This window comes from Flavobacterium sp. N1994, assembly GCF_025947145.1.
In the GTDB taxonomy this organism is placed as follows: Bacteria; Bacteroidota; Bacteroidia; order Flavobacteriales; family Flavobacteriaceae; genus Flavobacterium.
Genome location: NZ_CP109999.1, coordinates 691,010 through 748,680, shown reverse-complemented (window position 1 = coordinate 748,680; position 57,671 = coordinate 691,010). Strand labels below are relative to the sequence as shown.

Sequence of the window (57,671 nt, the reverse complement as noted above, 5' to 3'; positions counted from 1 at the left end):
AAGCCGCTGACGCTAACCAAAATGATTTTACTAGACCAAGATATTTATTGAAAGCTGGAAAAACTGCTTTGGCATTAGGAAATAAAGCAGATGCTTTAAAATATTTCACCGATATCAAAGACAATTTTGATGCTACTCCGGAAGCACAACAAATAGATGCTTTGATTGGATTAGCTCAATAGTATGGCTACGGCAAACAAAAACTTATCCAATTACGATAAAAATACAATCCCAAACGCGAAGGACTTTCGGTTTGGGATTGTTGTTTCAGAATGGAATGATCACATCACAAATGGTCTTTATAATGGGGCAGAAGCTGCTTTATTAGATTGTGGTGCTTTACCAGAAAATATTACTCGTTGGAATGTACCAGGAAGTTTTGAACTTGTCTATGGTGCACAACGAATGATTGTTACTCAAGAAGTTGATGTAGTCATTACGATTGGTTGTGTCATAAAAGGAGAAACGATGCATTTCGAATTTGTTTGTGAAGGGGTAACTCAAGGTATCAAAGATTTGAATGTACAAACAGATGTTCCTGTCATTTTTTGTTTATTAACAGATAATAACGAACAACAATCCATTGATAGAAGCGGAGGTATTCATGGAAACAAAGGAACCGAAGCCGCTATTGCCGCTATAAAAATGGCGGAGTTGAGAAAAAACTCAGGTGAGCCTTTGTCTTAATTTATTTTCAATAGCATTATAAAATATAAACCTGTTCTTTTATGAATAGGTTTTTTATTTTTAGACAATTATTAACAACAAATCCCAATTCTTTTTCCTTAAATTTGCTTACTTCGGTTAATCAAAAATCGAATGTTAATTTCTGAACTCTCAACCCTAAAGAATGTCGAGCATAATTCAATTACTTCCTGATCATGTTGCCAACCAGATTGCTGCTGGTGAAGTAGTTCAAAGACCAGCTTCTGTAGTCAAAGAATTATTAGAAAATGCTGTTGATGCTAAAGCAACGGATATCAAATTAATCATTAAAGATGCTGGTAAGTCCTTGATTCAAGTAATTGACAATGGTGTTGGAATGAGTATTACCGATTCTCGTTTGTGTTTTGAAAGACACGCCACTTCTAAAATTCGTCATGCCGAAGATTTATTTTCATTATATACTAAAGGGTTTCGTGGTGAAGCATTAGCATCTATTGCTGCAATTGCTCATGTAGAAATGAAAACCAAACAAGAGTACGATGAACTGGGAACGCATATCATTATTGAAGGCAGTAAATTTGTTTCACAAGAACCAATTGTTTTACCAAAAGGGACTTCGTTTTCGGTGAAGAATTTGTTTTTTAATATTCCAGCGAGACGAAATTTCTTAAAATCGGAAACGGTGGAACAACGTCATATCGTTGATGAATTTCAGCGAGTGGCTATGGCGCATCCGAACATTCATTTTACGATGTACCATAACGGTAGTGAAATGTTTAATTTGCCAATATCCAATTTCAGACAACGTATTGTCAATATTTTTGCGGCTAAGACCAATGAAAAATTAGTACCCGTAAAAGAAGAAACGGAAATTGTAAATCTTCACGGATTTATCGGTAAACCTGAATTCGCTAAGAAAAATAGGGGAGAGCAATTCTTCTTTGTTAACGATAGGTATATTAAAAGCGGCTATTTACATCATGCCGTAATGGCTGCCTATGAGGGATTATTAAAAGACGGAGCTCAACCAAGTTATTTTCTCTATCTAGACGTTCCTCCTCATACTATTGATATCAATATTCATCCCACAAAAACGGAGATTAAATTTGACGATGAACATGCCTTATATGCTATTTTGCGTTCTGCTATTAAACATAGTTTAGGGCAATTTAATGTATCTCCAGTTTTAGATTTTGATAGAGATCCTAATTTGGATACACCTTATCAATATCAAAATAAAGAAGCTGAGTATCCTACAGTTCAAGTGGATAGTAACTTCAATCCTTTTTCGAATGAAAAGCCAAGTAAGTCTTTTGCTTCCTCTTCCAATTATAGAAAAGCAGAACCACAACCCAATTGGGAAAGTTTGTATGTGGGTTTAAAGAATGCTGGACAAGAAATTTCCGAAATGACTTTTGAAAATGATGCTGTTTCCTCTTCTTTATTTGAAGAAAATGAAATAGAGCAGGAGGTAAAGCGAACTTATCAAATTCACAAAAAATATATCGTTAGCCCAATAAAATCAGGAATGGTAATTATTAATCAAAAACGAGCGCACGAACGTATTTTATATGAAGCTTTTTTGACTAGTATGACCGTTGAGAAATCTTCAAGTCAGCAAATGTTATTCCCATTGCAATTGTATTTTTCATCTGCCGAAATAGAATTAGTAAAAGAATTACAATTCTCACTAGAAAACACTGGGTTTATTTTTGAAGCTATTGAAGATGACCATATTTTGATATCAGGTTTGCCTGTCAATGTGACCGAAAGTGAGATTTCTATCGTTTTGGAAGAGTTATTGAGTGATTTGCAAGATGGCATTCCAGAGAGTAGTTTTTGTCAGAATGACACCATTGCCAAGTCGATGGCGAAAAGTTTAGCTATAAAAACTGGAACTTATTTGACCGAAAAAGAACAAGAAAATTTGGTGCACAATCTCTTTGCTTGTAAAGAACCGAATGTGTCTCCTTTTCAAAAACCAACTTTCATCACGATGAGTGTGGAAGATTTAGATAAAAAATTCAGCGTATGATGCGAATGACCGAAACTGTTAAGCAGTTATTGATTATCAATATTATATTTTTTATAGGCTCTCAGTTCGTAGCAACGGCATATCCGTTGTTTTCTTTATATTATCCATTGAGTCCTCATTTTAGAATTTGGCAACCTTTGACCAGTATGTTTATGCATGCGCCAATGCCTAATTTGATGCATATTGTTTTCAATATGTTTGCCTTGGTTTCTTTTGGGAGTGCCTTAGAGCATTTTTGGGGAGCTAAAAAATTTATTTTCTTTTATATTTCCTGTGGCTTAGGGGCAGCTTTATTGCATACGGCAGTTAACTATTTCCAAATTCAATATGCTTTAGACCAACTGTCAAGTTTGAATTTTTCTAAAAGCGACATTCAAATTCTTTTAAGTGCAGATTATGGAAGTGTCTTTGATGCTAATGGTCAAATGATAGCCAGTAAAGTAAAAACTATATTAGAAAATGCAAAATGTAATCAAGATCAATTTAATATATTGGCTTCAGCAGTTCAGAATTTTCAATCTACTTCTTTGGGAGCTTCAGGTGCCATATACGGATTGCTAACTGCCTTTGCTTTTATGTTTCCTATGGCAGAACTAGGGATTATGTTTATTCCGATTCCGATTAAAGCTAAATATTTTGTACCCGGAATAATAGCGGTTGATTTATTTTTAGGATTTAAAGGAAGTTCTCTTTTTGGAGCTGGTGGAACAGGAATTGCTCACTTTGCTCACATAGGAGGTGCATTAACAGGCTTTTTGATGATGTGGTATTGGAAGAAAAATCAGTTTAATAAAAACCGTTGGAATTAAGCTATGAACAGTATCATTGACGATTTAAAGTTTCAGTATAAAATTGGAGGTATTGCCAATAAGATGATTTATTGGAATGTTGGATTGTTTTTATTGTCTATTATTTTTTTCTACCAATTTAAGCTAGGTCTTTTTGATTTTCCTAATTGGCTTGCTATTTCATCAGAACCGAATATTGTTTTACTAAAACCATGGACATTAGTAACGTATGCTTTTTTGCATTATGGATTCCTGCATTTGTTTTTTAACATGATGGTTTTGAATTTTTCGAGCCGATTATTTCTCACTTTTTTTACGCAAAAGCAATATCTCGGATTGTATATCTTGAGTGCTATTTTCGCTGGATTATGCTTTGTATTTAGTTTTTATTTATTGCATCAAACTTCAAGTATGGTTGGAGCTTCTGCAGCAATAATGGCATTATTAGTGGCAACTACAACTTATCAGCCATTGATGGAAATAAGATTGTTGTTAATTGGAAATGTTAAACTTTGGCATATCACCGCAGTTATTCTTTTATTGGATTTATTGCAAATTCAAATGAATAACACAGGCGGTCACATTGCTCATTTGAGCGGAGCATTTTTTGGTTATATTTACATTAAGTTGTTGCAAAATGGTACTGATTTGAGTAAGATAGTAGATGCTGTTTTGAACATTTTTAATAAAAAGCAAACTACACCATTCAAAAAAGTACACGTAAATGCCAAAAAACCTACTGTTAAAAGGGAAAGTAAAATTGTTGTTAAAGATAAAACACAACAACAATTGGATGAAATTTTAGATAAGATTAGCCAATCGGGTTACGACAGTTTGACCAAAGAAGAAAAAGAATTCTTGTTCAGAGCAGGGAAATAAAGTGTAAATGAAAAAATTATCGTGGTTTAACAAAGTGATATTTGGGTTCAATATAGTGGTTACTGTATTGACTTTCGTGGCTTATGTTTTACCCTTTTTGGCACCCAAAATGTTTCCTCTTCTTTCGGTACTTACATTAATTCTACCATTATTTCTCATTCTAAACACACTATTTTTTATTTATTGGCTTTTGCAATTAAAACGTCAAGTGATTCTATCGGGTTTGGTTCTTTTGCTCGGGATTACCTTCATTAATAAATTTTACAAGTTTTCTTCCAATGACATTGAGAGTGAGGAAAAAGACTTTACCGTAATGAGTTACAACGTCAGGTTATTTAATTTGTTTGATTGGATTCCAGATAGAAAGGTTGGAGATACTATATTGGGCTTTATTAATGAGCAAAATCCGGATATATTGTGCATTCAGGAATATTCAGAAAATGCTAAAGTAGATTTGAGAATTTACAAATACAAAGCCATCTTTATGGAAGGCGAGAAAATCAAAACAGGCCAAGCTATTTTTTCTAAATTTCCTATATTCAATCAAGGGGACTTCAAAATTCCAACAGCTGGAAATAATATAATTTATGCTGATATCAAAAAGGGAAAAGATACGCTAAGAGTTTATAATATTCATTTGCAATCCATCAAAATATCACCTGATGTTAATGAAATTTCTGAACATGTTGATTCCATCAATCAAAGCAAATCGGAACAACTTTTTACTAGAATTCGCGATGCCTTCAGGAAACAAGAACATCAAGCTGAGATATTGACTAAGCATAAAAACGAATGTCGTTATCCTGTTATTATTTGTGGAGACATGAATAATAGTCCGTTTTCTTATGTGTATCGCAATATTAAATCGGATTTGAATGATTGTTTTGAAGAAGCAGGAAATGGCTTTGGGCAAACCTATAAATTCAAATATTACCCAGCAAGAATCGATTATATTTTTGCTTCTAAAAAGATGACGGTTAAAAGTTTTACTACTTATACAAAATTCGAAAACTCAGATCACTTTCCGATAATGACAAGACTTTCTTTTATTGAATAAGTAAAGGCTGTTTCTTTAGATAATCCAAAGCATATCGTCCTTCATTGAATACTAAATCTAAAATGGAAAGGTTATTTAAATAACCATGTTTGTCACCAAAAACCTGGGTGTAAACCTCAAATTCTGAAGTGTCTTTTTTTCCGTTGATTAAATTCCGATAATCCATTTTGTCTTCCACTTGATGGAAATATTCAACCGTTTCATCATAGTCAAATTCCAACTTCAAGCATTTAGAAACAATAGACATAGTTTCTAAATTTAAGTCCATTAAAAAAGTATGCTTCTTTTGGAAAATAGGTAAAATATCATCTTCAAAATATTCAAAGAAAGGGGAAGTTCTATAAGCAGCTTCTAGTGATTTGAAATGTTGCTTTTGCCAATCAAAATCATTTTCAATTTTGACTTCCTTAATCCTTTGATGCTTGTCTTTGCTATGTTTTATGGGGACATTGAGTAACTGAATGCCATTCGGACTATAAATGTACATTCGGTTACGATTGGTTTGTTTTTGGAAATTATCTTCCATTTCAAAAGTTACTAAATCCGCTTTAGCAATAGCCACAAAATGACTGATAGAAGGAAAGTAAGAAGGATGAATAAGAATATTGCTCATTTAGGCTTTGTTGGCTTTTCTTTTTTTCCAAAAATAATCTCCCACAAAATACAATCCTAATAATATCAAGAAATATTTAAAATAGGACTGTGGCTGACCTTCACCATTAACCGTCGTAAACATTCTATCCCAACGAATTTTGTTGATTCCTTTGCCATTGGTGTCCCAGCTAAACCAAATAAAAACAGGTTTTCCAACAATATGGCTTTCCGGAACATAACCCCAATAACGTGCATCTAAAGAATTATTTCGATTGTCTCCCATCATCCAGTAATAATTTTGCTTGAAGGTATAAGAAGTAGCTTTTTTTCCGTTGATTAAGATATCATTTCCATCGACTTTTACTGTATTGCCTTCATATTCGGTTATGATAACTTTATAGAAAGGAAGTGATTTTAAATCAAGCTTAACCGTTGCGCCTTCTTTCGGAAGGTATATAGGTCCTAAGTTATCGCTATTCCAATTGTTTGTCAAAGATGGTTTTCCATCTGGAGTATCAGGAAAAATGCCATCTTCGGCTCCTGTTTTGTTGTTTCTTATAATGGACTCAATATTTGGATTACTTTTCAACAATGAAGCTTTTTCTTCGGTTAGATTGGCTTGAAAATAATTGTCAGGAATGCTTAAGCTCAATTTATTGTAAATTTCTTGAGTAATTCTGCCGTTTATATAAGCATCAGTCGAATCTTTTGAAACTTCAAAAAGCATCATTTTTTGAGTACGCAGATAGTCCCTCAAAACGTTATTCTCCCAAAGTTTACGTGTAATTTTAAATAAAGGATAATGTTCAGTTATTTCATACTGGGAGGTTATTGACTCTTCACTTGCACCCTTAAGTTTGATGTTGTAACAATATTGAGGTTTAGCTCTATCTGGGAATGGTAATATTTTTCCATTGATGTAAACATCTCCATTCTTAATTTGTAGACTATCTCCTGCTATACCAACACATCGTTTTACTAAGTTTGTTTTTTTGTCGATTGGTTTGTTGTATCTTCTGTCTGTTGGAACGTCCATCATAAAAACGGTATCCCTTGGTGAATTAAATACGACTATTTCAGTATTTTTTATTTTCTCAAATCCAGGAAATCTGAAAAAAGGAAACTGTAATTTATTTTTCCAGGATTCAGGATTTTTATCATCATACAAATAGGATTTGGTATTGATTAGCGGTAAAGTATCATGAACCATCGGTGCCGCTATTGCTGTCATTGGTGTCCTTGCACCGTAATGGAATTTGCTCACAAAAAGAAAGTCGCCAACTAATAATGATTTTTCTAATGAAGAAGAGGGAATGGTATAAGGTTGCATTACATAAGTATGTACTATTGTGGCCACTACAATAGCAAAAAGAAGAGAGCTTATAGTGTCACCAGTTTTTGTTTTGGCTACTAAACTTCTTTCAGCAATGTGCTTAACATCTTGTGTGTAATTAATGTAATAGATGTAAAATCCAAATGTAAATATTCCCAACCAAGTATCAACGGTGGAGTTTTTGCCAAAGCTTCTCAAAGTCTCTACCCAAATTACAGGGAATAATATAAGATTGACAATTGGAATAAATAAAAGGAATGTCCACCAAGTTGGTCGATTGATGATTTTCATCAATACTATGGAATTGTATACCGGAATAAAGGCTTCCCAAGATTTTCTTCCTGCTTTTTCGTATAATTTCCAGGTTCCTAAACCATGAATAAGTTGAATAATCAGGAAAAATAAAAACCACTGATATGATGACATGATGGCGAGTTTAAAAGTTAATCAGTGTATTAGTTTTGGTATTGCCTAATTTGTTACAATCAAAACTTAAATAGCGAAAAAACAATTAGCTGTTTTTTTCTTTTCTCTTCTTCCAAAAATAATCGCCAACAAAATATAAGGCTAATAAAAAAAGGAAATATTTGAAAAAAGATTGTGGTTGCCCATCACCGCTAACTGAAGTGAATAGTCTATCCCAACGAATTTTATGAATCCCTTTTCCATTGGTATCCCAACTCATCCAAATGAATACAGGTTTACCTACAATATGGTTTTCTGGAACATATCCCCAATAACGACTATCTTCAGAATTGTGACGATTATCCCCCATCATCCAATAGTAATTTTGTTTGAAGGTATAAGAAGTTACTTTTTTATCATTTACATAAATATCATTACCCACTACTTTTAAATCATTGTTTTCATAAACCGAAATAATTCTTTTGTAAAAAGGAAGTGTTTCAAGATTAAGAGCAACTGTTTTACCCGCTTCTGGAATATAGATTGGACCAAAATTGTCCCCATTCCAGTTAGGGTTGTGCGTAAAGATGTTTGCTTCTCCTTTTCCTAAAGGAGATGTAATATTTACAACAGAGTCTATAGAAGCTGTATTTTTAAGTTGTTCAGCAATTTGTTTTGTTAATGTTGCGGTTAATTGGTAATCGTATACCTCTCTGATATTTATATATAAATCTTGAATTATTTTTTGAGGTATTCCATTAGCACCAGTTTTAATTTTATAATTTCCATCAGAAATTTTCTCAGCGCCCCTGGTATAAGGATTTACTGCATTGATTTGATCTTCATTATTAAATTGTACTTCAAATGTTCTTTCAAATTCTGTACAACCTAAATTTCTAATTAAATCGGCATTAACACCCTCTTTAGAATAGATTTTATAAGTTGACTGTGGTTTAGCTCTTTCCGGTAAAATCAATTCTTTTCCGTTGATGTAAACCGTACCGTTTTTTATTTGCAATGAATCACCGGGAGTACCTTGGCAACGTTTTACATAATTTGATTTTTTGTCTACAGGTTTTAAGATGCTTCTACCCGATGTGTCAAAGAATTTATATACAGTATCGGCAGGCCAGTTAAAAACAACAATGTCATTCTTCTTTACTTTTTCAAAACCAGGGAATCTGAAGTAAGGCAATTGTGGCCAACTTAAATACGATTTCGTTTTTACTAAAGGCAAAGTATCATGAACCATCGGTGCTGCTACAGTTGTCATTGGAGTTCTAGCTCCGTAATGAAATTTACTAACAAATAAGAAGTCACCAATCAATAATGATTTTTCTAATGAAGAGGTTGGAATGGTGTAGGGTTGCATTACATAAGTATGTACTAATGTTGCCACTACAATAGCAAATAGCAATGAACTAACGGTGTCACCAGTTTTTGTTGTGGCTACTAAACTTCTATCAGCAATGTATTTTACGTCTTGGGTGTAGTTGATGTAATAAATGTAAAGTCCACAAGTAATAACACCTAAAAGAGTATCAGTCGATGAATTTTTCCCAAAACTTCTCAATGTTTCTACCCAAACTACTGGAAACATAATCAAGTTGATAATCGGAATGAATAACAACAATGTCCACCAAGTTGGTCGATTGATAATTTTCATTAAAACGATGGAATTGTAAATTGGAATAAAGGCTTCCCAAGATTTTCTCCCTGCTTTTTCGTATAGTTTCCAAGTCCCTAAACCATGTATGATTTGGACAGCTAGGAAAAATATAAACCATTGGTATATTGACATGATACTAAGTTTAAAAGTTTATGTGTAAATAAGTTTAAATTTTGATTATTTATGTAAATCTAAAACGTCTTTCATTGAGAAAACGCCTTTTTTTCCAATAATCCATTCGGAAGCAATGACAGCACCAAGGGCAAATCCTTCCCGATTATGAGCTACGTGTTTGATTTCGATATAGTCAACTTCTGAGTTGTAAAAAACGCTATGGGTTCCAGGAACATCATCTATTCTTTTGACATCAATAAATAAGTCGTCTTCTTTTGGGTTTTCGATAGACCAATTGTTTTTATCGGAATGATTGATGATAGCATTTGCCAATGAAATAGCTGTTCCACTAGGTTTGTCTAGTTTTTGAGTGTGATGAATTTCTTCCATCGATACCTTGTAATCCTTGAATTTTGCCATCATCTTGGCTAAATAATCGTTGAGTTCAAAGAATAAATTTACACCCAAACTAAAATTAGAACCATAGAGAAAGGCAGCATTCTTATCATTACACAACTTTACCATTTGATGATAATTTTCAAGCCAACCCGTTGTGCCCGAAACAATAGGAATACCAGCATTGATAGCCGTAGAAATATTTTCAACAGCTACACTTGGTGCACTAAAGTCAATTGCAACATCAGCAGTTGATAGTCCTTCAAAAGTATTGCTGTTGTCTTTTTTTAATACAATTTCATGTCCTCTTTCCAAAGCGATTCTTTCAATCACTTTCCCCATCTTACCATATCCTAATAAAGCTATTTTCATTTAGAATTTGTAATTAAATGTTAGACCTAAATTGGGTTTATAATCGAATTGATTTAGATACACATCAGGTTTTAAGGACAATTTATCACTTACGTTGAATTGTGTTAGATGCGCGTCAACATTGGCATCAACAATATTTAAAACATAAAAACCAATACAGACTAACAAGGATAAATCTCTATTCCGTTGGTAAAAACGTTGGGCAGCGATTAATCTTGAATCGTCAAGATATCGATATTCGTCATCCGTAAATCCAGCTAATCGTCGGTTGTAGGCATCGCGATAGCTATGGTATTTATTATTGTTGGTAATATAAAAGTAGAGACTAGATGCGATGGCACCGTAAACAAGAGGTATTTTCCAGTATTTTTTATTATAGGCCTGTCCTAAACCTGGTAATATAGCCGAATAGAATGCTGCTTTAGCTGGTCTAAGTGGGTCAATCTCATTTACTTTTACAGAGTCTTTTGCTTTGATGGCATCACCAATTTGTTGCGCCAAGACCTTTTGATTTCCAAAAAGAAAAAGGATAATAACTATGTATAAAAGTTTATTCACTATCCTTTTATTAATTTGATAATACGGTTAAAATCTTCTTCCGAATGAAAAGGAATAGTAATTTTTCCTTTACCATTACCTGCGACTTTCACGTCTATTTTGGTTCCGAAGAAATTTACGAATGCCTTTTTTTGTTCTTCAGGGATACTAAATGTAGTTGTTTTTTTCGCTTTAGCCGTTACAGGTTTGATACTATCTTGATAATTCTTAACCAAAGCTTCTGTTTCCCGAACGGAAAGATTTTGGCTTACAATTTTTTGATAAATATCGGTTTGTACGTCTTGATTTTCTATGTTAATGATGGCGCGACCGTGTCCCATACTGATGAATCCGTCACGAATTCCAGTTTGAATGATAGGGTCTAATTTTAACAAACGCAGATAATTGGCAATCGTTGAACGTTTTTTTCCCACTCGTTCACTCATTTGTTCTTGAGTCAATTGAATTTCGTCAATTAATCTTTGATAAGAAAGTGCAATTTCAATTGGATCTAAGTCGTGACGTTGAATATTTTCTACTAAAGCCATTATCAATGACTCATTGTCATTGGCAATACGGATGTAAGCAGGAATGGTTGTTAAACCGACTAATTTTGAGGCACGTAAACGTCTTTCTCCCGAAATTAATTGGTAGTTATTGAAATCTAATTTACGAACAGTAATCGGCTGAATAAGTCCTAATTCTTTGATGGAGGAAGCTAATTCCTGTAACGCATCTTCATTAAAATTACTTCTAGGCTGGAACGGATTTATAGTAATAGCATCAATATCTAATTCGATGATATTCCCAACAACTTTATCGGCGTTTTTATCATTAACCGATTTAATATCGTTATCTGGATCTTTCAGTAAAGCTGATAATCCTCTTCCTAATGCTTGTTTTTTTATAGCTTTTGCCATAGCTTAATTGCTGTTTTTCTTGATAATTTCTTGTGCTAAACTTAAATAGTTGGTTGCACCTCTACTCGTAGCATCAAAGTTAATAATACTTTCACCAAAACTTGGAGCTTCACTCAATTTTACATTTCGTTGGATGATAGTTTTGAAAACCATATCGTTGAAATGTTTCTGAACTTCTTCTACGACTTGATTCGATAAACGCAAACGAGAATCAAACATGGTTAAAAGAAGCCCTTCAATATCTAAATTGGCATTATGTATTTTTTGAACACTTTTGATAGTGTTTAATAATTTTCCTAAACCTTCCAAGGCAAAATATTCACATTGAATTGGAATCACAACACTATCCGCAGCAGTTAATGCGTTTAAGGTTAGTAATCCTAATGAAGGGGCACAGTCAATTAGAATATAATCATATTCATCTTTCACACTTTCCAAAGCTTGTTTCAGCATGTACTCGCGGTTTTCTTTGTCAACTAATTCTATTTCAATGGCCACCAAGTCGATATGTGCTGGAATTACCCAAACATTTGGAGCACTACATGGAATTATAGCTTCTTGAGGGGTATTACTATGTTCCAGAATTTGGTAGGTTCCAATAGCAATATTTTCTATATCGATGCCTAAACCCGAACTAGCATTGGCTTGTGGATCGGCATCAATTAAAAGCACTTTTTTTTCTAAAACTCCCAGTGATGCTGCAAGGTTTACAGAAGTTGTTGTTTTTCCAACACCACCTTTTTGATTGGCAATAGCAATGATTTTACCCATTTAATTTTTAAAAATTTTGAGCCGTAAAAATACAATTATTTATGGCTTTGCCAACGGAATTTTGTTAACATTCTTGTAAAGTTTTGAGCAAGAAGCAAGAAGCAAGAGAAAAGAAAAAAGACAGAAGATTTAGCTGTTTTTTTACTACTAAAATTAGTTACTAATTACTATTTATTCCCTTTATTTTTAATCATCATTTCCAACATGTCCCACATTTCCTGTGGAATTTTTTCTAAGATGTTGAATTGTCCAGCGCCTTGTAACCATTCACCACCATCAATCACAATGACTTCACCATTGATGTAGGCTGAGAAATCAGACACTAAATAAGCTGCTAAATTGGCTAATTCCTGATGGTCCCCCACACGTTTCAAAGGTACTTTCTTGGCCATATCAAACTTTTCGGCTAAATCACCAGGTAGTAATCGGTCCCATGCGCCTTTTGTTGGGAAGGGTCCTGGAGCAATAGCATTCATACGGATACCGTATTTGGCCCATTCTACTGCTAAACTTCGGGTCATTGCTAAAACTCCGGCTTTGGCAGTAGCACTTGGTACTACATAGCCTGAGCCTGTCCAAGCATAAGTGGTTACTATATTCAAGACATTGCAGTTGGTTTGTTTTTCAGCAATCCAATGTTTTCCAAAGGCTAGAGTGCAGTTTTTGGAACCTTTTAAAACAATATCAATTATGGTATCAAAAGCATTGGCAGATAATCGTTCGGTAGGAGAGATGAAGTTTCCTGCAGCATTATTGAGCAATACATCTACTTTGCCAAAGGTTTTCAATACTTCAGCCAACATGGCTTCGACTTGATCGTAATGGCGTACATCACATTGAATAGGAAGACATTTGCCGTTAGTTTCTTTTTCTAATTCGGCCGCTGTGGTTTTTAATTTTTCTAAATCTCTAGAAGTGATGGCGACTTTGGCCCCTAGTTCTAAGAAGTATTTGGTCATAGCTTTACCTAAACCGCTACCGCCACCAGTTACTACTATTACTTTATCAGATAAAGCATTATCGCGAAGCATTTTTGCTGAAAAATTCATAAGTTTTACTTTTTTAACTACGTTTAGTTCGACCGTTCGGTCTCGAGTGTAAATATATAAAACTATCTATTCCTAAAAAAACAAACTGGACTGGAGAATTAATCTCCAATCCAGTTCATAGCAATTAACTTTAAACGTTTTATTTCTTGATGAACTTTTTGATGACGCTACCTGTATTTGATTCTGCTTGTAAAAAATACATTCCGGAGCTTAATGAACTCACATCCATAGTATAGATATAAGCACTTGAATCGCTGACAGTGTTTTGTTTTATAATACTTCCTTGTGCATTGATGATTTTATATGAAATGGAATCACTTTGTAAATTCCCAGGGATAATATTGATTTCATTATCGACCAATGTTGGATAGAAAGAAAATTTATTCGGAAGATTATTTTGCTCTAATCCTAGTGCTGCAAAATTGGTTACCACATTATCAATAACTAAACGAGTCCCAAAGGTTGGTGTTGACCCTTCTTTTGCCATACTAAAGGCTATAATCATAAAAGCTGGAGTGGCTGTTGAAGTGTAATTAATAGTTTGATAAATATAGGTATATTCATTATGAGTTCCTGATATATCTATTGTGGCTTGTCCAATTTCGTTACTATTTTCATCAAAAACTTGCATTCTGGCTTGAGCAATATCATCCCCAGCAGGCATAAACTTATAGTAAAAACCAAACATGGATACATCTTCATTCACTGCAATAGGAACACCTGGATTCCAACCAGGTCCACTTTGTGATGAGTCACTGAAAATGTTTGCTACTCCTGGTATAACTTTATTTTGAGTAACATTAAGGGCATTTGAAATTTCCATAGCGTAGTTCCCGCTTTGAGGTTCTGTAGAAACATAAACCATCGATGGGATGCACCAAGTATATTGAATTTCATCTCCAGTAGTTTGCCCAGTTTGTGTGTCAATAGTAGTTTGTTGCAAAAAAGTCATTCCCCAATTAGAAGGGATAAAATTACAAGTGATAGTTTCAAAGTCACCATTTACTACTTGAGCATTGGAGCAAAAAGGAGTAAGGGCTAAACAAAGGCAAAGGATAAAATAGTTTTTGTTCATAGCAGTTGATTTTTTGATTAATAGAATGAATTTTTATTCTTAGCAATTACTCACGAGTGTTTATTTTTTTATTGTGTTCGTGAATCTTCGATTTCAAAACAAAGATATTTTTTATTTTATATGTTAGGTGAAATAGGGGGTTGACAAAAGGTAAACAACCTTGTAAATAGTTGATTATTATATAGAAAGAATGAAATCGGTTAGGTTTTCTTCAGTGGAGAGTTGCAGTTTTTTTCTCAAACGATGACGCGCTGTTTTTACACTATCGGGAGAAATATTTAAAATGGCAGCCATTTCTTTGATTGATAAATTCAATTTGATGAGTGCGCATATTTTTAAATCATTGGAACTGATATCCGGGTATTTTTGTTTTAGCCGAGTGTAGAAGTTTTTATTAACGCTTTCAAAATAGTTGTCAAAATCTTTCCAGTTGTTGTCTTGCATGGTGTATTTATTCACCAATTTTTTGATTTCAGCTTCTGAGGTGGCTTCTTTCTTATTCAGTATAGTTTTGATTTCATCTAAAAGCTCGTTCTTTTCGAGCATTTGTATCGTAATAGCGCTTAGCTGACTTTCCTTGTATTCAATATCGTTTTGGAATTGTTGTTCTTTGAATTGTTTTTGTTCTTCCATAACACGAACCAATTCTTCTTGGGTTTTGAGTAGTTGTTTGTCTCGTTTGTTGATGCGTTTTAAGGAGATAAAGAGAACCAGGAATACCACTATTAATAATCCTAATAAGGATAGCAAAAGATAGTTCGTTAGTTTGGAGACTTCTTGTTCTGCCGATATTAATTTTAGCTTTCTATTCTTTTCGGATACTTCAAATTGGACTTCCAAACTTTTCACTATTTGCTCTCTTTCAAAAGAGTAAAAACTGTCTTTGATAGCAATGACTTCGGCTTGTAGTTGGCTGACTTCTTTGAAATTTTCTTGTTGGTTTTTTAATTCAATTAAAGCCTCTATACATTTGATTTCAAAAAGCTTATCGGATAATGTTGTGGCAATAATTCTAGCTTTGTCATAATAGTTTTCGGCTAAAAGTAAATTATTTTCAAAGGCGATATGCCATTTCCCTAGAGCCAATAAAGCATTGACTTGTGCTTGTTTGTTTTGTGTGGATTGAGCAAGCTCAAAGGCCTTTTTGAAATAGAGTAAGCTATTTTCTTGGTCATTATGTTGTTGGGCAATTTCTCCTACTTTGCAATAGGAAGTGGGCAAGTAGGCAACATTATTCCCATTTTCAAACTCGGTTAAACCTAATTTATAGTAGGCTTCTGATTCTTCTTTTTGATTTTTTAATTCATATAATGAACCAAGGCTATTGTAAGCTAATCCTAAAGTTCCTGAAGTGTCATTTTTGCCTTTTAGTTCTTTTACTACTTCTTCACTTAACTGTAAAGCCTCATCGTACTTCTTTTGCCGACTATAGATGGTGCTGATAAGTTGTAAACATTTGTAGCGGCCAATGGTGGCTTTCTCTGGGTTGGTCTTTTCTAAGTTTTTGTATTCGCTAAGCGATTGGGTTACGTATTGCAAACCTTTTTCTAAACTAGAACCATAAGAGCAGATGCCTAAATAAAGTAAAGACTCGGCATTGTCAGCGGTGTTTTTTTCTTGCTTTGCTTTTTCGTGTGCTTGCCAGAAATATTGGAAAGCTTCATTCTCATTGTCTTTAACGAGAGCTGCCCACCCTTTTTGCATCAACGGATTGTCTGATGTCAATGCAAAACCACTTGTTGCTAGTAGTAAAATAAAAGAAAGGAAAAGTGTCCTGATGCAATTCATAATTCAAAATTAGAATTTTTTATTGGCAATCCTAAGATTAGAAGTGTACAAAAGGTAAACAGTTCGTATTTATAACTTCATCAACCGTTCTGCTGCTTGGGATAGGGTAGTATCATCCTTGGCAAAACAAAATCGTATGCATTTAGCATCTTTACCATTGGCATAAAAGGTAGATATAGGAATAGTAGCCACTCCAAACTCGGTTACTAATCGTTTGGTAAAGTCTAAATCCTTTTCCTGACTGATGTTGGCGTAGGAGGCGACTTGAAAGTAAGTCCCTTCGCAAGGCAGGAGTTCAAGTTTTGTATCTTTTAAAAGGGTTCTGAAGAAGTCTCTTTTTTGTTGGTAGAAATTCCCTAAGCTATTGACCTCTACACTATCTAAATATTCAGAAATGGCTACTTGTGAGATGCTATTTACGCTGAACACTAGGAACTGATGTACTTTCTTGATTTCTTTCATCAAGTGTTCTGGAGCGATGACGTAGCCTATTTTCCAACCTGTGATGTGAAAGGATTTCCCAAAGGAAGAAATGCTGATGCTTTTATTCCAAAGTTTGGGACGGTGGTGAATGGATACGTGAGGTTGTTCAAAGGTGATGTATTCGTATACTTCATCTGAAAGGATTACTAGGTTAGGGAAGGCAACCGTTAGTTTTTCTAACTGAATAAAATCATCTTCGGTCCAAGTTTTTCCTGTGGGGTTGTGGGGATTGTTGATGATGATAAGTTTGGTTTTTTCATTGGTTGCTTTTTTGATGCTTTCCCAATTAGGTGTAAAATCATCATTGAGTGAAACTCTAATAGGTTTAGCATTAATTAATAATATAGGCGCTTCATAACAATCATAGCTTGGGTCTAGGATAATTACTTCTTCATTGGCATTGACTAGCGCTTGAATGGTGGCAAATATTCCTTCAGTAGCACCAGCAGTGATAAGGATTTCCTCTTTTGGACTAACCGTTCTTTGATAGGATTGTTGGGTCAGGTTGACAATCTTATCTAATAGTGGAGGATAGCCGCTCATTGGAGTGTATTGGTGTACGTTTTGTGTCGCTAACTTAGCTACTATATCGGTTAGTCTTTTATCTACTGGGAAGTTGGGGAAACCTTGTGATAGATTGATAGCGTTATACTCATTTGCCATTTGAGACATGATGGTAAAAATACTGGTACCTATGTGGGGGAGTTTGGACATCTGTTTTTTTATTTCAAAAAATTAAAAGTACAAAAAAAGCACTTCCAATTGAAAGTACTTTTTAAAGAATACATTTTAATGGTATTACTTTTTATCTTCTTTTTTCTCTTCTGGTTTGGCGATTTCTATTTTTGGTCTGTCAGAGGCGGCCATATCTCTGATGCAAACGTATTTACCATCTCTTTTTTCAAAGAGAGCCATATAATTACCAGTGTATATTGCTGTTGAAGTAGAGTCAGATACTCTGTAGCTTCCTACTTCTATTACTTGATTTCCGTCGTTGGAGGGGAATATTTCATTGGCTACAAATGCTATTTGATTGCCTTTTTGAAAATTAGCTAAGTCTTCTTTGATAGATTGATCAATGGCTGACTTTCCTACTAATGGGGGTTTATTTTGTGAAAAGCTGGTGGCATCATCGGCATAGTATTCTTCGCCTACGAGTTCACGATTGTTATACATTTCGGCCATTTTGTTTTCTATGGCTTGTATATCGTTTTTGATTTGTACTTTGTCAATAGTTACTTCTTGTGTTTTTGGCTTACAGCCGATTACGAAAGCTAAAATTGAAATAAAAACGATGCTGTTTAAAATCTTGTTTTTCATATAATGGGTGGTTTTTAATGGTTTCACTTTATTGTAATTCAAGACTTAGGGTTTATAAATGTAATAATAATTTGTTGAATATCAGTTAATGTATGGTATAAATTTATTGTTGACTCTTTGTTTAAAGCATAAAAAAAGCACTTCATTTAGAAGTGCTTTTTCCTTGTGTTGTCTTGCCTGTTATTTCTTTTCTTCATTTGGCATATCGGAAGCGCCCATGTCACGGATGCAGGTATACTTACCGTCTTTTTTTACAAAAAGACTCATGTAGTTACCAGAACTTTTTTTAGCCCCAGTTGAATCCACCACAGTGTAACTTCCTAGTTCTACTACTTGATTGCCATCACTGGATGGAAATACTTCATTAGCAGTGTAAGATACTTTGTTGCCTTTAGGAGTCTTTTTAGAACGGTCTGCTAGCTGGGCATCAATGGCCGCTTTTCCTACTAGAGGTGCCATGTTTTGGTCATAACTGGTGGCGTCCTCTGCATAATAAACAATAGTTTCGGGTTTACCGGCGTTCATGGCATCAGCAAAACCAGTTTCTAGCGCTTGTAATTCGGTTTTGATTTGGTCTTTGTCTACTGCAGGCGCTGCAGTGGTTTCTTCTTTTTTGGGTTGACAGGCCATTACTAAAGTAATAAAAGCCACTAGAGCCATCCCGTTGATGATCTTGTTTTTCATAAATTATTGGTTTTGGTTATTAATAATTTAGGTTACTCCACAAGATTAAGGGTATATAAATGTACTTATAAAATATTGATAATGAGCTTTTTTCTGAATAAAAGTGAGGCCAAGATATATTTTCTGTTTCCTGATTTTAATTAGTCTACCTTGCCACGACTTGTCTATTCAAGTGTGGAGTGTATGGAAGCGGATTTTGAGGACTTGATTGCAGGGTATTTAGCAGATAAGATTGGGATATCGGATCATTTTTTGAGTGCGGGTTTGTGTGAGCACTTGGCTTCTAACTTATTATTGTTGCATGAGGACAATGAACTCAAAGCAGCAGGAGTAGGGAATGATAGTTTGCTACAGCATAGTCAGTTCATTCGGAAAGACAAGATTTATTGGTTGGATAAGCATCACAATGACCCTTATGAGAATGAATTCTTTACCAAGATGGATGCTTTTGTAGCTTATTTGAATAGCACTTGCTATACAAACATTAAAAGTTATGAGTTTCATTACTCTTTATATGAAGCGGGCGACTTTTATGTAAAGCACTTAGACCAGTTTAAAGACAACTCTAGCCGACAATTCTCGATGATTAGTTATTTGAATCCGAATTGGGAGACCCAAGATGGGGGAGAGTTGCTGGTTTATCAAACGAATGCCAACCAAACTATTACACCCACTCAGGGTAAAACGGTTTTTTTTAAAAGCAGTGTTTTGGAGCATGAAGTATTAGTGACTCAGGGGCGGAGGATGAGTGTTACGGGCTGGTTGAAAATTTAATTACGAATTAGAAATTACGAATTACGAATTGGGTGTTGCTTTTTGAGGGATTCAGTCGTCTTTTCGGGCAGTGCAGTTGTCTTTTCGGGCAGTGCAGTAGTCTTTTCGGGCTTTGCAGTCATCTTTTCGGAGGATGCAGTTGACTTTTCGGGCGTTGCAGTTGTCTTTTCGGAGGATGCAGCTGTCTTTTCGGACAGTGCAGTTGTCTTTTCGGGCGTTGCAGTCTTCTTTTCGGGAGTTGCAGTCTTCTTTTCTGGCATTGCAGTTGTCTTTTCGGGCATTGCAGTCTTTTTTTCGGGATTTGTAGTTATTCTGTTGACTATAGGACATAAAAAAACCGAAGAACTTTTCTTTTCTTCGGTTTTATCGGGTTGTTTTACTTTTAAGGAATTGTTTTAAAATGAAGTGCTATTGCTGCTTTATAATAAGGATCTCCGCCTTCTACTGATTTAATGTACTCTTTTATTGGAAGTACTATACCTAATAGATTTACTGGATTGAAGTAGAGTAAATCGTTTCGTTGCTTGCGGGCGGTGATTAGTGCGTAGCCTTTTTTTTCTGCTTCGTTATTGAAGTTTTTGAGTTGGGCATATAAATCTCCTAAATGGGTTAAAGTTAAATCGGGCTCATTTGGAGTATAATTTCTGTAGGCTGAGAGTAAGCTTACTAACGATTGAAAGTTTGTGGCTCTGCTCGTGTAGCTTAATTGCGCAGTTGAAATTGTTTTACTTTCTTCTTTATCGAGCTTTTCGGCTTTTGGAACCGGTGCGTCGCCTCTGATTTTTTTAACTATGCTTAAGACGTTGTCGTTTTCAGCTTTTGTTTGACGTAGCGAGTTGAAGCTATTTTTTATTCGAGTGCTCAATTTGTTTAGAGGTTTGAAGGCATTTTCACGATTCGCTACTGCGATTTTGAAAGGAGGTGTTTGATCGGCTAGGTTTTGGATGCTAGTCGTGAGTTGGTCTCTAAGGACTACCAGATTAGTAAGTTGAATGTCGGGATTTGAGGGGTTGTACAACGGTCCCATTTCTTCTAACAATTCAATTAGCGCTGTGAAGTTGGTTACATTTTTAGCATGTCCTACTTCGGATGTTGATCTTTTTTTCATGATTTCTATCATTTAAGAGTTACTAATGACAAAGAATTAACAGAAATCGTGCCAAAACGTAAGATTTTTAGTTAAGGAATTGTGAAAGTTTGCTTAAGATTTTCTTAAGATGAGGGTTTTGGGGGGTTGAGGGGGGTGTTTAGTTATACCACACGAAGGGATTCGTGCGGGAGCGGGGGATAAAGTTATTTTATTATTTCTTTTATGTATGTTGAATTTAACCAATAACATTTTTTCTTTTCATTTGTACCTGAAATAGTTTCCATTAAGTCTAAACTATTTCTACCTTTAGGTCTAATATGGCACATTTTATTATCTGAAATTTTAATGAAATGATTAAAATCATTATTGATTATTTTCTCTTTTGTATCCTCCCAGAATATTCTAGCCTTTTCTAAATCTTTATTAGGCATAGTCCAGAACATTACTTTTTTAAACACTAATTCGCCCTTTTCATTTTTCTCAAATATAACAAAGAAAAATCTTTTCGTTAATGAATTAAACCAATATGAATCTTCCCATTCTTCATTAATAATTTCTTTATACTGGATTTGAGAGAAAGACATACTTTCCTTCAATGAACCACTATTTTCTAATTTTATAGTCTTCATTTGAATGTCTGCTTTTTCAAACTCTTCGATTTTATTTTTTGTAACACCAAGTATGGCTTTTGAAAGCAGATTTATTTTGTTTTTGGCTTCTGTAACTTTAAAGTTTAGTTTTTGTACAATTTGATTTTCAGTTAATCCAATATATGGGTTAAATTTTTTAATAACTAGTTCTTCAAATGTTTCTCCGGGTTTATATTCATCCAAAGATTTAACAATAGGTTCTAAATCTTTTAAGTTTATTTTTCTGTATTCAGCCCTAGGTTCTTCGGATATATTATTTTCGTTAAGAATCTTATCGTATTCATCATAGTCGATTACGATTTCTTCTTTTTTTAAACTTTTTTCAATTATGAAATTTAAATATTTTGATTTCAAAGAAAAAGCTCTTTTCATTGCTTTCTCTTTTGAATAAGGTTGACTTACAACAGATTCTTTATTTGCACCCTTTGTACATGCTCCTAGGTAAACAGTATCTCCTTCTGATAATTCGTGAGCTTTTCCAGCTTTAATTTTATTTACAATTAATTCCCAATCATCTTTAATTATTTTTAAATCAGTTGAAGGAAATTGCCAAATTCTAATTATTTTAAAGATATAGTCAAAATCTAATTTACCATATTCATGTAGATAGAACATTAATAGTATTAATTGATTTTTTTTCCAAAAACTACTTGTTTTAAAAGCCTCATTACAAATATTATTATAATCTATGCTATTAAAGACTAATCTTTCTTTAGAAACAAATCCTCTTTTAACCTCTTTTAAAGGAGTAGTCTTTAATTCCATCCCAACTTTAACAAAATCAGGTTCTGATTTTGAGTTTGGTTCGTACTTAAAATATAGTTTTTCTATTTTTTGACCAAAACTTCCTTTGCCTTTGAATGATGTTTCTAAATCATTTTCAATTACATCAGATAATGATTTATTTAATAATAGCAATGCGTAATTCAGAATAGAATTTATGTTAGAATCATCATATGGTAGTGAGTCATTACTCATTTATGTTTTTATATAATTCATCGCCAATTTTTTCTATGACCCCAACAACTAAAGCATTTCCCATGAAAAAGGCTCTTTTTGTATCTGTAATTCCATTTAATTTGGTGTGATTATCTGGGAACATATTTAGTCTTTCTAGCTCTACTGGTGTTAGCCTTCTTAATCCTCTATCTGATTTGACAACATGCTTAAATCTTGAAGGTGAATTTCCTCCTTCTCCTGTAATAATAGTTCTTGAAGCATTGTCTAATGCATCAGGAAAAATCATTGCTCCTTCACTGTAATTGTATTCAAAATCATCAGCAGTTCTTCTCACTTCTTTTTTAGATCCTTTTAAATATTCCCATTTCATCAAATCATTTTCATTTATGAAAAAATCATCAGTCACCTCACCGTTTTGCAATACATCTTTTAAAACAGTTCTACTGCCATCATAATTTGGATAAGTTTTTATAGTATGAATTTGCCCATCTATCAATAAACCAGTATTCAAGAAAGGGGATAATTTACCATCTTTATTAAAATTATCTGACACTTCAACTAAATCGCCATTTAATTCAAAAGAATTTATATTACTATTTTCAATTGAAACAGGGAAGCCTTTTGCAATTGTCCCTTCGTTTGTAAGCCAATCTATTTTTATAGATTGTTTCATTTTTTGATAAAGTTTGGTTGATTTATGATAGCCTAAGAAGAAAACTCTTCTTCTTCTTTGAGGCATTCCATATTCTGCAGCATTTATTACTCTCCATTCAACAGCATAACCTAAATCGTCTAAACTTTTTAACATTACAGCAAAATCTCTTCCTCTTTGATTTGAAGGAGATTTTAAAAGTCGATCTACATTCTCAAGAAATAGATATTTTGGTTTGTTTTTTTTATCATTTAATATCTTTTGAATCGACCACCAAAGCACACCTTTTTTCCCAATCAAACCTTTTGAGTTGTGAAGAGTAGTAGCTACAGAATAGTCTTGACAAGGAAAGCCTCCAACAAGTATATCATGATCGGGAATTTCAGATATTGGTACTTGAGCAATATCTTGGTTTGAATGATTTTCAGAACCAAAACGTGCTTCATAAACCATAGAAGCATGTTGAATTTTTGTAGATGGTTCCCATTGGTTACTCCAAACTACTTCATAAAGATTATTTTTTTCTAAACCTAGTCGAAATCCTCCAACACCAGCAAATAGCTCCGCTACTTTCAATTTTTTAGATTTCATTTCTTAAAACTTTTATCACTGAAGAATGTTGCAAAATCAGTTTCTAATCCGGTTATTACTTTCTCGATTATTTCAATCGAAGCATTTCTTTTTCCTTTTTCTATATCAGAGATATAGTTCCTGTCTACATTGGAGATATTAGCTAATTGCTCAATAGAGAAGCCTTTTTCTTCTCGTAGTGCTTTCACTTTTTGTCCAAATTTTTCTTTAATATTCATGTGTTTAAATTTATATTGATGCCTACGATTGACCCGCCTACAATAGTAAGCATGGTTGGGTATTTGTCAACAAAGTTTTCAGAGGGTAAGAATAAAAAAAATAGAAGGATAGTGGGCGGTTTGAGATGCTTCCTTCGTCAGCATGACAATATTGGGGTTCACAAGTTCGCGGGAATGAGAAGATTGTGTTGAATGATGTGGTGTGTTGGTGGGTTATATCATCCCTAAAGGGATTTTGGTGGTTGACAGATTATTTTTTCTACCCAGATTTAATCCCTACGGGATTTTGTTTTGTTGATTATCCATCTAACCATATTAAACCCCTATCAGGGTTGGATAAAAAAAACACCCACTTCACAGCGGGTGTTTTTTACTAATTATAAACACTTTTATTTCGTAAACGGGCTCTCGTAGTGGAGGACAGTTTTGAAATGGTTGATGACAAAGTCATGTTCCTCGGGTGGGGACATTTTTTCGGCTGACTTGGTTTCTATTTTGAGGTGGTCGTATTTGTGTTCTTCGCGGATGAGGTTGAATAACTCGGTTTTCGCGGTGGTTGGCCCAAAGAGGAGGATTTCGTCATAGTCTTTTATAATGGCAATGATATCCTTATAAAAGGCTTTTAGGTGTTGGTTCTCTTTGTTGTGTAACAAACTCTCGCTGTGTTGCAACGCGTCCTGATCATCTAAACCTTGAAGGTCTGACTTTAGGGTTGTTGCTTTTAGCTCCTCAGTGTTGTATTCAATCACTCGCGCTACGGTATGGTCTAACCAAATTCCGACTCTTCTTGTTGCTTTCATTTTGTTTTGATTTTAAGTTATAAAATTAGTTCTCTACGCCAACAGATGGCCAATTTTGTACTTTAAAGTTACGAAATTTTAGTGGGGTATTTTTATTGTTTTGGGATTATTTTAGTTGTATTTTATAGCATCCCTAAAGGGATTTTTGGGTTATGATATTTGGTTTTTTTACCCAGATTGCACCCCTAACGGAGTTTTGTTTTGGCAAAGAGGATTATTAGTTTTTGGGATTGATACTAAGATAGTATTTTATAGCATCCCTATAGGGATTTATTGGATATGACATTTGGGTTTTTTACCCAAATTGCACCCCTAACGGTGTTTTGTTTTGGCAAAGACGATTATTAGTTTATGGGATTGATATTAAGATAGTATTTTATACCATCCCTAAAGGGATTTATTGGATATGACATTTGGGTTTTTTACCCAGATTGCACCCCTAGCGGGGTTTTGATTTGGCAAAGAGGATTATTAGTTTTTGGTATTTGTATTAGAATGTCTATCAATATTTTATTGTAAAATAATCCCGTTAGGGATTTAATTTCGGTAGAAAGAATGATTTTAATGATTAGAAAAATCCCGTTAGGGATGATATAATTTACATTGGCTCTTTAAAAACATATTTTGCGTCATATTCAATATCAAATAATTTTAAAAATTCTAAATATTCCTCTTGAAAGGTTTGAATTGTATGATGTTGTTCTTGATTTTTAATATAGTCAATGACCCTATTAACACTAGATTTAGAATATGAAAAGGCACCGTATCCTTCTTGCCATTCAAATTTTACTTTTAAAAATTGCTTTTCATTTATCCATTTTGAAGAACTTGCTTTTATGTCTTGCATTAATTCTGAAATAGATTGTGTTGGTCGCATTCCAACTAATAGGTGCAAATGATCAGGCATTCCGTTTATAACTAATAATTTATGATTATGGTATTTAATAATGCCTGCAATGTATTGGTATAATTCTTCTTTGAATGTGGAATGGATTAATCCGTCTCTGTGCTTTACAGCGAAAACAAATTGGATATGTATTTGCGTGTATGTATTTGCCATTTTATATCATCCCTAACGGGATTTATTGTTTGTGACATTTGTTGTTCTACCCAAATTAAACCCCTAACGGGGTTATCATGTTTGATTTAACGGTTTTCTACCGAAATTTAATCCCTAACGGGATTTATTGTTTGTGACCTTTGTTGTTCTACCAAAATTAAACCCCTAACGGGGTTATCATGTTTGATTTAACGGTTTTCTACAGAAATTAAATCCCTAATGGGATTATCAGCTGTCAGGTCTAAGCTATTAACGGATTTTTACTTAGAGATACACTTTTTGTGTACATTTTGCTTTCTTTAAGTTATTCTAGTATTAACTGTTGCCATTCGGTTAGTTTCTTTTCAAAGGAGGTTCCTGCGTTGGCTGGACTGGTGGAAGGTAAAGTCACTAGGGTGTAGTTGTTGGTGACGGTGACATATTTTTTGAAAAACTTTGCTGCTTGTTGCCCATTAAAAAAGATGTGAGTGATATTAGGATGGTGGTTTAGAAAGGTGTCAAAATCATTCGGGATTTCCTTTAGGATATTGCTATCCAGACTGCCTTGGCGTTCGCAAGTCTGTAAGACATCCCAAAGCGCTATATTGTTTTTAAGGATTAGGTTTTTCTTAGTTTGATAATCGGTACTATGGGTTTCGTTAAAGAGGGTAAATAGCAGCTTCCAAAAATGATTTCTGGGATTGCCATAATATTCGTTTAGGACTAATGACTGTGCACCAGGCATTGTTCCCAGTATGAGAATTTTTCCATTGCCATCAGAGATAGGAGAGAAGGACTGGATTTTCATTTGTTTTCAATACTAACTTTAGGAGTAACTCAATTTAAAGCGGTCAGGTTTTTACTTTAAATAATAGATTACTTTACTCACACGGAAATCATAAGTTGTGGTATACTTCTGTTTTATTTTCTTATGCACTGTGTAGAAATACATCAGCAGGAATACCAAAATAGTTTTTTAGTTTTTGCGCCATTTTTAAGGTGATTTCTCTTTTTCCTGATAGTATGGCAGAAACGTGACCTTTGCTTCCAATTATGGTCTCAAGATCTTTGGCTTTAATTCCCATTTCCTGCATTTTAATTTTTATCACTTCCAAGGCATCGAGTTCTGGAAGTTGATAGTGTTTTTCATCATAATCCTTAATTAATACTATAAGTAAATCTAACTCATCGCTTTCGGGAGTGTTAGGTTCAGCATGGAATAGTTCCATCATTCGTATGGAAGCTTTATTATAATCTTCTTCGGTTTTTAATACTTTCCAGTTCATGGTTATCTTTTTTTATCAGTTAAGATTGTGGTATCAAAAGCAATAGTTTCAACATTAATTTTGTCATATTCTTTGTGAGTTCCAAACCAAATCACATAACAAGCTGCTTGTAGAAAGTTAACGGCTACTACTAAACGGTAATCATTTCCTTTGATATTAAACACAACTCTATTGTTATTTACAATACTTGCGTTTCCGTATACTTTTTTAAGTTCATTAAAATTGTGAAACTCTAGTTTAGAAAATTCATTATACCAAATCATTACTTGTGTTTCGGCATTTGGATATTTCTTAATGTAGAATAAAATCGTTTTCCTTACGAGAATTTTCATTGGTCAAATGTAATAAAAGTTTTCAAATTGCAAACTTATTTTCTTTTGTTTAATTTTTGTTACACTAAAAGTGTACATTATAAATAAAAACACCCACTGTAAAGTGAGTGTTTTATTTTATGTTCCCGCCTTCGCGGGATTGACAAGAAAGGTTAGTCTTGTAGCAACACTCCTAACATACTTATAGCTTCCTCGTTATTCTTTGTTCCGACAACTACCTCTTGGTTTATCCCCTTCATGGAGTACTATTTCAGAATGTAAGAACTGTGCTGCGGCTTCAGATTCTTTCACTTTGATAGCAGAGCGGGCTATCATTTCTGATTCAAACCCAGTCAATATACTTTTTCGCACACCGGCTTTTCGCCATTGTGATAGAGGTCGACATTCTTTTGTTATGGCTCGGGCCAGCGCCAGTGCATCTAGTAGTGCCTGGTTTGCTCCTTGTCCTTTGAATGGACTCATAGGATGGGCAGCATCTCCGATCAGGGTGCAGGAACCACTATCCTCGAACATAGTGGCATCGAGTAAGTCCCTATCATACACCGGATATCCAGATAGTTGCGTTTCTGGAGTGGCAGCCACGATTTGAGGAATGGGATGGTGCCATTGAGTCCTGCGAATTGCTTCCTGCTTGAGTGCCTGAACACCCTGAGCACTTAGCGTTTTTGCCTCATTTTCGGGAATTGGATAGCTAAGCTGCCACATTACCGAGTCTGCTGTATAAGGCATCATATAGATACGCTCATGGCCATTGGCCGTTTGGAATACCGTAGCCGAGTCGAGCAAAGTGCAGTCATGGGGTTCAAGAGCCGCCAAAGGACAAATTCCTAATATTACGATACAGCCTAGGTAGCGCAAAGGGGTAACGTCTTCACCAATCATCATACTGCGCACTGAACTGCGAATGCCATCGGCACCCACCACGAGATCTGTCTTGGTCGTTTTTATCTGGCCTTTCACCAGAAAGCTAAGGTGAATACCTTCGCTATCACCTTCCTTACAATCGGTTAACTGATGGCCCCATTGTACCGCCTCATGTCCGCCGAGTTGTTTGAGCAATGCCTCGCGCAACGACTGCCGTGCTATATGTATATTGTTTCGTTTTAGGGGCTTGTCTGAATCTGCAGCCCTCCACTTTCTCATGCCCCATTCCCCAATTACTTTTCCTTCGGTGGTATGGACTAAATGCCTTGTTGAAACCACACCTTCTTCCAATGAAAAAATGCCCAATCCGGCAATGGCTTTACTGGCTTGCTGCAAAGTGAGACCATAGCCCTGGGCTCGGGCATCGAAGCTGTTGTCCCGTTCATAAAGAGTAAAAGGGATGCCTCGGTGCAAACAAGCTACGGCTAATGCCACTCCGCCTATACCAGCACCAATAATGGCCACGTGTGGGTAGTTTTCGGTATCGACAATAGTAGGGAAGGCTGACATTATCAGTCCCGATTTGGAACAGTTGGGACAGGCATATAGATGTGATTCAGGAGGGACAGGAGCTTTCCCTTCTCCCTTTGTTTTTTCAAATGTATCTAACGCTGCTTGGAATTCGAGCCGCACTTTTTTTCGAAGCCTGCGTTTTTTTTTGCCGAGTCCCTGGCATTCCTGACAGATAGTCCAGTAGGTTTTTTTATTTTCTTCTTTTTTCACTGTTACTCTTCCAACAGTACCTCTAAAATACTGATGGCAGCCTCACTAATTTTAGTCCCAGGACCAAAGACGGCAACAGCTCCTGCATCAAAGAGGAATTGATAATCTTGATGAGGAATTACTCCGCCCACGATGACCATAATGTCTTCTCTGCCGTATTTTTTTAGTTCTTGTATTACTTGAGGGACTAAGGTTTTATGTCCTGCTGCTAAGGAAGAAACGCCTAAGATGTGCACGTCGTTTTCTACGGCTTGTTTGGCTGCCTCTTGTGGGGTTTGGAATAAGGGCCCAATATCAACATCAAAACCTACATCAGCGTATCCTGTGGCTACTACTTTGGCACCACGGTCGTGACCGTCTTGTCCCATTTTTGCAATCATGATACGAGGACGACGGCCTTCTTTTTTAGCGAAAGCGTCGGCTAATTGTTTTGCTTTTTCAAAGCTTTGGTCGTTTTTGATTTCTTTACTGTACACGCCGCTGAAACTTCTGATTTGTGCTTTATAGCGTCCGAAAACTACTTCGAGGGCATCACTAATTTCACCTAGTGTGGCTCGGTTTCGGGCTGCTTCTACGGCTAAAGATAACAAATTATTGTCATCCTGATGCATATCAGGACCTTTTGAATTTTCTACTGACGCCCTAGCACAGTCGGTTAATTTTGCTAAGCATGCTTTTACCTTTTCGTTATCGCGAGTGGCTTTTATGTGTTGTAATTGCTCAATTTGTTGTTTGCGCACCATTTGGTTATCCACATCTAAAATATGGAGTGGATCTTCTTTCTCTAAACGGTATTTGTTTACGCCTACAATAATATCTTGTGTACTATCAATTCGGGCTTGCTTACGAGCTGCGGCTTCCTCGATACGGAGTTTTGGAATACCCGCTTCGATGGCTTTGGTCATGCCGCCGAGTTCTTCCACTTCTTCAATTAGTGCCCAAGCTTTATTTGCTATTTCTTTGGTTAGACTTTCTACATAATAACTGCCAGCCCATGGGTCGACGGTTTTGCAGATTTTGGTTTCTTCCTGAAGGAATATTTGGGTGTTACGAGCGATTCTTGCTGAGAAGTCAGTTGGTAATGCAATAGCTTCATCAAGAGCATTAGTGTGTAACGATTGGGTTCCTCCAAAGGCAGCTGCAGCAGCTTCGATAGCCGTACGAGCCACATTATTAAAAGGATCTTGTTCGGTTAGACTCCAGCCCGAAGTTTGGCAATGGGTTCTTAGCGCTAATGATTTTTCGTCTTTAGGACTGAATTGTTTTAGGAGTTTGGCCCAAAGCATTCTACCGGCACGCATCTTAGCGATTTCCATAAAATGATTCATTCCGATGGCCCAAAAGAACGAAAGGCGAGGAGCGAACTCATCGATTTTCATTCCGGTTGCTAAACCTGTGCGGATGTATTCTAGTCCGTCTGCCAAAGTGTACGCTAGTTCAATATCTGCAGTAGCTCCAGCTTCTTGCATGTGATAGCCTGAGATGGAGATGGAGTTGAACTTGGGCATTTTCTTGCTGGTATATTCAAATATATCGGCAATGATTTTCATGGAAGGCGTAGGCGGATAGATGTAGGTATTACGCACCATAAACTCTTTCAGAATGTCATTTTGTATGGTTCCTGATAGTAATTCGGGTGCCACTCCTTGTTCTTCTGCAGCAACAATATAAAAGGCCATGATAGGCAATACTGCTCCGTTCATGGTCATAGAGACGGACATTTCCCCTAGTGGAATCTGGTCAAACAACACTTTCATGTCTTCTACAGAATCAATAGCTACTCCAGCTTTCCCTACATCACCCACCACTCGTTCATGGTCGGAATCATACCCACGGTGTGTGGCTAAGTCGAAGGCTACGGATAATCCCTTTTGTCCAGCGGCTAGGTTTCTTCTGTAAAAAGCGTTGCTTTCTTCGGCCGTTGAGAATCCTGCATATTGGCGAATCGTCCAAGGGCGACGTACATACATGGTAGCATAAGGTCCGCGAAGGTTAGGAGCAAATCCTGCTCCGAAACCTAGGTGTTCTACTCCTTCTAAATCCTTTTCGGAATAGATGGGTTTTAGTTGGATGTTTTCGGCGGTATGAAAGTTGTCGGTTGTCAGTTGACTGTTGTCAGTTGACCCCGTTTCGAGTTTGATATGTTGGATGTTTTTACGAATCATAACTTTATTTTTTTTCTTCAGCTGGTGCTTTAATAGTAAATACCATCACAAGAAGAGTTCGAACATTTTTTCCTTCCAATTGCCCGGGTTTCCATTTCGGACAATTTCCCATTACCCTCACGGCTTCTTCCCTAAATTTTTCGTTTGGATGTGGACCCGACGCAATGTCTGTAAGGCTTCCGTCTTTTTCTACCACAAAAGAAACAACCACTCTGCTTGGTACTTTACCACCCTCTGGTATTTTAAAATTATCGTTAAAGAAGTCTCTAAGCTTTTGTTCACCTTCTGGGAATTCGGGTACTACATCAAGGAGGCTTTTGGTCATGATGGTATTATCCTCCTCTTTTTCCTCGTTATTAATTGAATCTGATTTACTTTCATCAGCAGGAGTTGGGGTACCTAACATTTTTACCGGGTATCTGCTGGCATAAGCACTACAACGCACGGGCTTTCCATTTACCAGTGCGGGTTGCCATTTTTTACTTATTTTTTTCAAAAAAGCATTGTTTTCTGGGCTCAACTGACCCTGTTCATTTGAAGCCGAAATATCTAATACCGTACCGTTCTTCTCTACAGTAAACCCTATCCAGTCTATCGATATTTTCTTTTTCCTATGGCTACTTAATGCCTTTTGCATTTCATCGAGGTATTTTATCGGGCCTCCCATAAACTTAGGGGATACATCAACCGACTGTATGTCGTAGGTTTTTTCGTTTTGGGCAAAGGCAGTAAATGAGAACAATGTCGCTACAAAAAACATTATCAAACAAAATCGATTCATTATTCCTCTGAATTTAAGCGTTCTTGTTCTAATTTTTCAGCTAAACGCTTTTCTATAATCGGTGTGATTAACGTTTTGCGTGGGTTTTGTTTGATGAAGGGATACAATTCTAAATCGTGCTTCATTTTGTCGTTTTTGTTGGGGTATTTGTTGGTTCCCAATAATACTTCTTTGCCGCTGTCAAACAGTTCTTGTTCTTTGGTGGCGCTTTCGCTGATTTTCTTTTGGATGGTGCCTTCTATTAATTGGCTGATTAAACCTCCATTGGCTTCGATATCTTTGAATAACAAGAGCGCTTTTTCGGCTAATTGTTGGGTAAGATTTTCAATATAATAAGTACCGTCTGCTGGATTATTGACTTTATCGAAATAGCTTTCGTGTTTTAAGACTAATAATTGATTACGGGCAATTCGGTCACCAAATTCATTGTCTTTGTAGTACAAGCTATCGTAAGGTAAATTCGCTACCGCATTAGCACCGCCGAGAATAGCACTCATACATTCGGTTGTGGTACGCAACATATTGACATTGTAATCGTAAAGCGTTTTGTTTCTTTTGGTAGGTGTAGCGATGATATGGCAATCGAAATTATGATTGTATTCTTTGGCTAGCGTATTGAATAAAAGTCGCAGGGCACGTAGTTTGGCTATTTCAAAAAAGTAATTCGTTCCAACGGATACTTCGATAGTAATGGGTTGGTTTAGGTTTTGAATTCTATTGAAATATTCGTTAACGTGGGCTAGGGTGTAGGCTAGTTGTTGCACTATGTTGGCTCCAGCGTTTTGGTAAGTTCCTGTGTTGATTGACAAGAAAGGAACCACTGCAGCTTTAGCTATGCTATTTAGTTTTTCAAAGTCTTTGTCAAGGTTATCGAACCAATTGCCATCTTTTATTAATTGACCTATTGGGTCGATTTGGATACTAATGTTGGCTTTTGTTTTATTGGTAAAGGCATTGATTTGGTTTACGAAATCGATTGAAAGGAAAGGCAAATAAAAAAAATAGGCTGTAGTTTCTAACGGAAGATTTTGCATTAAGTCTTCTACAGAAACAGTTTCGTTTTCGATAGTAAAGCGAATACTTTCGGCACCGCGATTTAGAGTATCTAACGCTCTTTTATTGGACATTGCCACATCATGTACAAAGATGTTTTGTAGGATGGAGAATGGTTTTTCAGGTGTATTGATTCCTAATTTTATGGTATCTTCATCATTGTGGTAGAAGGGTTTTACTTTAATCCCTTCTGGTGATTCCCATACTAAAGTTTCGTTATAGTCGGCCCCTTTGAGTTCGTATTGAATTTGTTGTTTCCATTGTTTGGAGGAAACGGGTTCGAACGCATCAAATAAATGTTCAGCCATGATTTCTTTTTATAAAGATTTTGATTCTGATTTTTCATCTTTAATAGAATCGCCTTCGAATTCTATGATGTAGATGTCTTCGCTATCGCGTTTCATATAGTATTTTTCGCGAGCGTATTTTTCTATTTGGTCAGGATTTTTGAGGAGTTTGATGTTCTCTTCGTCTTTTTTGATTTCGTCCTGATAGTATTTTTTGTTGTCTTCGAGTTCGTCGAGTTGTTTGTTTAAGATTCGGTGTTCTAAATAAGAAGTATTGTCAAGGAACAGCATCCAAACGGTAAAAAAAACCAACACAATAATGTATCTATTGCTCAAGATTTTGAGAATAGGGTATTTATCGGTTAGGTTTTTAAAGTAACTCATTTGTACTATGTAATTCTTTGGTTGATTACCGCTCTTACTACATCAATAGCCACGGTATTGTATTTGTCATTTGGAATGATGATATCGGCAAAGGCTTTGGTAGGTTCGATAAATTGTTGGTGCATTGGTTTCAAAGTCGTTTGGTAACGGTTTAAAACTTCTTCCATATCGCGACCACGTTCAGCGATGTCTCTTTTTAATCGGCGTATTAGTCTTTCGTCAGAATCGGCGTGAACAAATATTTTGACATCAAACATTTCTCTGAGTTCAGGATTGGCTAAAATTAGGATTCCTTCTACTATCATTACTTTTCTAGGATGGGTAATGATGCTATCATCTGTACGATTGTGCGTTACGAAAGAATAGACAGGCTGTTCAATGGTTTCCCCTTTTTTTAATTGGGTAAGATGATTCACTAATAATTCGAAGTCGATAGCCCTTGGATGGTCAAAATTGATGAGTGCTCTTTCTTCAAAACTTAAGTTATGGTTTTCTCTGTAGTAAGAGTCTTGAGAGATTACACCCACTTCTGTTTCGGGTAATTCATTTATAATTTGTTGGACAACAGTTGTTTTTCCACTTCCTGTACCACCAGCAATTCCGATAATTAGCATATTAAGTTGTGTTGTTTTTAGTTTTAACAAAAATAGAAATTATATCGGAAGTTTTTAGAGAAAAGAGACAAGAAGCGAGAAAAAAAAGTGAGCTAGTAAATCGATGTACTATAGGAATGCGAAAAACAATAAAAACCTTTTGTTTACTAATTAATAATTCTATATTTGCACTCGCTTTCGGGGTGTAGCGTAGCCCGGTTATCGCGCCTGCTTTGGGAGCAGGAGGCCGCAGGTTCGAATCCTGCCACCCCGACCAGTAAATCCTTTCTGTGAAAACAGAAAGGATTTTTTACTTATAAAAATATGCGCAACTCGTTGCAGCTTATTTTTATAAGTAAAAAAACACAGTGCTGAAAGCGCTGAAGAATTTACTAGAGATAGAGCCCAAACTCAGGATCACGAAGTAATCCTGCTAAAGTTATATCCAACTCGTTGTAGCTTATTTTTATAAGTAAATCACTTACCTGAAGCCCACAGTGCTTCCTCCTCTTAATATCAAATTAGAGATAGAACCGAAACTCAGGATCACGAAGTAATCCTGCTAAAGTTATATCCAACTTGTTGTAGCTTATTTTTATAAGTAAATCACTTACCTGAAGCCCACAGTGCTTCCTCCTCTTAATATCAAATTAGAGATAGAACCGAAACTCAGAATCACGAAGTAATCTTGTAAAACAAAAATCCCCTCTGAAAACAGAAGGGATTTATATTTATACTAATTCTTTTACGGAATTCTAGTGAAAGTATAGCCTTCAAAAAAGCTAACACCATCGGGAGTTGGTTCAGGATTAGATCCTTGCAGATATAAGTTATTAGCTGTTACACTATTAATGTATTTATAAACGACTTTAGCTGACCATTGTTTAAGAAACACTAGTCTTAAGTTTTTACCTGGGCTTTTGAGTACTGTATACGTACCGTTGCTATATCCTCCTTCTTCATCAGATGTAAAGGTACCATCAGCTTTTAGTTCCATTACAGGACCATTAGGATAATTGAGAATAAAAGGAGTGTCATTAACGTATTGAGTTAGTTTCCATTTTCCTTGAACCTGTGCTAATAAGGCATTATCAACGTTTGCTTCATCGGAAGTACATCCAATAAATAATAGTGCAATTAAAATCAGTTGTAAGGCTGGAGTAATTTTTTTCATGAATGGTAAATTATATCTTTTCAAAAATAAGAACTTTGCTGTTAATTAAAAAAGAAATCACCAATTATTATCCAAAGATTGTTAATTACTATTTTATCAAGTATCGAATAAATGTTATAAAAAGTTACCTTTGCAAGGCTTAAAAAATTACGATTATGTCTGATACAATAGAAAAAATTAAATGCCTTATTATAGGTTCGGGGCCAGCGGGTTATACTGCTGCAATTTATGCCGCTAGAGCTAATATGTTTCCTGTTTTATATCAAGGAACACAACCAGGAGGACAATTAACCACGACTAATGAAGTAGAAAATTTCCCAGGATATCCTGAAGGCGTTACGGGTCCAGAAATGATGGTACAATTGCAAGAGCAAGCCAAACGTTTTGGAACGGATGTACGTGATGGTTGGGCCACCAAGGTAGATTTTTCAGGAAGTGTACATAAAGTTTGGATAAATGAAACCAAAGAAATTCATGCCGATACGGTTATTATTTCTACGGGTGCTTCGGCTAAATATTTAGGATTGGCTTCAGAGCAACATTATTTACAAATGGGTGGTGGTGTTTCTGCTTGTGCCGTTTGTGATGGTTTCTTTTATAGAAATCAAGAAGTGGTGATTGTTGGAGCAGGGGATTCTGCTTGTGAAGAAGCACATTACTTATCTAAACTTTGTAAAAAAGTAACGATGTTGGTGCGAAGTGAGAAATTTAGAGCTTCTAGAATTATGGAAGAGCGTGTTCGTAAAACAGAGAACATAACTATATTAATGAATCATGATACCCTTGAAGTTGTTGGAGATGGACAAGTGGTTACTGAAATAAAAGCTTTCAACAAAACTACTGATGAAGAAATTATCATTCCAGCTACTGGATTCTTTGTAGCTATTGGCCACAAACCTAATACGGATATTTTTGCGGATTACATTAAATTAGATGAAACGGGTTATATTATAAATGAACCTGGTACCTCTAAAACCAATGTCGCAGGAGTTTTTGTTGCTGGAGATGCAGCAGATCATGTATACAGACAAGCTATTACTGCTGCTGGAACAGGGTGTATGGCCGCTTTGGATGCAGAACGTTATTTGGCTTCAAAGGAGTAAATTAATAATATCGATATAAAAAAATCCCGCCATTTGAGCGGGATTTTTTATTTAGTTTTTGAGAGGTCTTTTCTTTAACATGGCACTATCGGTGAAGCGTTTTACTTCAATTTTGGGTTCGCCAAATAATTCTATCTCACTATTTCCAGAGGCATCAATGGTGGCTATATTGGAAATGTTGATACTTGTTTTGGCATAGGCAGCAGTCTCTACTAATGCGTTTTTAGCGGTTAATTTTTTACCAGTGAAATCAGTGTTGTTGTCTAATCGTAGTTTTAAATCGAGGATATCTCCTTCAACATCTGCAGAAGATTTTTGGTACATATCAAATCTCATTTCACCGCTAGAAATTAAGGCCTTTACATAAGCGCTTTTACTTAGGTCGATTGCTGTTTTATCAGACTTTAAGTTTAGTTCTATTTTTGATTTGTCATTGGCCATTAGTGTAAAGCTTTTGGTTTTAGCATTCAAAAACAATTTGGCATAATCATAACTTTTAAAAGTAATATTATCTAAAGTTATATCAGAAAGAGCTGTTACATTGGTTTCATCTTTGGCACTTACTAAATTAAATTTATCGTTATAAGTTACACGTACGCTTAATTTTTTATAGCTAGAAATGTCTTTTGCAGTAGAAATTCTTAGGTTTTTACCCGTAATTTTATAGTCAACGAATTCAATTAAGTTGTCATCTGCTTCTATTTCTAATCCAGAATCATTCCCTTTTATTAAAAACACTTCTAAGTTGTCTTCAACTTCTAGACTTTCAAAGTCCCCGATTTCTTTTTGTTCAAGTTTGACAATCTTAGAACCTTTTACTTTTTCTTTCTTTTGAGCAAATGAAACAGCGGTAGTAATAAGGAAGCTTATTAAAATAATTTTTTTCATCAATGTTGGTACAGTTAGTTTTTACTTCGTACAGTTCGACCTAATGGTCTTGAGTGTCAAAAATAGAAAAAAAAACATCTCAATGTAAATTGAGATGTTTTATTAACTTATTCTTTGGAAACGCTTCCTCCGGAACTTTCTTCTTTGCTCACTGTTTTAGGAGATCCGAAGTAATCTATTGAACTTCCACTAGATGCTTTTGCCGATATACTTACTCCGGGATGTACGTCAGTTGAACTTCCGCTTGTGGCTTCTGCTATGACATCATTCACTAATAATCCTTTTGCGTCAATTGTACTGCCACTTGAAGAATGGGATTGTAATTTTAAGGCTTTCCCTTTAAGATTTAACGTACTTCCACTTGTTGATTCGCATTTGATATTATCGAATTCTAAATTTAGTTCTGCTTGACTACCACTACTGGTTTTTACTACAACATTGGTTCCGGTAAAGAAATTAATAGTTGAAGCCGAAGAACCACTTGTAGTTTCTATAGCGCTTAATTCAGGTAATTTTACGTGAATATTTTTGGCTTTAGCTTTATCGATGTTTTCATCTGATGTTATGATAAGCGTACCATTTTCAACTTTTGTTGTGATATGTTCTTGCAAATTATCATCGGCTTCAACTTCAACGTTATATTTATTAGATTGCTCAATAGTTACTGTTAAACCTCTACTTACCTCAATTTTTGAAAAATTATTTTCAACTGAACGATTTTGAGTGGTGACATTTCCGTTCCCATCAATTCCATCCCCAAAATGGATATCTTTTATTTGACAAGAGCTAAACAATAGTGCAACAATAGTAGCAACAACTACTTTAGTACATAATACAGCGAATTTTACCATGATTAGTTAGTTTTGATTATTATTCCGTTTTGGTCTACTGTTAGTTTTCCTTTTTTTCCTTGCTTAGTTTCGGTAACTACTTTTCCATTAATCTTAACAGTTACTGTTTTAACTGTATCGTTTTCATCACTTACGTTAATGTCTTCTGTATCTATTCCTCCTTCAACATCATTATATTCGTTTTCATCGCTTGGACAGTTTAGACATTTAACTTGACTGTTATCTACTTTATAAATATAATCATCGGAACTGAAATGGAAATTGAAATAATCATTATCAGATTCGTCAAATGATTCTACACTTTTGTCAACTTTAAACAGCGTTCCTTTTGGAAGATACAAATACAATTCAATGTGTTGATCTCTATATTTACTTGCAATTTCAGTTAACAAATAGTTATCTAAAAGTAATTGATTTCCAATAATTTTATAACCATATTTTATTTTTTCTGCTCTAGCATTAGCTTCATTATATGATTTTCCTTTGGCAATTTTTTCTATTTGTAAATAGGGAGCTGCTTTATCAGTTGCTTTTATTTCAAAACGAATATTATTAGAATAAATTACTTCATGCTTTGTAGAATCTTGAGTGAAAACAAAATCTTCATGTTCGTCGATATTTTTCGAAAAGAAGTCATTGTTTACAAATTTAATTTGCAATGTATCTTTTGGGTTCACGTTAATCGTTTCTTTTTTAACTGATTTTCCATCAAAAGCTAATTGAGTAGCTTCATTTATTCCCAATGAAATTAGAATTCCAACAGCAATAATCCAAATAGCTAGTAAACTATATTTTGCAATATTTCCAATGGATTTAAAATTGGTTACCAATAATTTTAATCCTAAAATTAATAAGAAGAAAAATGGAATTCCAAAAGCCAATAAAAACAAGATACCTTGTGTCCAAAGTGGCGTTTCTAAACCAATTGGTGTATTAATATGATTCAAAATGGTATTTGATGGTAACGAAGAGGAGAACATCATAATGATAGAGGCAATCGTAATGCCTAATAATCCAAAGGATGAAAAAATTAAGATAAATGCTCCTAATACTTTAGCAAAGGCTCCGAATACTTTCATGAAAACTTCTCCAATTCCACCAGCAACTCTTTCAGCCCCTGTTTTTACTTGGTTTCCCATTTTGTCATAATCGGCATTTTTGAATTTGTTGGTAACACTATCAAATTCTTCTCTAACTTTCTTTTCGATATTTGAAATAGTTACTGGTTCGCCTGTCATTTCTAGTTTTTCTGAAGTAGTAACGGCTTTTGGCATGGCAATCCAAAGGATAATGTAAGCGATGAATCCAGTACCAAATCCGAAGAACAATATCAAGAATAATATTTTTAACCAAACGGCATCAATTCCGAAGTAATGTCCTAGACCAGTACAAACACCTGCAATAGTGCCTCTGTCTTTATCTCTATACAATTTTTTTGTTCTTGTATAAGGATAAAATGGTTCTTCTGTTTTTTTGGCTTCGTCGTCATCAATTCTGTAATCTTCAGGTTGACCCATAACTACAATTACTTCATCAACATCTTTGTTATTGATCACGTGCTTATCGCTTTTTTGTCTTTCAGAAAGTAATTCAGCCACACGCATTTCAATGTCTTTCATGATTTCATCTTGTCCAGATGAATTAGAAAGGGAACGTTTTATTGCCTCAAAATATCGAGTTAATTTTTGGTATGCATCTTCATCGATGTGAAAAATCAAACCGCCTATATTAATATTTACTGTTTTGTTCATGATTTTATTTGTTAGTTGTGATGATATTTACAGCATCGGATAATTCGGTCCATGTGCCATTTAATTCAGTTAAAAATGTTTTTCCTAATTCGGTCAAACCATAATACTTTCTTGGTGGTCCCGAAGTTGATTCTTCCCAACGGTAGTTGAGTAAACCATCGTTTTTTAATCTTGTTAATAGCGGATAAACGGTTCCCTCTACCACAAGCAATTTCGCGTTTTTTAAAGTGTCTAAAATCTCAGAAGTGTATGCATCTTTTTCTTTTAGGACAGACAAGATACAAAATTCTAAAACACCTTTACGCATCTGGGCTTTTGTGTTTTCAATATTCATAATGCATGATTTAATTTTTTTGATTAACTAATTCGTTTTTTGATTGCTTGGCCAGTCTAGCTTAACTCTCGTGTGATGATTGAAACTGATGATTGATTATTGATTTTCTTTTAAACAGACAATTAGGTTCGTTAAATTTTGGCTGAATAACTTAACAGTATATTCTTCATCTTCTTCTGTAGTAAAGTTAATTTTGTTTTTACCTTCTTGATAATTTTCTCTTGCAAAAACGATTTTATTTTTACTGTTAGAAATGATGACATTGTAGGTTTGTTCTTTTTTCAAATTAAATTTTAAATTGATGTCTAAGGGTTCATGGGTTACAATTTTAAACTGATTTTTTTCTTTTGCTTCAGCTTCAATGCCTGATTTTGTGATTTCGATAACTCGGTTATCTTGTGCTACTAATTTTGCTGTCATAGCGAGTAACATTCCTGCGATTAAGATTAACTGTTTCATTTTGTGATTGATTTATGATTAATGATTTTTATTGTTTGATTATTTAAAAAATGGAATACTTAGCGGATACTTATAATATTCTCCATTTGATGTTTTTACTGCAGCATTGATGATTAAGCAAAACTCAGCAACTTTAAGAAAGCAAACTAACAAAGCCGCTACAATGCCAATGATTGATACACCTGTGAAGTTATGAAAGCTTAAATTGTTTATTACAAATTCATCATGATGGATGATAGTATGAAAATCAATGTTTTTAAAAACATTAATTACTAAAATTGGTATAGCGATTAGGCACAAGATGATAGTATATAAAAAAATACTTAATTGAAAATTCAAAACTTGCTTTCCGTTATAGTCTATAAATTCTGAGTCGTCTTTTTTGGAACTCCAAATAATAATAGGAAATATGTAATTTCCAAACGGAATAAAATATTGTGTTAAACAACTCAGGTGTGTTACAGTTGCAATACTTTTGTCATTAGTTGTTGTCATGATTTTATTTTTGATTATGATGATTAAAACTCTTTTTTAAACAATACTATAGATAGTCTATTAATTTCTAATACAAAGATACAATCAAAAAAAGGTATTATGCAATACAAAGTACTTAATATTAACATAAATTTAACATTTGATAGTACTTTCAATTGATTGCCATTTTTACTACTTTTACAATAAAATCAAGCTCTTATGGAATTTTCTCCTTCTAAATTAAATACTTTTCTATTTTTTAAATTGCCTTCTGCTTTTTGGAGTGGAGTTAGAGTAAAGTCTATTTCAAAGCTGCAATGTGTGGTAACTGTGAAGCATCGTTGGTTTAATCAAAACCCATTTAACTCCATCTATTTTGCGGTTCAAGCCATGGCTGCCGAATTGACAACAGGAGCTTTAGTTATGATGCAAATAAAAAATAGCGGGAAAAAGATTTCTATGTTGGTTGCCAATAACAATGGAAATTTTTCAAAAAAAGCAACGGGAAGGATAACATTTACTTGTAATGATGGGCATATGATAGAAGAAGCAATTCAGAAAACTATAGCAACTGGAGAAGGACAGACTCTTTGGATGAAATCTAAAGGACATAACGAAAAAGGGGAGCAAGTTTCTGAAATGAATTTTGAATGGAGTATTAAATTGAAGCCATAAACAAAAGTTAAACCTAATAAATTGGGTTTTATTTGTGAGAGGTTGGTTGTAACTTTGATAAAAATAATTCTAAATGAAAATTCTAATCACAGGGGCAACAGGATTGATAGGTAGTGAATTAGTTAAACTCCTTTTGTCAAAAAATCATTCCGTTAATTACTTGACTACTTCCAAGTCAAAAATTGAGAACAAACCTAACTATGAAGGCTTTTATTGGAGTCCTGAAGAAGGTAAAATTGACGAAAATGCTTTACAAGGTGTTGATGCTATAATCCATTTGGCCGGTGCCAATATCGCTCAACGTTGGACTGATAAATATAAACAAGAGATTATTGAAAGTAGAACTTTGTCAAGTGAATTACTCTATAATTTAGTTAAAAAACATCCTAATTCGGTTAAGCAAATTATATCCGCATCTGGAACTGCTATATATCCTGATAGTATTTCTAAGGTATATTATGAAACTGCCACAGAATCAGAAGATAGTTTTTTGTCTAATGTGGTTAAAAGATGGGAAGAAAGCGTCAATACCTTTCAGGTTTTAGGGATAAAAGTGTGTAAACTTCGAACAGGAATAGTACTTTCAAATCTTGGCGGTGCTTTGCCAGAAATGGTTAAACCTATAAACATGGGTTTAGGAGCAGGTATGGGATCTGGAAAACAAATGCAATCATGGATTCATATCAAAGACTTAGTCGCACTTTATTATTTTGCATTAGAAAATCAGTTGGGTGGAGTTTACAATGCCGTTTCCCCCAATCCTGTAAGCAATCAAGAATTAACAAAAGTTATTGCTAAGACATTGAAAAAACCGCTGTGGCTTCCTAATGTTCCAAAATTTGTAATGAAGATAGTGCTTGGTGAAATGTGTGAACTTTTATTTTCAAGTAAAAATCTAAGTGCAAAAAAAATATCAACTGCTGGTTTTCAGTTTCAATTTCCCAGAATTGATAGGGCTTTAGCAGACTTGTATGCATAAAAAAAGTGCTGTTCTTGAAACAGCACTTTTTTTTTACTATAAAGATTCTTGAATTAATAATTATTACAGCTTTAAGCTAACCTAAATGATTTTCATTTTATTATAAAGACAAATCTAACTAAAACGAAAACGTAATAGTCTTAAAATTTTATTAAAATTTTATTAAAATTAAAACTAATAAATTGAATTATATTCAATGTAGAGTATTTGACATATTTGATATTTTGCTAATAAAAATAATGACAATTTGACATTTTTAAAGAATTGGCAGTACTTTTGCAATCCAACATGCAACAAATGAAAATCAAAAATATTTTTAAAAATAAAACAGAAATGAATACTGAAAACACGGATAAAGACCCAATTGAAAACGATATTGAAAACGTGATTAATGAAGTCGAAACTGCTGAAGAGCTTAGTATTGAAGCACAACTACAAGAAGATTTAGCTAAGGAAAAAGATAAGTTTCTTAGGCTTTTTGCCGAATTTGAGAACTTCAAAAAGAGGACGGCTAAAGAAAGAATGGATTTGTTTAAAACGGCCAATCAAGAAGTCTTACAAGTCATGTTGCCAGTTTTAGATGATTTTGATAGAGCCATGGTTCAAATTTCAAAAACGGAAGATGAGGTCTTATTAAAAGGGGTTGAGCTTATTCATGAAAAATTAAAAACAACTTTAGCCTCCAAAGGCTTAGAACAAGTTGAAGTTAGAAAAGGAGATACTTTCAATGCTGATTATGCTGAAGCAATTACTCAAATTCCAGCACCGAGTGATGATTTGAAAGGTAAAATAGTTGATGTTGTTGAAAAAGGATATAAATTGGGAGACAAAATCATTCGTTTTCCAAGAGTAGTGATAGGACAATAAATACCTTAAAGACTAAGTTTACAGCGTCTAATTTTTATAAATATTATGAGCAAAAAAGATTTTTACGAAATATTAGGAATTTCAAAAAGTGCCTCACCTGAGGAAATTAAAAAAGCATATCGAAAAAAAGCTATTGAATTTCACCCTGATAAAAACCCGGGAGATAAAGAAGCTGAAGAAAATTTTAAAACTGCAGCTGAAGCTTATGAAGTACTAAGTGATCCGAATAAAAAAGCTAAATATGATCAATATGGTCATGCTGCTTTTGATGGCGCTGGTGGTTTTGGTGGTGGTCACCATATGAATATGGATGACATTTTTAGTCAGTTTGGTGATATTTTTGGAGGAGCTTTTGGAGGAGGCGGTTTTGGTGGCTTCGGAGGAAATTCAGGTGGACAACGTAGAGTAAAAGGAAGTAATCTTCGTATCAAAGTAAAAATGACTTTGGAAGAAATTGCTAATGGTGTTGAGAAAAAAGTAAAAGTAAAACGTAAAGTACAAGCACCGGGGGTAAAATATAAAACCTGTTCTACTTGTAATGGTCAAGGTCAAGTTTTAAGAGTGACCAATACTATTTTGGGTAGAATGCAATCAGCAACAACTTGTCATGTTTGTGGAGGAACTGGTCAAACCATTGAAAGCAAACCCAATAATGCTGATGCTCACGGAATGATTTTAGAAGACGAAACAGTGTCTATTAAAATTCCAGCCGGTGTTGTAGATGGAATGCAATTGAAAGTCTCTAGTAAAGGAAATGACGCTCCAGGAAATGGAGTTCCAGGAGATTTAATTGTAGCAATAGAAGAATTAGAACATGAATTCTTAAAACGCGAAGGCGAGAATCTTCATTATGATTTGTATATAAGTTTTGCTGAAGCTGCTTTAGGAGTTTCTAAGGATATTGAAGCTGTTAATGGTAAGGTTAGGATTAAATTAGAAGACGGAATACAATCAGGTAAAATTTTAAGATTAAAAGGCAAAGGAATTCCAAGTTTAAACAGCTACGGAAACGGTGACTTATTAGTGCATGTAAATGTTTGGACCCCTAAAAAGTTAACTAAAGAGCAACAACAGTTTTTCGAAAAATCCTTGACGGATGAAAATTTTATTCCTCAACCACAAAAAGGGGATAAATCTTTTTTTGAAAAAGTAAAAGATATGTTTTCATAATTTAAAAAATAGTTTTACATTTGGTTATTACTAGGAAACTAGTAATTTCTTTTTCATAGCAATTTTTCCCATCCTTATTGCAAAATTAGGGTGGGTTTTTTGTAACAATCCACTTCCTTTTAGTACTTATTTTATACTTTTACCAAAACTAAAATAAAGTATGAGCAATATACTTGAAGTCAATAAAGTCGTTAAGCAATATGAAAATTATACAGCGCTAAACGAAGTTTCACTCACCGTTCCTAAAGGCAGTATTTACGGACTGCTCGGTCCAAATGGTGCCGGAAAAACCTCCCTAATTCGAATCATCAATCAAATCACAATGCCAGATAGCGGTGACATTATTTTGGATGGTGAAAAACTTAAACCAGAACACATCAGTTTAATTGGTTATATGCCAGAGGAAAGAGGTTTATATAAAACCATGAAAGTAGGGGAGCAATGTTTGTATTTAGCGCAACTAAAAGGATTGTCTAAACAAGATGCTAAGAAACAGTTAGACTATTGGTTTGAACGACTAGAAATTCAAGGTTGGTGGAACAAAAAAATTCAAGAATTGTCTAAAGGGATGGCACAGAAAATTCAGTTTGTAGTGACTGTTTTACACAAACCTAAATTACTTATTCTAGACGAGCCTTTTTCAGGTTTTGACCCAGTAAATGCCAATTTGATTAAAGATGAAATCCTTGAGCTTAATAAACAAGGTACTTCGGTGATTTTCTCGACTCATCGTATGGAAAGCGTCGAAGAAATGTGCGATTATATTGCCTTAATTCACAAATCTAATAAACTCATTGAAGGTAAACTTACTGATGTCAAAAAGCAATTCAGAACTAATAATTATGATGTAGGTATTTTGACCAATAATGTTGAAGGTTTACTATATGACTTGTCTCAAAAGTTTACTTTATCTCAAACAGATTTTAAATCATTGAATGATGAATTAAAACTCGAAATCAGTATCGGAAACACTACTCCAAATGAGTTACTTAATATTTTAATTCAAAGAGGTCAAGTTACCCATTTTGCTGAAAAAATTCCAAGTATGAATGATATTTTTATCCAAACGGTAAGCGAAAAATAATGAACAAATTACTACTGATTATTAAAAGAGAGTTTGTTGCCAAAGTGCGCAATAAATCTTTCATTGTGATGACTTTTTTAAGTCCGTTATTGTTTGTGGCTATTGGCGTTTTTGTTGGGTATCTAAGTACCATGAAAGCCGATATGAAAACGATTGCTATTCATGATGAAACTGGAAGATTTGTATCTGAATTTAAAAGTAACAAAGAATATAAATACGTCGATTTATCACAAGTTGATTTAAAAGTACTCAAGGACAGCATAGTAAGAGAAAGCTATGAAGGATTACTACTGATTCCTAAAGCAAAAGATAATGCGGCACTTCAAAAAGGAATTCAATACATTTCAAATGACAGTCCAAGTGTTGGTTTTATTGATGATTTGCAAGATGTTATTGCCAAAAAAATAACTACTGAAAACTTTCAAAATGCTGGTTTAGATACCTTAAAAATTAATACAGCCAAAGCGGATGTAGTCATCAATTTAGAAAAAGCTTCTGGTGAAAGTGCTTTAAAAGGTTTGAATGAAATCAAAATCATCATTGGTGGTGCTTTTGGTTACTTAATTATGATGTTCATAATTTTATATGGTAACATGGTGATGCGAAGTGTTATAGAGGAAAAAACATCTCGTATTATTGAAGTAATCATTTCCTCAGTTAAGCCATTCCAATTAATGATGGGTAAAATCATAGGGACTTCATTAGCTGGAATTTTGCAGTTCTTGATTTGGGCATTATTAGGATTGACTGCTATGTTTGTAATTTCTAGTGTATTTGGGGTTCATATGGGCGCTTCTGCTGGTGCTCAAGAACAGGCTATGCAGGCAGCTCAAAAGGTTTCAGGGAGTCAAATTCAATTATATATAAAAGAATTATGGAATCTTCCCATTGCAACTATTCTGATTTCATTCATCATTTATTTCATAGGTGGTTACTTCTTGTACAGTTCGTTCTATGCTTCCATTGGTGCCGCTGTTGACAATGAAACCGATTCTCAACAATTCTTATTACCCATAATTATGCCTTTAATTCTCGGTGTTTATATTGGTTTCTTTACCGTAATGAATGATCCTCACGGAACAGTAGCTACCGTCTTTTCCATGATTCCATTAACATCTCCTATAGTTATGATGATGCGAATTCCTTTTGGAGTTCCAACATGGCAAATTATTGTTTCTATGCTATTGCTTTTCGGGACTTTCTTTGGAGTAGTTTGGTTTGCCGCTAAAATCTATCGTGTCGGGATTCTAATGTATGGTAAAAAGCCTACATGGAAAGAACTCATGAAGTGGATGAAATATTAGTTATTGACCTCGGGCAGATTTTAAAAACTTGTCAGAGGTAACATCTTTATAAAATCTTTATACTTTCTATTACATCCCTTATATTCTACTTATAACTAATGCCGTAACTTTGTCCCATAATTAGTAACAGAGTAATGTCAGCAGTAAAAAGCCATAGCAATCAATACTTAATTAGCATCCTTTCGGTAGCCACGATTTCCTTATTAGGGATGGCGATTAGAGACCTAATTGATTATAAAATCTTAGGGTATTTGTTGTTGTTTCTGGTTTCAATCCTAGCTATCTTTTTAGAAATAAAACCTGTATTGTTGGCGGCGGTTTTAAGTGCGTTAGCCTTAGATTTTCTTTTTATAAAACCCTATTATACGCTACATATAGATAATGCTCAAGATGCTTTATTGCTCTTGTTATTCTTCATCATTGCCTTAATAAATGCGGTCTTGACTTATAAAATCAAACGCATGCAAAAGGCCATTCACATGAAAGAAGCCCGTGCCAATACTATGAAGTTATATAACACTTTACTAGATTCTCTTTCCCATGAATTGCGTACTCCAATCGCTGCTATTATTGGTTCTATAGATACATTGCAACAAAATGATGTGACTCTATCCAACGAAAGCAAAACCAATTTATTCAACGAAATAGAAAAAGCTTCGATGAAATTGAATTATCAAGTCGAAAACTTACTCAACATGTCACGTCTAGAATCAGGATATATCCAACCCAAATTAGATTGGTGTGATGTTAAAGAATTGGCTTATAATACCTGCAATCGTTTGACTGATGAGTTGAAAGATCATAAATGGGTAATTATAACTGATGACAATTTGCCTTTATTCAAACTCGATTATGGTTTGATGGAGCAAATTCTTTACAACTTGATTTACAATGCTTCCCAATATACTCCCAAAGGAGCCAAAATCCAAATCGAAATCAAATATGATGTTGATACCGATTATGATGCTCATATGAACGTTATCAAAAAATGTATTATCATTATTAAAGATGACGGTTATGGTTTTCCAGAAGAAGAAATCGACAAAGCCTTTGATAAATTCTATCGTTTGCAGAGTTCTAAAACGGGCGGAACAGGTTTAGGATTGTCTATTGTAAAAGGTTTTGTAGAAGCACAAAATGGAACTATAAAACTCAGTAATGCAGATGAAGGGGGCGCTATCTTTGAAATGACCTTTGCGGTTGATTGTTTATCCACCAATACCGTTGAAAATGAGTAATCTGTTTTCTATATTAGTCATTGATGACGAAAGTCAAATCAGAAAACTTCTAGAGATTACTTTAGAAGCCAATGGATATAAATTGCTTTTTGCGGTCAATGCCAAAGAAGGAATAACCATGGCTGCAAGTCATCAACCTGATTTAATTTTACTAGATTTAGGGTTGCCTGATGAAGACGGACAAGTTGTACTGAAACAATTACGAGATTGGTATCACAACCCAATCATTATCCTATCGGTAAAAAGTACTGAGGAAGAAATTGTAAAAGCCTTAGACAGTGGTGCCAATGATTATCTAACGAAACCATTTCGTACACAAGAATTGTTGGCCCGAATTAGAACGGCTTTGAGAGGTAGCTTTAATCAAAATCAAGAACCTGTAATTGTCTTTGGAAACATTACTGTTGATTTAGTATCTAGAGTGATTAAAATGAAAGACGAAATTGTAAAACTCACGGCCACCGAATACAACTTGCTTACCTTATTGTTAAAAAATGATGGAAGGGTCTTGACGCACCAATACATATTAAAAGAAATCTGGGGCAATAGTTATGCAGATCAAACGCAATACTTAAGAGTCTTTGTGGCACAACTTCGCAAAAAGATAGAAGAAGATCCTAATCGTCCAAAATATATACTGACAGAATCCGGCGTAGGCTACCGCTTTAATTCCAGCTAAAATTGAGTCCTTTTTTTATTGAAAATACTTCCTGTGGCTTCTCTTGTAGAAATCCACACTGGATAACCTATGTCTAAAAATCTGAGAAGTCTAATTATCTAACAATCTAAAAATGAATCTTCCCACCAAACAAAAAGTCACCGGCATTACCTTATTAGTTGCCTTAGGTATCATTTACGGTGATATCGGAACAAGTCCGCTTTATGTAATGAAAGCCATAATCGGGGATAAACCCATTAATGAACTCTTAGTGTATGGCGCCGTTTCCTGCGTCTTTTGGACCTTGACTTTCCAAACCACTTTAAAGTACATTATACTAACACTCTCAGCTGATAATCATGGGGAAGGCGGAGTGTTTTCGCTTTATGCTTTGGTAAAACGCTTTGGCAAAGGGCGATTAGTAATCCCAACGATATTAGGAGCCACAACTTTATTAGCTGATGGAATCATAACGCCACCTATTTCAGTAGCTTCGGCTGTAGAAGGCTTAGGAGATGTCATTCCAGATATTCCCACTATTCCTATTGTAGTGGTAATTATTTCGTTGCTTTTTATTTTCCAACGTTTCGGAACCCAAAAAGTAGGCTCTATTTTCGGCCCCGCTATGTTCATTTGGTTTTGCATGTTGTTTGTTTTAGGGGTTTCCCAAATCATTCATCATCCCATGATTATCAAAGCCTTGAACCCAATGTATGGCTATGAATTATTAACCCAATATCCCAAAGGGTTTTGGCTTTTAGGAGCGGTCTTCTTATGTACCACTGGAGCAGAAGCCTTGTATTCCGACTTAGGACATTGTGGTAAAGAGAATATCCGCATCACTTGGGTCTTTGTTAAGATTAGTTTGGTAGTCAATTATCTGGGACAATCCGCTTGGTTAATGAGTCAAGGTAAAGAGTTTTTAGAAGGAAGAAATCCGTTTTATGCCATCATGCCGCATTGGTTCTTATTGATTGGGATAGTCATCTCTACTTTTGCTACTATAATAGCTTCTCAAGCTTTAATTAGCGGTTCTTTTACCTTGATTAATGAAGCCATATCGTTAAACTTTTGGCCCCGAGTTACTTTAAAAAACCCAACCAATTTAAAAGGGCAAATTTATATTCCATCAATTAATAATATCCTTTGGTTTGGCTGTATCTTGATGATTTTGTATTTCAAAAACTCCACCAATATGGAAGCGGCTTATGGCTTTTCCATCACCATTGCCATGATGATGACTACGGTGTTGCTCACGTATTATTTGATTTATATTAAAAAAGTACGACTGTCATTAGTAACGCTTATTTTAGTGGTGTTTGCCATCATCGAAGTCTCCTTTTTTATTGCTAATGTTTCCAAAATAAAACAACGTTGGATGTTCTTATTCTTCGAGTTGTTCATTTTTATGGTGATGTATGTTTGGTATTACTCTAGAAAAATTAATAACCGTTTCTTGAAGTTTACCAATTTGATGGAACAAACTGAAACCTTGGCAACACTTAGCGAAGATGATGCCATTCCAAAATACGCTACCCACTTAATCTATTTGTCAAAAGCCGATAAAACCTATGAAATAGAAGAAAAAATTATCAAATCGATATTTGCTAAACAGCCTAAACGTGCTGATGTTTATTGGTTCTTCCATATCAACCGAACCAATGAACCGTTTACGCTCAATTATGAAGTTGTTGAGTTATTAGATGATAAAGTCATTAAAATCATACTCAATATTGGGTTCCGTGTGCAGCCTAAAGTAGAGTTGTATTTCAAGAAAATTGTACAAGATTTGGTGAACCAAAAACAATTGAATTTACACATACGTCCTGATGGCTCTTCCAAATACAATTCAGAACCCGATTTCAAATTTGTAATCATCGAGAAGTTTATATCCGTAGAAAATGAATTTGCCTTTAAGGAAGGTTGGTTGTTAACTTCTTACTTCTGGCTCAAAAAACTATCCTTATCGGATGAAAAAGCCTTTGGATTAGACAAAAGTGATGTCGCTATCGAAGAATATCCCATGGTGTATTCCCCCGTAACTAACTTAGAATTAAACAGAAAATAAAATACCTAATGAAACAATTTATAATTTCTCTAGCACTACTTTCAGGAAGTAGTCTATTGGCCCAACAAAGCACTATTCAAGATACCCTAAAAGAAAAAGTACCCTTTGATGGTATGGATATGTCTTGGCAAAATGGTTCGGACAGAAGGACAACTCCGCCCGTTTTAACCTCTAAATATTTTGTTGGAAGCATCATGATTGATGCCAATTATACCCATTCGTTCAACAATCCTATTGACAATACGGTCGTGGGTTCAACCGCTTTGGCACGCAATAATGAAATACAAATCTCAAGCGCGAATATTGGTGGCGAATTTAATTACGAAGGAGCCAGAGGTAAAATCATGATGCAGTTCGGAACGCGTTCTACGGTGGTACCTCGTAATGATTACAGCGTTTATCGTGGACAGTACCAATTGGACAATGTGTATCGCTATTTATCCGAAGCTTATGCTGGATATCATTTTAATACATGGTACGGAATTAATGTCGATGCCGGTATGTTCATGTCTTATATTGGTTTGAATTCCTATTATCAAGCTGAAAATTGGGAGTACCAAGCTTCTTTTACTTCAGATAATACGCCTTGGTTTTTTAACGGAGTGCGAGTACAAATCTTTCCGACGAAACATTTGAAAATAGAAGGATGGTTAATTAACGGTTGGCAAAGCTATGCCAAGTTTAATAGTATGCCAGGACTAGGAGGGAATGTGACTTGGTGCCCAAATGAAGCGGTAAAAGTTTTAACAAATGATTATTACGGAACCGATGCAGCAGGTTTGTCTAAACGCATTCGTTTCCATTCGGATAATAGCTTGTTGGTGCGTTATTATAATCAACCAACTGCTAGAGGAATTAGTAAAGCGGCTTTCTCTAGTACGTTTGATGTCGGTTTTGAAAGCGGTGATGGTGTAGGTGGTTTTAATGGCACTGCTGATAATCCTTCGCAATATTTCTTGAGTGGTATGGTTTATAACCGTGTTTGGTTTAATAAAAACAAAATGGCTTGGACGATAGGAGGAGGGTATATGACTAATCCTGGTCGTTATTTGGTATTGTATCCAACGGGAGATGCGAGTCCGTTACCGAATCCAAATAACCCAACACAAACGCAAGGAACCCATCCTTTTACTGCTAATCCTGGGGATGAGTTTAAAGGTTGGGATTGTTCTACTAATTTTGATTTTATGCCGAATCAAAGTATTACGTTCCGAGTGGAATTCGTGCACCGTGAAGCCAGTGTTCCTTATTTTGCTGGTAGTGGAGGTATAACTTCTCCAACAGGATATACTACAACACCTTTGCCTTCTGATTGGCAACCTGATTTAGTAAAATTGGAAAATCGAATTATATTCGCCGTTTTATTTAGAATCTAGTTTTTAAAATACCTTTCGAAAGTTTTTATACCAATGCAAATCTTACATTAAAAAAAGTAGATTTGCATTGCTTATTTTAGATTGTGCTGAAATAAGTAGGAGCTATGAAACGCTATTTTTGTCTTGGTTTATTTTTGATGCTTTATTCCGTTACTTTTTCTCAAGAAAAGAAAGAAGTAAAGTTCATCTTTTCTGGTTTTTTTGAAACGTTTTATGCTTATGATTTTAATCAACCTGATGTTTCAAAAAAGCTCCCCTTTATGTATAATTATAATCGGCATAACGAACCCAATTTAAATATTGGATTGTTACGGGCAAGAGTGGCTTATCAAAATGTTTATGCTAGTGTAGCCGTTCACGCGGGAACCTATGTGGATGATAATTATGCCAATGAGAAAATGAAATATCTAAGTGAAGCCTATTTCGGAATGTATCTGGATAGTCTTAAAAAGCAAACCATTGAGATTGGTATATTGCCAAGTTATATCGGATTTGAATCAGCCACAACAGCTACCAATCTTACTTTGACCCGTTCTATTTTAGCCGAGAACTCTCCTTATTTTATGACGGGAGTAAAATACAATTATAGACCTAATGATAAATGGTCTTTTTCGGGCTTACTTACCAATGGATGGCAACGCATCAATACGGTCAAAAGTAATATTCCACCTTCTTTGGGCTCTCAAATTAGTTATAAACCCAATGCCAAAGCTTTGTTTAATTGGAGTACTTTTTTTGGTAAAGAATTGTATTTAGAACAATGGAGCGCTCGTTATTTTAGTAATTTCTATTGGGACAATCAATGGAATACCAAGTGGCGCACTATAATGGGTTTTGATATGGGAATACAAACGAATGAAAGTACAGATCAAAAAGTCTACTGGTTGAGCCCTGTAATCATTACACAATATAGTCTTTCCTCAAAATGGCAAACCGCTGTAAGATTGGAATATTATCAGGATGCTAATGCAGTTCTTATTGCTACTGATGATGAATTTAGAACTTTTGGAACTTCATTCAATTTAGATTACTTCATTATTTCAAAACTGAAATGCAGGGCAGAGGCCAGGTATTTAAAAAATAAAGGAAAAGTATTTACCAACGGAACAACCTTAGTAGACGATAATTTCTTTGTCACTACCAGCTTGTCTTATGAATTCTAACAATCTGCCATATTCACAGCTACCGCTAGCCCTCCTTCAGAGGTTTCTTTGTATTTAGAATTCATGTCTTTGGCGGTTTGCCACATGGTATCAATTACTTTGTCTAAAGGTACTTTAGCATTTTTAGCATCAGTTTCCATAGCGAGTTCTGCAGCGTTGATGGCTTTGATAGCTCCCATGGTATTTCTTTCTATACACGGAATTTGAACTAAGCCTCCAATAGGATCACAAGTTAAACCCAAATGATGCTCCATAGCGATTTCTGCAGCCATTAAAACTTGATCAGGAGTGCCACCCATAACTTCGCATAAAGCAGCCGCAGCCATAGCAGAAGAAACGCCAATTTCAGCCTGACAACCTCCCATAGCAGCCGAAATGGTAGAGCCTTTTTTGAAAATGCTTCCTATTTCACCAGCGACCATCAAGAATTGTTTAATTTCTTTCTCTCCAGCCTCATGGTTTTCTATCACTAAATAGTACATTAAAACGGCTGGGATAACGCCAGCACTTCCATTTGTAGGTGCCGTTACTACACGACCTAATGCAGCATTAACTTCATTAGTAGCCAAAGCAAAACAGGAAACCCATTTCAATATTTGACGAAACTTTACTTCCGTTTTTCGGATGGTTTCTAGCCATTCTTGTGGATTGTTATAGTTAGCCAAACCAATTAGTCCTTGATGCATATCAAACGCTCGTCTTCTTACATTTAAACCACCAGGTAAAATCCCTTCAGAATGGCATCCAATATAAAGGCATTCCAACATAGTGTTCCAAATACGCATGAGCTCACTATGCACTTCTGCTTCAGGACGCATTGAGATTTCATTGGCATAGACAATCTCAGAAATAGATTTGTTTTGAGTAATAGTATAGTGTAATAGCTCTTCCGCATTTTGTATCGGGAAAGGGAAGGCACATTTTATGGCTAACTTCTTCTTAGCATTCACCCGTTCTTCTTTGACTACAAATCCACCACCGATAGAGTAGAAGGTAGAAGTGTATTCTGTATCATCCATTAAGTAAGCAGTAAAAGTCAAACCATTGGCATGAAACGGAAGGAAGTTTTTATTAAAAACGATATCTTGTAGAAAATAAAACGGAATGCTGATTTTGTTTCCTAAATTGATTTCGTTGGTCTCTTCTATGTTTTTTATAATACCCGCAATGTCTTGAACCGGAATGTATTCAGGGTCTTGTCCGCTTAATCCTAGCATGATGGCTAAATCAGTAGCATGCCCTTTTCCCGTTAAGGAAAGAGAACCATATAAATCCACTTTGACACGAGTTATTTTATCGAATAAATGTTCAGTTTGCAACTCGGTTAAAAAACGTTCTGCTGCACGCCAAGGTCCAAGTGTGTGAGAACTTGAAGGGCCTACACCAATTTTGAGCATATCAAAAACAGAGATACATTCTTCCATGTACTATATCGATTTAGTGGAGCAAATATAACTAAATACAAATTAGGAATAGAATATCTAAATGGCTTCTTGTCGATTGGTTCCGTATAATAATTGTATTTTTGTGCTCTATCTAATATAATGCAAAGAGAATGAGTTTTTTAAAGAATATGTTTGGCACATCTAGTGATGAAACTACTTCAAAAGTAGGTTGGAGACTATTAACCGATTTAGGTCAGCTTAATGAAATAATACAAGAATCTACTGAAAAGCCAGTGGTTATTTTTAAACACAGTACCCGATGTTATATCAGTAAATCGGCTCTTAAGCAATTTGAAAATGAGTTTGATTTACAAGAAAAAGTAATTCCTTATTTTCTAGACTTAATAGAACACCGCGCTATATCAAATGAAATTGCTGTTCGTTTTGGAGTGGAACATCAATCGCCCCAACTTATCGTTATAAAAGACGGTAAAGCAGTTTATGATGCTTCCCATGAAAATATTGATGCTGCCCAATTAGAGCAGTTTATATAAAATAAAAAATCCGAAGCTAGTACTTCGGATTTTTCTTTTTTAACGCCTGAATTTATTTCGGACAATGATGTCTTTTAGTTTTGCTTTTAAATCATTTCCAGTATCAAAAACCATTTGTTCATTGCTTGGAAACGGTACGGCTCTCTTATCAAAATTAGAGTAATAGTTTTCTTCACAAGCTCTTCGGTCTCCTCTATAAGTCGAGTAAACATTGGAAAAGACAAATTCACTGGCTATTGGAAACGTTTCTATAAGTTGATTGTTTTTAAAGTTGATGTAATCCACTTTAGCAGTAACTTGACAAGATTTTAATTGGGAATACTCATAAATACTAACTCGAATGGTTTTGAAGTTGTCTACTTTTATAGGATGACCCAAACTGTCTTTTACAATATGTCCATTAGCGTCTAGAAGATTCTTCACCCCGTCTTTGATTTGCTTTTCTTTATCAAATTGTTTTTCTTTTACTTGCTCTGGCGAGATGTTAATTTGACGGAAGTTAACAATCAAACCATAATCATAGTCAATTCCTTTTTGACGGTTGCTGTGGTATACCGTCCATTTATCGTTTAAACCATAGGTGCTAAAATCTAATAAATCATTTTGTAAACGAACCGGAATTACGATATTGGTCTCGTTTTTGGTATACACGTTTACAAAATCGGTTCCTTTAAGCTTAGCCTCATCAGTTAGCTTGGCTACATCTTTAAATCCTGGATTGATACTTTCTAAATATACCAAATCATCATAAGCACGGCGAATTACCATTTTATCTTTATTAGCCAACAATGCTTTGGAATTATCATAAAGGTATTTAGACAAAGCATTTTTACTACTTACAATTTGATCGGTATAATCATCAAAAGGGAAAAGAGCTTCTCTACCTTCTTTTTGTAATTGCAATGGCAATAACGGTCGAATTTGCTCTTGACGATAATTCAGCTGCACATAAGTATTGTATATTTTTTCTAAGTTTTGTGGATTAGCATCTTTAAACCATCCGTTGATATCTCTCAAATCACGCTCTTTAGCCTTAGCAAATGCTTCTTCTAGCATATAGACATAGTCTTGTTTGCCTTTGGCGTTTTTATTGCCTCGCAAAGCGTCTACTGCATTTTTAATTGCGGCATCGTATTCACCAGATGTCAATAATTCTCTTGTTTGTTTAATACCGCAAGAGGAAAGGATAAGAAATAAGGCTAGGAGAGTGGTAATTTTTTTCATTGACTGGATTTTGAACAAATATAATAGAAATGGTATTGTTTTGAAAGCTCTTTTTGTAAGAATAAAAGTTTTCTTCTAGTCTTGTTTTAGTCATGTTCGGGTTTTGTTCCGTAAAAGGTCCAAAGGGGTAGCACAACTACTAACAAGACCCGAATAAAACCCGAACAAAACTACAAGATAAATCCACAGTATTGCCTTATAATACTGTTAATGGGAGGGGTGCTAAAAATGTAAGAAGGATTTAGCTTTCGAGAAAAGATTTAAACTCGTCGTAAGTAGCGATTTTGGTACTCACTTTCTCTTTTCCTAAGACACTTTCTATTTGGGTTGGAATAGGAAGTTTGATTCCTAATAAAGGCTCGACCACATCTAAGAATTTTATGGGATGAGCAGTTTCTAAAAATACACCAATGCTATTAGGTTGTTTTGCCAGTTCTTTTTTCAGACCAAGATAGCCAACTGCTCCGTGGGGTTCAGCAATATATTGGGTGCTTTTGTAAATGTCTTTTATAGTGATTTCGGTTTCAGTATCGGTATAACTGTAGGAAGAGAAATCCTTTTCAAATTCGGATAAATCGTTATGATACAATTCCTGAATTCGGATAAAATTACTTGGATTCCCTACATCCATAGCGTTGGAAATGGTAGCTATTGA

59 protein-coding genes and 1 tRNA gene (2 of these 60 running past the window's edge) are annotated in these 57,671 nt (G+C 34.9%); 22 read left to right on the top strand and 38 right to left on the bottom strand.

The genetic code is table 11. The annotated features are described in order from the left end of the window. From OLM53_RS03505 to OLM53_RS03480, 6 genes are all read left to right on the top strand, one after another. Positions 1-182, top strand: partial view of a tetratricopeptide repeat protein gene (locus OLM53_RS03505; RefSeq protein WP_264521676.1) — the end only. Its footprint begins 610 nt before the window's first position; only the last 182 of its 792 coding nucleotides appear in the window; its start codon lies beyond the left edge, outside the window; it ends in the stop codon at positions 180-182. 1 nt (position 183) lies between these two features. Next, positions 184-687, top strand: a complete 504-nt coding sequence (ribH, locus tag OLM53_RS03500) for a 6,7-dimethyl-8-ribityllumazine synthase (RefSeq protein WP_264521675.1) — start codon at positions 184-186, stop codon at positions 685-687. Positions 688-850: 163 nt separating this feature from the next. Next, a complete protein-coding gene (mutL, locus tag OLM53_RS03495; RefSeq protein WP_264521674.1) occupies positions 851-2,701 on the top strand; it encodes a DNA mismatch repair endonuclease MutL in 1,851 nt (616 codons plus the stop codon). Beyond that, entirely contained in the window at positions 2,698-3,510 is an 813-nt protein-coding gene (locus tag OLM53_RS03490) for a rhomboid family intramembrane serine protease (RefSeq protein ID WP_264521673.1), read from the top strand. The genes mutL and OLM53_RS03490 overlap by 4 nt, the downstream gene beginning before the upstream one ends. Positions 3,511-3,513: 3 nt before the next feature. Next, entirely contained in the window at positions 3,514-4,368 is an 855-nt protein-coding gene (locus OLM53_RS03485) for a rhomboid family intramembrane serine protease (RefSeq protein WP_264521672.1), read from the top strand. A 7-nt stretch (positions 4,369-4,375) separates the two neighbouring features. Beyond that, entirely contained in the window at positions 4,376-5,425 is a 1,050-nt protein-coding gene (locus OLM53_RS03480; RefSeq protein WP_264521671.1) for an endonuclease/exonuclease/phosphatase family protein, read from the top strand. Here the strand turns inward: OLM53_RS03480 and OLM53_RS03475 are convergent. The 13 genes from OLM53_RS03475 to OLM53_RS03415 form a co-directional block, all read right to left on the bottom strand. Beyond that, complete coding sequence (locus tag OLM53_RS03475) at positions 5,415-6,038, bottom strand: WbqC family protein (RefSeq protein WP_264521670.1); 624 nt, start codon at positions 6,036-6,038, stop codon at positions 5,415-5,417. The two genes, OLM53_RS03480 and OLM53_RS03475, sit on opposite strands and share 11 nt — an antisense overlap. Then, entirely contained in the window at positions 6,039-7,778 is a 1,740-nt protein-coding gene (gene lepB, locus OLM53_RS03470; protein WP_264521669.1) for a signal peptidase I, read from the bottom strand. It lies immediately after the preceding gene. Positions 7,779-7,863: 85 nt separating this feature from the next. After that, positions 7,864-9,558 (bottom strand): signal peptidase I, encoded by a 1,695-nt coding sequence (gene lepB, locus OLM53_RS03465; RefSeq protein WP_264521668.1) that lies wholly within the window; start codon positions 9,556-9,558, stop codon positions 7,864-7,866. 45 nt (positions 9,559-9,603) lie between these two features. Next, positions 9,604-10,308, bottom strand: a complete 705-nt coding sequence (gene dapB, locus OLM53_RS03460; protein WP_264521667.1) for a 4-hydroxy-tetrahydrodipicolinate reductase — start codon at positions 10,306-10,308, stop codon at positions 9,604-9,606. Continuing rightward, positions 10,309-10,866, bottom strand: coding sequence for a DUF5683 domain-containing protein (locus OLM53_RS03455; protein WP_264521666.1), 558 nt, complete (start codon positions 10,864-10,866; stop codon positions 10,309-10,311). After that, positions 10,866-11,765 (bottom strand): ParB/RepB/Spo0J family partition protein, encoded by a 900-nt coding sequence (locus OLM53_RS03450; RefSeq protein WP_264521665.1) that lies wholly within the window; start codon positions 11,763-11,765, stop codon positions 10,866-10,868. Before OLM53_RS03450 ends, OLM53_RS03455 begins: the two co-directional genes overlap by 1 nt. Positions 11,766-11,768: 3 nt before the next feature. After that, the gene (locus tag OLM53_RS03445; protein ID WP_264521664.1) at positions 11,769-12,536 is read right to left on the bottom strand and encodes a ParA family protein; all 768 of its coding nucleotides are present in this window, start codon (positions 12,534-12,536) and stop codon (positions 11,769-11,771) included. A 167-nt stretch (positions 12,537-12,703) separates the two neighbouring features. Next, on the bottom strand, positions 12,704-13,585 hold the full coding sequence (locus OLM53_RS03440) for an SDR family oxidoreductase (protein WP_264521663.1): 882 nt from the start codon (positions 13,583-13,585) through the stop codon (positions 12,704-12,706). A gap of 139 nt (positions 13,586-13,724) precedes the next feature. After that, complete coding sequence (locus tag OLM53_RS03435) at positions 13,725-14,660, bottom strand: T9SS type A sorting domain-containing protein (protein WP_264521662.1); 936 nt, start codon at positions 14,658-14,660, stop codon at positions 13,725-13,727. 177 nt (positions 14,661-14,837) lie between these two features. Then, positions 14,838-16,448, bottom strand: a complete 1,611-nt coding sequence (locus OLM53_RS03430; RefSeq protein ID WP_264521661.1) for a hypothetical protein — start codon at positions 16,446-16,448, stop codon at positions 14,838-14,840. Between the two features lie 69 nt (positions 16,449-16,517). Next, positions 16,518-17,645 (bottom strand): methionine aminotransferase, encoded by a 1,128-nt coding sequence (locus OLM53_RS03425; protein ID WP_264521660.1) that lies wholly within the window; start codon positions 17,643-17,645, stop codon positions 16,518-16,520. An 84-nt stretch (positions 17,646-17,729) separates the two neighbouring features. Beyond that, positions 17,730-18,251, bottom strand: coding sequence for a YybH family protein (locus OLM53_RS03420; protein ID WP_264521659.1), 522 nt, complete (start codon positions 18,249-18,251; stop codon positions 17,730-17,732). A gap of 180 nt (positions 18,252-18,431) precedes the next feature. Next, positions 18,432-18,935: a YybH family protein gene (locus OLM53_RS03415; RefSeq protein ID WP_264521658.1), complete on the bottom strand. Its 504-nt coding sequence runs from the start codon at positions 18,933-18,935 to the stop codon at positions 18,432-18,434. 183 nt (positions 18,936-19,118) lie between these two features. Between OLM53_RS03415 and OLM53_RS03410 the strand changes: the two genes are divergently transcribed. Together OLM53_RS03410 and OLM53_RS03405 are read left to right on the top strand one after the other, a co-directional pair. Continuing rightward, positions 19,119-19,709 (top strand): 2OG-Fe(II) oxygenase, encoded by a 591-nt coding sequence (locus OLM53_RS03410; protein ID WP_264521657.1) that lies wholly within the window; start codon positions 19,119-19,121, stop codon positions 19,707-19,709. Between the two features lie 42 nt (positions 19,710-19,751). Next, on the top strand, positions 19,752-20,108 hold the full coding sequence (locus tag OLM53_RS03405; RefSeq protein ID WP_264521656.1) for a hypothetical protein: 357 nt from the start codon (positions 19,752-19,754) through the stop codon (positions 20,106-20,108). Here OLM53_RS03405 and OLM53_RS03400 read toward each other — a convergent pair. The 15 genes from OLM53_RS03400 to udk all read right to left on the bottom strand — a co-directional run bounded on the left by OLM53_RS03400 (position 20,092) and on the right by udk (position 34,258). Next, complete coding sequence (locus OLM53_RS03400) at positions 20,092-20,817, bottom strand: hypothetical protein (protein ID WP_264521655.1); 726 nt, start codon at positions 20,815-20,817, stop codon at positions 20,092-20,094. The genes OLM53_RS03405 and OLM53_RS03400 overlap by 17 nt on opposite strands. A 185-nt stretch (positions 20,818-21,002) precedes the next feature. Next, the gene (locus OLM53_RS03395; RefSeq protein ID WP_264521654.1) at positions 21,003-22,427 is read right to left on the bottom strand and encodes a MutH/Sau3AI family endonuclease; all 1,425 of its coding nucleotides are present in this window, start codon (positions 22,425-22,427) and stop codon (positions 21,003-21,005) included. Continuing rightward, positions 22,420-23,652, bottom strand: coding sequence for a DNA (cytosine-5-)-methyltransferase (gene dcm / locus OLM53_RS03390; protein WP_264521653.1), 1,233 nt, complete (start codon positions 23,650-23,652; stop codon positions 22,420-22,422). Before dcm ends, OLM53_RS03395 begins: the two co-directional genes overlap by 8 nt. Next, complete coding sequence (locus OLM53_RS03385) at positions 23,649-23,870, bottom strand: helix-turn-helix domain-containing protein (protein WP_264521652.1); 222 nt, start codon at positions 23,868-23,870, stop codon at positions 23,649-23,651. Before OLM53_RS03385 ends, dcm begins: the two co-directional genes overlap by 4 nt. Before the next feature lie 389 nt (positions 23,871-24,259). Then, positions 24,260-24,670, bottom strand: a complete 411-nt coding sequence (locus OLM53_RS03380; protein ID WP_264521651.1) for a hypothetical protein — start codon at positions 24,668-24,670, stop codon at positions 24,260-24,262. A 598-nt stretch (positions 24,671-25,268) separates the two neighbouring features. Continuing rightward, positions 25,269-25,730 carry an IS200/IS605 family transposase gene (gene tnpA, locus OLM53_RS03375; protein WP_264521650.1) on the bottom strand — a complete coding sequence of 154 codons (462 nt, stop codon included), beginning with the start codon at positions 25,728-25,730 and terminating at the stop codon, positions 25,269-25,271. Positions 25,731-26,034: 304 nt separating this feature from the next. Further along, positions 26,035-26,517: a DNA-deoxyinosine glycosylase gene (locus OLM53_RS03370; RefSeq protein ID WP_264521649.1), complete on the bottom strand. Its 483-nt coding sequence runs from the start codon at positions 26,515-26,517 to the stop codon at positions 26,035-26,037. 121 nt (positions 26,518-26,638) lie between these two features. Beyond that, positions 26,639-26,995, bottom strand: coding sequence for a helix-turn-helix domain-containing protein (locus OLM53_RS03365; RefSeq protein ID WP_264521648.1), 357 nt, complete (start codon positions 26,993-26,995; stop codon positions 26,639-26,641). Between the two features lie 2 nt (positions 26,996-26,997). Further along, on the bottom strand, positions 26,998-27,327 hold the full coding sequence (locus tag OLM53_RS03360) for a type II toxin-antitoxin system HigB family toxin (protein ID WP_264521647.1): 330 nt from the start codon (positions 27,325-27,327) through the stop codon (positions 26,998-27,000). Positions 27,328-27,522: 195 nt separating this feature from the next. Next, positions 27,523-28,974: an FAD-dependent oxidoreductase gene (locus OLM53_RS03355; RefSeq protein WP_264521646.1), complete on the bottom strand. Its 1,452-nt coding sequence runs from the start codon at positions 28,972-28,974 to the stop codon at positions 27,523-27,525. Between the two features lie 2 nt (positions 28,975-28,976). Then, entirely contained in the window at positions 28,977-31,139 is a 2,163-nt protein-coding gene (gene scpA / locus OLM53_RS03350) for a methylmalonyl-CoA mutase (protein ID WP_264521645.1), read from the bottom strand. Between the two features lie 4 nt (positions 31,140-31,143). After that, positions 31,144-31,920: an energy transducer TonB gene (locus OLM53_RS03345; protein WP_264521644.1), complete on the bottom strand. Its 777-nt coding sequence runs from the start codon at positions 31,918-31,920 to the stop codon at positions 31,144-31,146. After that, positions 31,920-33,281 carry a methylmalonyl-CoA mutase subunit beta gene (locus OLM53_RS03340; RefSeq protein ID WP_264521643.1) on the bottom strand — a complete coding sequence of 454 codons (1,362 nt, stop codon included), beginning with the start codon at positions 33,279-33,281 and terminating at the stop codon, positions 31,920-31,922. The genes OLM53_RS03345 and OLM53_RS03340 overlap by 1 nt, the downstream gene beginning before the upstream one ends. 9 nt (positions 33,282-33,290) lie before the next feature. Then, entirely contained in the window at positions 33,291-33,644 is a 354-nt protein-coding gene (locus OLM53_RS03335) for an FtsB family cell division protein (protein WP_264521642.1), read from the bottom strand. Between the two features lie 5 nt (positions 33,645-33,649). After that, positions 33,650-34,258: a uridine kinase gene (udk, locus tag OLM53_RS03330; protein WP_264522414.1), complete on the bottom strand. Its 609-nt coding sequence runs from the start codon at positions 34,256-34,258 to the stop codon at positions 33,650-33,652. Between the two features lie 178 nt (positions 34,259-34,436). On the opposite strand from udk, the gene OLM53_RS03325 reads away from it, so the two are divergent. Next, a tRNA-Pro gene (locus OLM53_RS03325) sits at positions 34,437-34,514 on the top strand. Positions 34,515-34,982: 468 nt separating this feature from the next. Here the strand turns inward: OLM53_RS03325 and OLM53_RS03320 are convergent. Further along, positions 34,983-35,411 carry a hypothetical protein gene (locus OLM53_RS03320; RefSeq protein WP_264521641.1) on the bottom strand — a complete coding sequence of 143 codons (429 nt, stop codon included), beginning with the start codon at positions 35,409-35,411 and terminating at the stop codon, positions 34,983-34,985. Positions 35,412-35,566: 155 nt separating this feature from the next. Between OLM53_RS03320 and trxB the strand changes: the two genes are divergently transcribed. Next, complete coding sequence (gene trxB / locus OLM53_RS03315; protein WP_264521640.1) at positions 35,567-36,514, top strand: thioredoxin-disulfide reductase; 948 nt, start codon at positions 35,567-35,569, stop codon at positions 36,512-36,514. 51 nt (positions 36,515-36,565) lie between these two features. Here trxB and OLM53_RS03310 read toward each other — a convergent pair whose 3' ends face one another. From OLM53_RS03310 to OLM53_RS03285, 6 genes are all read right to left on the bottom strand, one after another. Beyond that, positions 36,566-37,402 (bottom strand): DUF2807 domain-containing protein, encoded by an 837-nt coding sequence (locus OLM53_RS03310; RefSeq protein WP_264521639.1) that lies wholly within the window; start codon positions 37,400-37,402, stop codon positions 36,566-36,568. Between the two features lie 107 nt (positions 37,403-37,509). After that, on the bottom strand, positions 37,510-38,253 hold the full coding sequence (locus OLM53_RS03305) for a head GIN domain-containing protein (RefSeq protein WP_264521638.1): 744 nt from the start codon (positions 38,251-38,253) through the stop codon (positions 37,510-37,512). 2 nt (positions 38,254-38,255) lie between these two features. Beyond that, positions 38,256-40,004: a PspC domain-containing protein gene (locus OLM53_RS03300; protein WP_264521637.1), complete on the bottom strand. Its 1,749-nt coding sequence runs from the start codon at positions 40,002-40,004 to the stop codon at positions 38,256-38,258. Between the two features lie 4 nt (positions 40,005-40,008). After that, on the bottom strand, positions 40,009-40,338 hold the full coding sequence (locus OLM53_RS03295) for a PadR family transcriptional regulator (RefSeq protein WP_264521636.1): 330 nt from the start codon (positions 40,336-40,338) through the stop codon (positions 40,009-40,011). A gap of 96 nt (positions 40,339-40,434) precedes the next feature. Further along, positions 40,435-40,797: a hypothetical protein gene (locus tag OLM53_RS03290; protein ID WP_264521635.1), complete on the bottom strand. Its 363-nt coding sequence runs from the start codon at positions 40,795-40,797 to the stop codon at positions 40,435-40,437. 39 nt (positions 40,798-40,836) lie between these two features. Next, positions 40,837-41,292, bottom strand: coding sequence for a DUF4870 domain-containing protein (locus tag OLM53_RS03285; RefSeq protein WP_264521634.1), 456 nt, complete (start codon positions 41,290-41,292; stop codon positions 40,837-40,839). A gap of 198 nt (positions 41,293-41,490) precedes the next feature. Here OLM53_RS03285 and OLM53_RS03280 point away from each other — a divergent pair, with 198 nt between their 5' ends. The 11 genes from OLM53_RS03280 (at position 41,491) to OLM53_RS03230 (ending at position 53,853) form a co-directional block, all read left to right on the top strand. Then, positions 41,491-41,946 carry a DUF4442 domain-containing protein gene (locus OLM53_RS03280; protein ID WP_264521633.1) on the top strand — a complete coding sequence of 152 codons (456 nt, stop codon included), beginning with the start codon at positions 41,491-41,493 and terminating at the stop codon, positions 41,944-41,946. Between the two features lie 73 nt (positions 41,947-42,019). Beyond that, complete coding sequence (locus OLM53_RS03275; RefSeq protein ID WP_264521632.1) at positions 42,020-42,925, top strand: TIGR01777 family oxidoreductase; 906 nt, start codon at positions 42,020-42,022, stop codon at positions 42,923-42,925. A gap of 297 nt (positions 42,926-43,222) precedes the next feature. Continuing rightward, entirely contained in the window at positions 43,223-43,792 is a 570-nt protein-coding gene (locus tag OLM53_RS03270; protein ID WP_264521631.1) for a nucleotide exchange factor GrpE, read from the top strand. A 45-nt stretch (positions 43,793-43,837) separates the two neighbouring features. Further along, positions 43,838-44,962: a molecular chaperone DnaJ gene (dnaJ, locus tag OLM53_RS03265; protein ID WP_264521630.1), complete on the top strand. Its 1,125-nt coding sequence runs from the start codon at positions 43,838-43,840 to the stop codon at positions 44,960-44,962. A gap of 160 nt (positions 44,963-45,122) precedes the next feature. Continuing rightward, the gene (locus OLM53_RS03260) at positions 45,123-46,046 is read left to right on the top strand and encodes an ABC transporter ATP-binding protein (RefSeq protein ID WP_264521629.1); all 924 of its coding nucleotides are present in this window, start codon (positions 45,123-45,125) and stop codon (positions 46,044-46,046) included. Continuing rightward, positions 46,046-47,350, top strand: a complete 1,305-nt coding sequence (locus OLM53_RS03255; protein ID WP_264521628.1) for an ABC transporter permease — start codon at positions 46,046-46,048, stop codon at positions 47,348-47,350. The genes OLM53_RS03260 and OLM53_RS03255 overlap by 1 nt, the downstream gene beginning before the upstream one ends. Before the next feature lie 134 nt (positions 47,351-47,484). Beyond that, on the top strand, positions 47,485-48,588 hold the full coding sequence (locus OLM53_RS03250; RefSeq protein WP_264521627.1) for a PAS domain-containing sensor histidine kinase: 1,104 nt from the start codon (positions 47,485-47,487) through the stop codon (positions 48,586-48,588). Then, on the top strand, positions 48,581-49,267 hold the full coding sequence (locus OLM53_RS03245) for a response regulator (RefSeq protein WP_264521626.1): 687 nt from the start codon (positions 48,581-48,583) through the stop codon (positions 49,265-49,267). The genes OLM53_RS03250 and OLM53_RS03245 overlap by 8 nt, the downstream gene beginning before the upstream one ends. A gap of 112 nt (positions 49,268-49,379) precedes the next feature. After that, complete coding sequence (locus OLM53_RS03240) at positions 49,380-51,314, top strand: KUP/HAK/KT family potassium transporter (RefSeq protein WP_264521625.1); 1,935 nt, start codon at positions 49,380-49,382, stop codon at positions 51,312-51,314. A gap of 8 nt (positions 51,315-51,322) precedes the next feature. Continuing rightward, complete coding sequence (locus OLM53_RS03235) at positions 51,323-52,690, top strand: porin (protein WP_264521624.1); 1,368 nt, start codon at positions 51,323-51,325, stop codon at positions 52,688-52,690. Positions 52,691-52,794: 104 nt separating this feature from the next. Next, positions 52,795-53,853: a porin gene (locus OLM53_RS03230; RefSeq protein WP_264521623.1), complete on the top strand. Its 1,059-nt coding sequence runs from the start codon at positions 52,795-52,797 to the stop codon at positions 53,851-53,853. Here OLM53_RS03230 and OLM53_RS03225 read toward each other — a convergent pair. Further along, complete coding sequence (locus OLM53_RS03225; protein WP_264521622.1) at positions 53,850-55,277, bottom strand: L-serine ammonia-lyase; 1,428 nt, start codon at positions 55,275-55,277, stop codon at positions 53,850-53,852. The genes OLM53_RS03230 and OLM53_RS03225 overlap by 4 nt on opposite strands. A 131-nt stretch (positions 55,278-55,408) precedes the next feature. Between OLM53_RS03225 and ytxJ the strand changes: the two genes are divergently transcribed. Then, positions 55,409-55,792 carry a bacillithiol system redox-active protein YtxJ gene (ytxJ, locus tag OLM53_RS03220; protein WP_264521621.1) on the top strand — a complete coding sequence of 128 codons (384 nt, stop codon included), beginning with the start codon at positions 55,409-55,411 and terminating at the stop codon, positions 55,790-55,792. A 39-nt stretch (positions 55,793-55,831) separates the two neighbouring features. Here the strand turns inward: ytxJ and OLM53_RS03215 are convergent, their stop codons facing one another. After that, positions 55,832-57,016 (bottom strand): hypothetical protein, encoded by a 1,185-nt coding sequence (locus OLM53_RS03215; RefSeq protein ID WP_264521620.1) that lies wholly within the window; start codon positions 57,014-57,016, stop codon positions 55,832-55,834. A gap of 241 nt (positions 57,017-57,257) precedes the next feature. After that, on the bottom strand, positions 57,258-57,671 hold the final stretch of the coding sequence (thrC, locus tag OLM53_RS03210; protein WP_264521619.1) for a threonine synthase. 876 nt of this gene lie beyond the right edge of the window; 414 of the gene's 1,290 nt are visible here — the last part of the coding sequence; the start codon falls outside the window, past its right edge — the gene reads right to left on this strand; its stop codon occupies positions 57,258-57,260.

Coding starts and splice junctions, on each gene's coding strand:
- ytxJ (WP_264521621.1), top strand. CDS start 55,409: ATGAGTTTTTTAAAGAATATGTTTGGCACATCTAGTGATGAAACTACT.
- OLM53_RS03380 (WP_264521651.1), bottom strand. CDS start 24,670: ATGAAAGCAACAAGAAGAGTCGGAATTTGGTTAGACCATACCGTAGCG.
- OLM53_RS03310 (WP_264521639.1), bottom strand. CDS start 37,402: ATGAAAAAAATTATTTTAATAAGCTTCCTTATTACTACCGCTGTTTCA.
- OLM53_RS03445 (WP_264521664.1), bottom strand. CDS start 12,536: ATGGGTAAAATCATTGCTATTGCCAATCAAAAAGGTGGTGTTGGAAAA.
- mutL (WP_264521674.1), top strand. CDS start 851: ATGTCGAGCATAATTCAATTACTTCCTGATCATGTTGCCAACCAGATT.
- OLM53_RS03430 (WP_264521661.1), bottom strand. CDS start 16,448: ATGAATTGCATCAGGACACTTTTCCTTTCTTTTATTTTACTACTAGCA.
- OLM53_RS03475 (WP_264521670.1), bottom strand. CDS start 6,038: ATGAGCAATATTCTTATTCATCCTTCTTACTTTCCTTCTATCAGTCAT.
- OLM53_RS03285 (WP_264521634.1), bottom strand. CDS start 41,292: ATGACAACAACTAATGACAAAAGTATTGCAACTGTAACACACCTGAGT.
- OLM53_RS03280 (WP_264521633.1), top strand. CDS start 41,491: ATGGAATTTTCTCCTTCTAAATTAAATACTTTTCTATTTTTTAAATTG.
- OLM53_RS03420 (WP_264521659.1), bottom strand. CDS start 18,251: ATGAAAAACAAGATTTTAAACAGCATCGTTTTTATTTCAATTTTAGCT.
- OLM53_RS03415 (WP_264521658.1), bottom strand. CDS start 18,935: ATGAAAAACAAGATCATCAACGGGATGGCTCTAGTGGCTTTTATTACT.
- dapB (WP_264521667.1), bottom strand. CDS start 10,308: ATGAAAATAGCTTTATTAGGATATGGTAAGATGGGGAAAGTGATTGAA.
- OLM53_RS03240 (WP_264521625.1), top strand. CDS start 49,380: ATGAATCTTCCCACCAAACAAAAAGTCACCGGCATTACCTTATTAGTT.
- OLM53_RS03335 (WP_264521642.1), bottom strand. CDS start 33,644: ATGAGTTACTTTAAAAACCTAACCGATAAATACCCTATTCTCAAAATC.
- OLM53_RS03250 (WP_264521627.1), top strand. CDS start 47,485: ATGTCAGCAGTAAAAAGCCATAGCAATCAATACTTAATTAGCATCCTT.
- OLM53_RS03340 (WP_264521643.1), bottom strand. CDS start 33,281: ATGGCTGAACATTTATTTGATGCGTTCGAACCCGTTTCCTCCAAACAA.
- OLM53_RS03290 (WP_264521635.1), bottom strand. CDS start 40,797: ATGAAACAGTTAATCTTAATCGCAGGAATGTTACTCGCTATGACAGCA.
- OLM53_RS03305 (WP_264521638.1), bottom strand. CDS start 38,253: ATGGTAAAATTCGCTGTATTATGTACTAAAGTAGTTGTTGCTACTATT.
- OLM53_RS03480 (WP_264521671.1), top strand. CDS start 4,376: ATGAAAAAATTATCGTGGTTTAACAAAGTGATATTTGGGTTCAATATA.
- OLM53_RS03440 (WP_264521663.1), bottom strand. CDS start 13,585: ATGAATTTTTCAGCAAAAATGCTTCGCGATAATGCTTTATCTGATAAA.
- OLM53_RS03385 (WP_264521652.1), bottom strand. CDS start 23,870: ATGAATATTAAAGAAAAATTTGGACAAAAAGTGAAAGCACTACGAGAA.
- ribH (WP_264521675.1), top strand. CDS start 184: ATGGCTACGGCAAACAAAAACTTATCCAATTACGATAAAAATACAATC.
- tnpA (WP_264521650.1), bottom strand. CDS start 25,730: ATGGCAAATACATACACGCAAATACATATCCAATTTGTTTTCGCTGTA.
- dnaJ (WP_264521630.1), top strand. CDS start 43,838: ATGAGCAAAAAAGATTTTTACGAAATATTAGGAATTTCAAAAAGTGCC.
- OLM53_RS03485 (WP_264521672.1), top strand. CDS start 3,514: ATGAACAGTATCATTGACGATTTAAAGTTTCAGTATAAAATTGGAGGT.
- OLM53_RS03225 (WP_264521622.1), bottom strand. CDS start 55,277: ATGGAAGAATGTATCTCTGTTTTTGATATGCTCAAAATTGGTGTAGGC.
- OLM53_RS03230 (WP_264521623.1), top strand. CDS start 52,795: ATGAAACGCTATTTTTGTCTTGGTTTATTTTTGATGCTTTATTCCGTT.
- udk (WP_264522414.1), bottom strand. CDS start 34,258: ATGCTAATTATCGGAATTGCTGGTGGTACAGGAAGTGGAAAAACAACT.
- OLM53_RS03365 (WP_264521648.1), bottom strand. CDS start 26,995: ATGAACTGGAAAGTATTAAAAACCGAAGAAGATTATAATAAAGCTTCC.
- OLM53_RS03490 (WP_264521673.1), top strand. CDS start 2,698: ATGATGCGAATGACCGAAACTGTTAAGCAGTTATTGATTATCAATATT.
- OLM53_RS03435 (WP_264521662.1), bottom strand. CDS start 14,660: ATGAACAAAAACTATTTTATCCTTTGCCTTTGTTTAGCCCTTACTCCT.
- OLM53_RS03235 (WP_264521624.1), top strand. CDS start 51,323: ATGAAACAATTTATAATTTCTCTAGCACTACTTTCAGGAAGTAGTCTA.
- OLM53_RS03360 (WP_264521647.1), bottom strand. CDS start 27,327: ATGAAAATTCTCGTAAGGAAAACGATTTTATTCTACATTAAGAAATAT.
- OLM53_RS03425 (WP_264521660.1), bottom strand. CDS start 17,645: ATGTCCAAACTCCCCCACATAGGTACCAGTATTTTTACCATCATGTCT.
- OLM53_RS03255 (WP_264521628.1), top strand. CDS start 46,046: ATGAACAAATTACTACTGATTATTAAAAGAGAGTTTGTTGCCAAAGTG.
- lepB (WP_264521669.1), bottom strand. CDS start 7,778: ATGTCATCATATCAGTGGTTTTTATTTTTCCTGATTATTCAACTTATT.
- OLM53_RS03410 (WP_264521657.1), top strand. CDS start 19,119: ATGGAAGCGGATTTTGAGGACTTGATTGCAGGGTATTTAGCAGATAAG.
- OLM53_RS03370 (WP_264521649.1), bottom strand. CDS start 26,517: ATGAAAATCCAGTCCTTCTCTCCTATCTCTGATGGCAATGGAAAAATT.
- OLM53_RS03345 (WP_264521644.1), bottom strand. CDS start 31,920: ATGAATCGATTTTGTTTGATAATGTTTTTTGTAGCGACATTGTTCTCA.
- OLM53_RS03215 (WP_264521620.1), bottom strand. CDS start 57,016: ATGAAAAAAATTACCACTCTCCTAGCCTTATTTCTTATCCTTTCCTCT.
- OLM53_RS03400 (WP_264521655.1), bottom strand. CDS start 20,817: ATGAAAAAAAGATCAACATCCGAAGTAGGACATGCTAAAAATGTAACC.
- OLM53_RS03300 (WP_264521637.1), bottom strand. CDS start 40,004: ATGAACAAAACAGTAAATATTAATATAGGCGGTTTGATTTTTCACATC.
- lepB (WP_264521668.1), bottom strand. CDS start 9,558: ATGTCAATATACCAATGGTTTATATTTTTCCTAGCTGTCCAAATCATA.
- OLM53_RS03320 (WP_264521641.1), bottom strand. CDS start 35,411: ATGAAAAAAATTACTCCAGCCTTACAACTGATTTTAATTGCACTATTA.
- OLM53_RS03295 (WP_264521636.1), bottom strand. CDS start 40,338: ATGAATATTGAAAACACAAAAGCCCAGATGCGTAAAGGTGTTTTAGAA.
- scpA (WP_264521645.1), bottom strand. CDS start 31,139: ATGATTCGTAAAAACATCCAACATATCAAACTCGAAACGGGGTCAACT.
- OLM53_RS03395 (WP_264521654.1), bottom strand. CDS start 22,427: ATGAGTAATGACTCACTACCATATGATGATTCTAACATAAATTCTATT.
- OLM53_RS03275 (WP_264521632.1), top strand. CDS start 42,020: ATGAAAATTCTAATCACAGGGGCAACAGGATTGATAGGTAGTGAATTA.
- dcm (WP_264521653.1), bottom strand. CDS start 23,652: ATGAAATCTAAAAAATTGAAAGTAGCGGAGCTATTTGCTGGTGTTGGA.
- OLM53_RS03450 (WP_264521665.1), bottom strand. CDS start 11,765: ATGGCAAAAGCTATAAAAAAACAAGCATTAGGAAGAGGATTATCAGCT.
- OLM53_RS03245 (WP_264521626.1), top strand. CDS start 48,581: ATGAGTAATCTGTTTTCTATATTAGTCATTGATGACGAAAGTCAAATC.
- trxB (WP_264521640.1), top strand. CDS start 35,567: ATGTCTGATACAATAGAAAAAATTAAATGCCTTATTATAGGTTCGGGG.
- OLM53_RS03270 (WP_264521631.1), top strand. CDS start 43,223: ATGAAAATCAAAAATATTTTTAAAAATAAAACAGAAATGAATACTGAA.
- OLM53_RS03260 (WP_264521629.1), top strand. CDS start 45,123: ATGAGCAATATACTTGAAGTCAATAAAGTCGTTAAGCAATATGAAAAT.